Source organism: Bradyrhizobium sp. SZCCHNR1098 (genome assembly GCF_032489375.1).
GTDB lineage: Bacteria > Pseudomonadota > Alphaproteobacteria > Rhizobiales > Xanthobacteraceae > Bradyrhizobium.
This window is the reverse complement of record NZ_JAUEXY010000008.1, coordinates 280,345-326,104: the sequence shown is the minus strand read 5'-3', so window position 1 is coordinate 326,104 and position 45,760 is coordinate 280,345. Positions and strand designations below refer to the sequence as shown.

The window sequence follows — 45,760 nt, the reverse complement described above, 5'->3', positions numbered from 1 at the left end:
AACCATCGCGCGGGGAATGCCGGGATGTCTCGGCTGAACCTTGTATGGGGAGTAAGTTGTCAAGAGGGGCGTCGTTTGTTGGGGGCGGTCTTTGGCGCCAAGGAGAGGCGCGGTCAAGGCTGGCCGAAGGCCACCGCCGGAGGCGGCGCGTCAGCGGCCTTGAGCGCGCCGAGCTTGGCGCCATCATGGCGCGCCCGCAACGCGCGGTGTCGCGATGGCAGGCCGGACGTGATGCGAGGATTGGGCCGTGAACGACAATGCGGAACGACCGCATCACCTTGTATCCGGTCGGGCGCGAGGCCCGGTACCCTGATCTTTCATGCACGGGGGAAGGTAAGGCCCAGTCAAGACGGGACCCCTCTGTGAGAGCGGGAGGTTTATGCCCCCGGTTCAGCACGGTCACGCGTCGGTCCTGGCTCACGTCGGCTGTCATGGCGCGCGCAGCCGTTTACGAAGTTGGACGCAGCACGGCGCCTTCGGGAACAACGCCGGTCACCAGATAGCGCCACAGCGCCACCATCAGCTTGCGTGCCAGAGCGACAATGGCAATTCGCCGGATGCGTCCCTTGATGTCGCGCACCCGCTCGCGGAACCAGCGTGTCAGTGCGCTGTCCGGCTGATGAACGGTCCATAGCCACGCCAGCTCGACCGCGAGCTCACGGGCGCGCCGGTTGCCGGCTTTGCTGATGCCCTGCTCACGGCTGCGCTCGCCACTGTCATAGGGCGTGCCGGTGAGACCAAAGTAGCTGCCGACCTGACGACGGTTGTCGAAGTCGCGATAGAACACCTCGTTGACCAACTTCTGGCCGCCGACCGGGCCGATGCTCCTGAGATCCATGAGCTGCATGATCCTGGCTTCCGGCGAGCCGGGCCGAGCGGCGCACAGCTCGGCTTTGCTTTTGGCCTCGAGCTCCTTGAGCTGCCGTGCCACCAGGCACAGTCGCTCGTGTTCGCGCACGATCTCTTCCTTGAGCCGCACCGGCAGTGGACGACCGTCGCCAGTGCGCAGGCTGGCAAGGCTTTCCAGGAACGAGCGATCGAGCGGGTGGACGTCGCGAATGCCCTGGCCGTGCAGCAGTCCCTTGATGCGGTTGCTGTGAGCCGTGCACTCCTGGATCAGGCGATCACGTTCACGGGTACGGCGCTTGCGATCCTCATCCTCGACGCTTGGCACGTGGACGATGCTGCAGACCCGAGGCTCGCCCCGCAAATGGGCGAGGAACGCCCGCATCAGCTTCTCCAGATCGATCCGGTCGGTCTTGGCGCGCCGGGCACGACGGTTCACCTCGATGCTGGAAGGGTCGACCTCATGATTGACGATGCCTTGTCCGCTCAGCCATCGGTGCAGCCAGTGGCCATCCAAGCCTGCTTCGTAGCATGACAGGATGCGCACCGGCCGGCCGCCCGCGGCAGCCGCAGCCTTCTTGCGCATGTCCGCAAGCCGGGCCGCCAAGGCGGCCAAGTCACCGCCGCCGATCGTGTACCGGCTCAGTTTCTGCGAGCCAGGAAGCAGCACGCCGAGCTTCCATTTCGCTTTGCTCAGTTCAAACGCGAGGTAAACCGTGGCATGCTCCGCCGCGGCGGGTGTGTCAGTGCGATCGAGCTTGATCATCTTGATCCTCCGAGGGCCGGATGGTTCGGAAATCCAATCCTAACCCTTCTTGACCACCCGCCGCCCCATAGGATCTGTGGTGACTGCCGCCTGCTTTTTTTCTGCAGGCGGGCCATGGGGGCGGCCAGCTCCCGGCATTCCCTGCGCCCTCTGCCTGATCGGGGGGCAACACCGATGACATCACTCGGGCGCCTGGCGCCGCGAGAGCAGTGACGCACGTCTTCATGGCGATGCCCAGGGGGAGGGAGCGCGGGAACCAAATTCCGCAGCCAAGGTTAGCTGGCATGCAGGAGGACTCCCGATGCGCCGTCCGAAGATTCAGCCGTCCCGCAACAAGCTCGACATGACCGATCAGGCTCAGGTCCGCGTGGTGACCAAGCGGCTGAAGATGTCGCCTGGCGAATTGTCCGAGATGGTCGAACGCATCGGCAACTCCATCGCAGCCATCACCAAGGAAGTCGCGCAGCAACGAGCCGCGAAGGCAGCGCCGGAAGGAGCCGTGATCGCGTCGGTGACGGTGACCGAGACCAAGGCGGAAGTGATCGTGCCGGACGAGACGCCAGCGGCAACCTAGCAATCGACGCTGATCATCGAGACCCCCGGCAATCGATCTGGGGAATCGGACGAAGGGGGCAAAGGATGGACCAACGCACCGACCTCGGTGACGCTTTGACGCAGGCGGCGTTCAATCTGCGCAAGACCAGGATCAGCGAAGGCCGTCCGTTTCCTCTCGGCGCGACCTGGGACGGGCTCGGCGTCAACTTTGCGATCTTTTCCGCCCATGCGACCAAGATCGAGCTGTGCCTGTTCGACGACACCGGCGAGACCGAGCTCGAGCGCATCGAGCTTCCCGAATACACCGATGAGGTCTGGCACGGCTACCTGCCGGCCGCGCGGCCCGGCACGGTGTATGGCTATCGCGTGCATGGACCCTACGAGCCGGACGCCGGTCACAGGTTCAATCCGAACAAGCTCGTGATCGACCCCTATGCCAAGCAGCTCGTCGGCAACCTGCGCTGGGGGCCGGAGCTGTTCGGCTACCGGCTCGATCACGCCGACAAGGACCTGTCGTTCGACGACCGCGACAGTGCGCCCTTGATGCTGAAGTGCCGGGTCATCGATCCCGCCTTCACGTGGGGCACCTCACGCAAGCCGGAAATTCCGTGGGAGCGGACGATCTTCTACGAGATGCACGTCAAGGGCTTCACCAAGCTGCATCCGCTGGTGCCCGAGGCCGACCGCGGCACCTTCGCCGGTCTCGCGCATCAGGACATTCCGGCCTATCTGCGCTCCCTGGGCATCACCTCCGCCGAGCTGTTGCCGATCCACGCCTTCATCGACGACAGCTATCTGGTCGAGAAGGGGCTGCGCAACTACTGGGGCTACAATTCGATCGGCTTCTTCGCACCGGAGCCGCGCTATCTGAAGACGCCGTTCGCGACCGAATTCAAGACCATGGTCAACCAGTTCCACGCGAATGGCATCGAGGTGATCCTCGACGTGGTCTACAACCACACCGCCGAAGGCAATGAGCTCGGGCCGACCTTGTCGTTCAAGGGCATCGACAATGCCAGCTACTACCGGCTGATGCCGGACCAGAAGCGCTACTACATCAACGACACCGGCACGGGCAATACGGTGAACCTGTCGCACCAGCGCGTGCTGCAGCTCGTCGCGGACTCCTTGCGCTATTGGGCGACCGAGATGCGGGTCGACGGCTTCCGCTTTGACCTCGCCACCATCCTCGCGCGCGAGCCCTATGGCTTCGACGAGGGCGGCAGCTTCCTGGATGCCTGTCGTCAGGACCCTGTGCTGTCGAGTGTCAAGCTGATCGCCGAGCCCTGGGACATCGGTCCGGGCGGCTATCAGGTCGGCCAGTTTCCACCGGGCTGGGCGGAATGGAACGACAAGTTCCGCGACACCGCGCGTGCGTTCTGGAAGGGCGACGGCGGCACGCTCGCCGATTTCGCCAAGCGCATCTCCGGCTCGGGCGATCTGTTCAACAAGCGCGGCCGCCGCCCCTGGGCGAGCGTGAACTTCATCACCGCGCATGACGGCTTCAACCTCAACGACCTCGTCTCCTACAACGACAAGCACAACGAGGCCAATGGCGAGGACAATCGCGACGGCCACAGCAACAACCACTCCTGGAATTGCGGCGTCGAGGGACCGACCGACGATCCCGAGATCACGGCGTTGCGCGAGCGCCAGAAGCGCAATCTGCTGGCCACGATGCTGCTGTCGCATGGCACGCCGATGCTGCTGGCCGGCGACGAGTTCGGCCATACCCAGAACGGCACCAACAACGCCTATGCGCAGGACAATGAGACCACCTGGCTCGACTGGATGGGCATCACGCCGCAGGGGCGGGCGTTGCGCGAATTCACGCGCAAGCTGATCGCCATGCGCAAGGCGTTTCCGATCCTCTATCGCAGCCGCTTCCTGATCGGCTCGCACAATGAGGACCTCGGCGTCAACGACGTGACCTGGCTCGACCCGTCGGGCGAGGAGATGACGACGGAGCAGTGGACTGACGATCACGCGCGTTGTTTCGGCATGCTGCTCGACGGCCGCGCCCAGGAGACCGGCGTTAAGCGGCGTGGCTCGGATGCGACGCTCCTGCTGGTCTACAACGCGCATTTCGACGTCGTGAACTTCACGCTTCCGTCCGTGCCCGAAGGCCATAATTGGCTGGCGCTGCTCGACACCAACCAGCCGGATGCACAGCCGCAGTCGTTCCCGTTCGGCCACGTCTACGCGGTGACCGGGCGATCGCTGCTGGCCTTCGGGCTGTCCTCGGAGCAGCAGCCGATGCGCGGCCTGCGCCATGGCCTCGGTGCCCTGCTCGACATCGCGGAGGCGCCGCTGGGGTAGGATGTTCGGCGGATTTTGCGGTCAGGCACCGCGGGCGTATTTCGCAAGCCGCGCGTCGAGCACGCCGAGCATGGCCTCGCGCGCCGGATCGCGCGAGCCGCGCAGCCAGACGGCCGCGAGCGGAAGCCGTCCGGCGGTGCTGCCGCGTGTCATCCGCAGCGGCACGAAGCGGACGCCGGAGACCGCGAGCCGCGAGGTCCAGCGCGGCACGATGGCAATGCCGAGTCGCGCGGCGACGAGATGCACGATGGTCTGCTTCTCATCGGCAAACTGCGCCACGTCGGGCGATAGCCCGGCCTGCGCGAACAGCTTCATGGTGAGGTCGTGGCTGTGCGGCCGCGACCGGCGGTCCGGGACGATCAGCGGCTGGTCGGCGATGTCGGCGAGCGAGACCGCGGCACGCGACGCCAGACGGTGCCGCTGCGGCAGCGCAACGACGGCGCTCTCGCTGAGCAAAGCGCGGAATTCGAGCCTGACATCGGTGCGCGCTGGCGGCCTGACGAAGGCGAGGTCGAGCGCGCCGGAGAGAATCTTCGGCAGCAGCCGGATTGTCTTCTCCTCCGTGAGCTGCACCGCGATGCCGGGATGCTGCGCGCGAAAATCGTGCAGCAATTGCGGCAGCAGCCCGGCGGCCGCGCTGTCGATGGCGCCGACGCGCAGCCGCTGCGCCTTCGTGCTTCGGGTACGGCGGCGGAAGCCGGTTTCGACCGCCTCGACGCGGGCCAGGATCGCCCGGGCGTCGCGCAGCAAGGTCGTGCCGTGCTCGGTCAGCGACACCGCGCGCGTGGTGCGAGCGAACAGCGGCGTCGCGAGATCCTCCTCCAGCAGCTTGATCTGGCGTCCGAGCGCCGAGGGCAGCATCTGCAGCCGCTGCGCCGCCTTGCCGAAATGCAGTTCCTCGGCGGCGGCCACGAAGCAGCGGAGCTGGTGCAATTCCATGGCGGAGTCCTGATGAGGCGATGGGTCGAATTATATCATTTTTTTGTATAATGATGCGAGTATTGAAGCCGGCCTGGTTCGCCGCCTACGCTTGTCAGATCAACGACAAGACGGGACAGGGAGGTGACGATGGCCGGAGAGCTGGAAATGCGCGTGCTGCGCAGGATCACGTTGCGCATCGTGCCCTTCATCATGCTGCTCTACTTCGTAGCCTTCATCGACCGTGTCAACGTCGGCTTCGCAGCGCTGACCATGAACAAGGACATCGGGCTGTCAGCCTCGGCCTATGGGTTCGGCGCCGGCATCTTCTTCTGGGGCTATTTCCTGTTCGAAGTGCCGTCCAACCTCGCCCTCGACAGATTCGGCGCAAGGATCTGGATCGCCCGGGTCATGATCACCTGGGGCTTGGTGTCGGCCGCGATGGCGTTCGTGCAGGGGCCGACGAGCTTCTACGTGCTGCGCTTCCTGCTCGGCGCGGCGGAGGCCGGCTTCTTTCCCGGCATCATCCTCTATCTGTCTTACTGGTTCCCGGCACGGCAGCGCGCCGCAGTCACCGCGCTGTTCATGGCGGCAGCGCCCCTGTCGACCGTGCTCGGATCGCCGGTTTCCGGCGCGCTGCTGGAGATGGACGGCATTCTCGGCTTCAAGGGCTGGCAGTGGCTGTTCCTGATCGAGGCGCTGCCAGCGGTGCTACTCGGCTTCGTCGTGCTCGCCTACATGACCGATCGTCCGGAGCAGGCGCGCTGGCTCGCCGACGACGAGCGCGACTGGCTGGTGCGCACGATGAACGCCGAGCTGGCGAGCAAGGCCGCCACCGCCAGCCACAGCATCTGGCGCGGGTTGGCCGACATCCGCGTGCTCGCGCTCGCGCTGGTCTATTTCGGCACCTCGGCCGGCCTCTACACGCTCGGCGTCTGGGCGCCGCAGATCATCAAGCAGTTCGGCCTGTCGTCGTTCGCCGTCGGCTTCCTCAACGCGGTGCCACCGACCGTGGCCGTGGTCGTCATGATCCTGTGGGCGCGCCATTCCGACCGCACCGCCGAGCGCACCTGGCACGTCGTGCTGGCCTGCGTCGTCGCCGCCGTCGGGCTCTGGCTGGCCGGGCTGTCGACCAGTGTCGCCGCCGTGCTCGCCGCGCTCACGCTCGTCAATGTCGGCATCTCCTCCTCGAAGCCGCCGCTGTGGAGCATGCCCACCATGTTCCTGTCCGGCTCGGCCGCCGCGGCGGGCATCGCGACCATCAACTCGATCGGCAATCTCGGCGGCTTCGTCGGTCCAGCGATGATCGGCTGGATCAAGGACCAGACCGGCAGCTTCAACGGCGGGCTCTATTTCGTCGCCGGGCTGCTGGTGGTATCGGCGGTGCTGACCCTGTTGCTGTCACGTTCTCAACGTGCAAAGGCCGCTGCGGCCACGCAATCCTGACCCATCACACGGAGCCCTTTCATGCGCACCCATTCCATCGCCGCGATTCCCGCCGACGGCATCGGCCCCGAGGTCATCTCCGAAGGTGTCCGTGTGCTCGAGGCGCTCGCCAAGCGCTCGGGCGACATCAGCTTCAACGTCAAGACCTTCGACTGGGGCTCGGACTACTACAAGAAGCACGGCGTGATGATGCCGGCCGACGGCCTCGCCGAGCTGAAGAAGTTCGACGCGATCTATTTCGGCGCGGTCGGCGCTCCCGACGTGCCCGACCACATCACGCTGTGGGGGTTACGACTGCCGATCTGCCAGGGCTTCGATCAGTACGCCAATGTGCGGCCGACCAAGATCCTGCCCGGTGTGGCCTCGCCCTTGCGCAATGTCGGCGTCGGCGATCTCGACTGGGTGATCGTGCGCGAGAATTCCGAGGGCGAATATGCCGGCATGGGCGGCCGCGCGCACCGCGGCCTGCCGGAGGAGGTGGGCACCGAGGTCGCCGTCTTCACCCGCGTCGGCGTCACCCGCATCATGCGCTACGCGTTCAAGCTGGCGCAGTCGCGGCCGCGCAAGTTCCTCACCGTCGTCACCAAGTCGAATGCGCAGCGGCACGGCATGGTGATGTGGGACGAGATCGCCGCCGAAGTGGCGCGCGAATTCCCCGACGTAACCTGGGACAAGATGCTGGTCGATGCGATGACCGTGCGCATGACCTTGCAGCCGAAGAGCCTCGACACCATCGTGGCGACCAATCTGCATGCCGACATTCTGTCCGATCTCGCCGGCGCGCTGGCCGGCAGCCTCGGCGTGGCGCCGACCGGCAACATCGATCCGGAGCGGCGCTTCCCGTCGATGTTCGAGCCGATCCATGGTTCGGCGTTCGATATCACCGGAAAGGGCATCGCCAACCCGGTCGCGACGTTCTGGACCGGCGCGCAAATGCTCGAGCATCTCGGCGAGACGGACGCGGCCGCGCGGCTGATGGCTGCGGTCGAGAAAGTCTGTGCAGCCGGCATCCTGACCCCCGATGTTGGCGGCACGGCGACGACCAAGCAGGTGACCGACGCCGTCATCGACGCGATCCACGGCTCCAACGCCTGAGGCGTGCCGTTCTCTTGCACAATTCTGGCGTGTTCCGTGTCGCGCTTGCAATGGACGCTGCGGGGCGTATATCAGCGCTTCCGCTGCGTCCGCGCATGCCAATCACATGCGTGTCATAGAGACGCGAGACACGGCTTAAGGAGAAAGGACACATCATGCGTCGTCACCGTCGAGCCAAGATCGTTGCGACTGTCGGTCCCGCGAGCAATTCTCCGGAGATGCTGAAAGCGCTGTTCCTCGCCGGTGTGGACACCTTTCGTCTCAACTTCAGCCACGGCACCCAGGCCGATCACGCCAAGGTCCATGCCGCGATCCGCGCGCTCGAGAAGGAAGTGCAGCGGCCGATCGGCATCTTGATGGATCTGCAGGGTCCTAAGATTCGCGTCGGCACTCTGCGCGACAAGAAGATCCAGGTCGAAGTCGGCGAGACGATTCGATTTGTCCTCAACGGCACCGAGGGCGACAAGACATCGATTCCGTTGCCGCATCCGGAAATCTTTGCGGCGGTCTCGCCCGGTCACGATCTTCTGATCGATGACGGCCGCGTCCGCGTCCGCGTCACCGGCCTCGGCGACGACTGGATCGAGGCCAAGGTGATCGTCAGCGGCGCGATTTCCAATCACAAGGGCGTTAATCTGCCGGGCACCATTCTGGAGCTGTCGCCGCTGACGGCCAAGGACCGCTCCGATCTCGCCTTCGGGCTCGAGCTCGGCGTCGACTGGGTGGCGCTGTCGTTCGTGCAGAAGCCGTCGGACGTGCTTGAGGCGAGGGGCCTCATCAACGGCCGCGCCGGCATCATGTCCAAGATCGAGAAGCCGGCGGCGCTGGAGCGGATCGACGACATCATCCAGTTGTCGGACGCGATCATGGTCGCGCGCGGCGATCTCGGCGTCGAGATTCCCAACGAGGACGTGCCGGGCAAGCAGAAGGAGCTGGTGCGCGCCTGCCGGCTCGCCGTGAAGCCGGTGATCGTCGCGACGCAGATGCTGGATTCGATGGTGGCGACGCCGACGCCGACGCGCGCCGAGGTCTCGGACGTCGCCACTGCGATCTATGACGGCGCCGACGCGGTGATGCTGTCGGCGGAGTCTGCCAGCGGCCAATACCCGCGCGAGGCGGTGGCGATGATGGACAGCATCATCAAGGCCACCGAAGGCCACAAGATGTATCGCTCGATCGTCGAGGCGACGCAGCCGGGCGAGGAGCAGACGCCGCCGCATGCGGTGGCAACCGCGGCGGCCGATCTCGCCTCGGCGATCCACGCCAGGGCGATCGTGGCCTATACGTCGAGCGGAACCTCGGCCTCGCGCGTTGCGCGCAAGCGGCCGAGCCTGCCGATTCTGGCGATCACGCCGAACGAGGACACCTCGCGGCGCATGTGCCTGCTGTGGGGCGCGCACAGCGTGCTGTCGCAGGACGTGCAGAGCTACGAGGAGATGGTCGAGCGCGCGACCTTCTTCGCCGTGCAGGAGGAGTTCGCTGAAGCCGGCGACCTGCTCGTCGTCGTCGCCGGCATCCCGTTCGCGCGGGCCGGCACCACCAACAATCTGCGCGTCGTCACCGTGCCGAGATAGGAGGCTGATTTTCCCTGTTCGCGCCGCCCGCCTGTCGCCTGATTGTCGCACCCCGCTGGTATCGCGGGGCAGTGACGAAGGACGTCGCGAGTCGTCGAACGAGCGGTGTCCGGTCGCGGTCCGGCAGGATGGGTTCTGCCGGTGCGGCGTTTCGTCATCGCGGTGTCATCAGGGACTGTTAGGTGGGCGCGCATGGGACTTGAGACTGCTGGTGAAGAAAGCCCGGCTCGGCGCTTTCGGACGTTGTTCATCTCGGACGTTCATCTCGGAGCCCGCGGCTCGCAGGCCAATCTCCTCGTCGATTTCCTGCGCCACCATGATGCAGATACGATCTATCTGGTCGGCGACATCATCGACGGCTGGGCGCTCAAATCGAGCTGGCATTGGCCGCAGTCGCATAACGACCTGGTGCAGAAGATGCTGCGCAAGGCGCGCAAGGGCGCCAAGATCGTCTATGTCCCCGGCAATCACGACGAGTTCCTGCGCGGTTATTACGGCACGCATTTCGGCGGCATCGACGTGGTCGAGAACATCGTCCACACCGGCGCCGACGGCAAACGCTATCTGGTCATTCACGGCGACATCTTCGATCTCGTCGTGCAGAACGCGCGCTGGCTCGCCCATCTCGGCGACAAGGCCTATGATTTCGCGATCCAGATGAACCGGCTGGTCAACTTCTTCCGCCGCATGTTCGGCGTGCCCTATTGGTCGCTGTCGCAATGGGCCAAGCAGAAGGTCAAGAACGCGGTGAACTACATCGGCGCGTTCGAGACGGCGCTGGCCTCCGAGGCGCGAAGGCATGGCGCTGACGGCGTGATCTGCGGCCACATCCATTGCGCTGTCATCCGCGATCAGGACGACATTCGCTACATGAATTGCGGCGACTGGGTCGAGAGCTGCACGGCGCTGGTCGAGCACGAGGACGGCCGCTTCGAGATCCTCACCTGGACCGATCCGCTACGGCAACGCGCGCCGGTTCCCCAACTGGCCGCCCGCGCCGCCTGACACCGGCTCCCTTGCCTCTCGGCAATCGGGCGCGGTAAAATAGGGGTATGACAGCTCATTCCCCGATCCTGCCCGTGACCGCCGCCGACATCGATGCGGCAGCACGCGTCCTCGCGCCCGTGGCCGTGCGGACTCCGCTGCTGCCGGCTCCCGTGCTGAGCGAGCAGTTCAAGGCGAACGTCTTCGTGAAGCCGGAGGTGCTGCAGCGGACCGGCTCGTTCAAGTTCCGCGGCGCCTACAACAAACTGGCGTCGATCCCGCAGGCAGCGCGCGGCAACGGCGTCGTCGCCTTCTCCTCCGGCAATCATGCGCAGGGCGTCGCCCATGCCGCCACATTGCTGGGCATGGACGCCACGATCGTGATGCCCTCGGATGCGCCGGCGGCCAAGCGCGAGCGCACCAAGGCGTTCGGTGCCGAGGTCGTGCTCTATGATCGCGATCGCGAGGACCGCGAAGCGATCGCGCGCGGCATCGCTGCAAAGCGCGGCTCTACGGTAGTGCCGCCCTATGACGATCCCCACGTCATCGCAGGGCAGGGCACCGTCGGCCGCGAGATCGCCGAAGACCTCGCGGCGCTGGGCCTGTCGCCGGATCTGGTGATCGTCCCGGCTTCGGGCGGTGGTCTGCTTGCCGGCGTCTCGACCGCGGTGAAGGCGCATTTTCCGAGCACCCAGATGGTCGTGGCTGAGCCCAAGGGCTTTGATGACCATGCGCGCTCGCTGCGGGCCGGCCACCGCGAGGCCCATGATGCGAAGGGGCGCACCATCTGCGACGCGCTGATGGCGGCGATTCCGGGCGAGATCACCTTCGCGATCAACAGCCAACTTCTGTCGGCTGCGGTCGAGGCCTCGGATGAGGAGGTGGGCCGCGCGGTCGGCTTTGCCTTCCGGGAGCTGAAGCTCGTGGTCGAGCCCGGTGGTTCGGTCGGGCTGGCGGCACTGCTGGCCGGCCGGCTGGATGTGGCGGGCAAGACGGTGGTGATCGTTTTGTCCGGCGGCAATGTCGATGCTGAGCTCTACGCCAGGCTGATTGCGTGACGATCTAGCCTCAGTGAAAGCTGAGGCCGCCTTTTGCAGATCCCCCACCGCCGATCCGCAGTCCGGACTGCGCGACGTGCGGCGTGCCCCGCGTCGGGCCGCCCTGCATCCCTCCTTGGCCACGCGCCATCGACGGATGCGACGCGTTGATGTTCGGCTTGAACGGTCCGGAATTGCCGGGGAAGGGACGCCGGACCTCGCGGGTGTCGAATGGCCGCCCAGGACTGCGCTTCAGTGGGTCGCGCTGGATCTTCGCGGCGACAGGCGGATTTGCCGGCGGCATGATCCTGTCGCGCAACCTGGTCTGAGCGATAGGCTTGGGATCGACGACCTTGTTGGGACCCGCGTTGTTGATGGCATTGCCTTTCGTGACCACCGTTGGCGGCATCGGTCCGCGCGGCGGCACGGTGGTGACCGGCAGCTTCGGTTGCAGGCCTGGATGGCTCTGGATCTGGGCGCCGGGATTGAACGGCCGCGCGATCGGTGCCAGTTGCGGTGGCATGATGAGACGGCTCGGTTGCAGCACGGGGATGGGCCGAGGCTGTCCCTGCAGCCGCAGCGCGACCGGCGCATATGGGCTGTCGGCATAGGATTCACGGAAGCTCTGATAGGCGGCCGGCGAATTCGCCAGCACGGCCTGGTGCCACGCCGCGGCCTGCACGAGGCCGGCGAGCAGTGCGCGGATGCGGTCGGCGAGCGGATCGCGTGGGTACATCGCGATGAACTCGCGATAATATTGCGGACGGTTCTCCGACAGCACGTAGTCATAGGCCTGCCGCACGGAACGGCTCGGCAGGTCGGCGGCCATCTGCACCACGGGCGCGTTCACCGGCGCGCGCGCTGCGGCAACCAGGGATTCGCCGAAGAAGGTGAAATCACTGGTCAACGACGAGCTTTCCCACGGCGTCTGTCGACCATCGGTGCTCTGGTTCACCTGCAGGCGAATGCGCTTGAACAATTGCTCGATCGGCAGGTTCGGCTGCCGCGCCAGGTTCAGGAACGCCTGCGCGTACGGGCTGTGCTCGCCACGCCCGTCGAGCGCCTCCTCGCCAGGCGAGGTCGAATATCCGAGGATGGAGCCGTTCGGTGCGTCGACGATGGCAAGTCCGCGTCCGGCATCGTTGATGGCAGGGAAGGGATTGTTGCGGCAGGCGTCCAGCACGACGATCCGCATGCGGCTCGGGATGGCGTCGAGCGTTGCCATCAGGTCCACCAGACGGATCGTCCCCGTCGTCAGGTCGGAGGGCGCTGAGATACGGGCATCGATCGGGATCAGATAGTTCTCGCCCGCGAGCTGAACCCCGTGGCCGGCGTAGTAGACCATTGCCACGGTGTTCGGGCCGTTTGCTGCCACCCGGCTCGAAAAATCCTGGACGACCTTGAGCATCTCGTTCTGCGTCAGGTCGGTCGCCGTGATCACCTCGAAGCCGGCCGAGTTCAACAGCTTGGCAACAGCATGGGCGTCGTTGTCCGGGTTCTCCAGCGGTGGCGCGTTCTGATAGCTCGCATTGCCGATCACGAGTGCGACGCGTGGCTCGGCTTCTTGAGGGATCGCTGCGGGGGTGTTGCTCTCCTTTGCAGGTGAGGGAGCTGCCAGCGCGCGCGGTGGCGTGTGAAGGTCGTCGATCTCACTGCCGGCAGCGAACGCCGAGTTCGGGCCGATCCAGGCCATCAGGCCCAGCAGCGCGGACATGAGCAGGGATTTCCAGGCGGATGTTACAGCGCGAAATTTCGGAACGGACACGGCGTTCTCCTCGAGCATGCGCCAAGCGAATGGCTTGAGGATCAGGCTACGCAGATCACGCAGCAGCGTACGTGATCCGCGTCACCTATCGGTGCTCAGTGATCGAGGTTCGATAGGAGGTGGCCGAGACGCTCTCGCCCTACGAGAAGAATGCGATCTTCTCAGGCTGGGTCATGCGACGGATCGGCGCCAGCAAGTCATTGGCGGGCGCCTGTGGCCGCTGCAGAAGGCCGTTCGACAGGAGCGTCGATCCCAGCGACGGCTCGTAGGCAGGCCTGGGCATCGCGGATGCGCTGGTGCTGTGAGCCGCGGCGGCGGTCGGGCGGACCTGCTGGCTCGGCGCAACATCGGCCTGCGGGGCCGCCGCGGGAGATTGAGCTGCGACTGCAGCCGCCACGGCGGCCAGGGTCTCGATGGTGATCGCCTCCGGAAGCGGTGCCGATACAGGCACGCTGGGGACTGGCGCCGGGGCTGGAGGCGAGGCCATGCGCGGGGCCGCCGCGGGCGGGGCCGGCATCGGCGGGGCATACATTGGCGGGGCAGACATCGTGGGCGCAGCGGGAGCCGACGCCGCCGTGGCAACCGGGGCTTCTGCCGTGGTCAGCGCGAGATCCGGCTCCGACGGCGCCGGCTCGCTGAAGCTCGCGACGATGTCGTCGTCGACCGAGGTTGGCTCCTCAATGTCGAAGCCAAGCGTCCTGGCCCGGCTGAACTCCTCATCGTCGATCGGATCGGGGGCACCCATCTCCGCCGCGACCAATTCCAGGATGGCGTCGTCGTGGGCTTCTGCGGCGACGGCGTCATCCAGGGCTGCCGCGGCGTGCTGCTCGATTTCGAGAAGGGCTTCGTCCACCGATGGCTCGGTTGCGACCTTGGGGGGCTGCACCGCCGCCACAGCTTCGGCGTCGACCATCCTGGCTTCAACCGCTGCGGCCGCCATGATCACGGTGTCAGCGCCGGAGGATGTCTCGACCGATTCGATCGCGGCCACCGCTGCAACGAGCGGAATGGTCATCTCGGGCCCGGCTTGGGCCGCCTCCGTCTGTTCCGGCACGGGCAACGGCCCCGAAGCCACCTGCGGCTCAGCCGAGACCGTCGCCTCCGCAGCCGGACCCGATGCGACATCAGGTACTGGCGGGGTGGCGGACTCGGTCGCCGGCTTGATCTCGTCAGCCGCGGCCGGAACGCTTGCTTCCGCCGCGTCGAGCTCCTTCAGCCGCGTCTTGATGATCTCGAAGGCCGCAAGCAGTGCGACCTTGGGGTCGGCACTCGCAAGCTGGTCGCACGCGGCCTCGATCGATGTGACCTGTGAATCGATCAGGTCGCAGATCCGGGAATCGGCGCCGATCTCGCGCCAGCGCCAGGAAATTTCCTTGATGATTCGGATGCCCTTGCGCACCGGCGCCAGGTTCTGCTCAAGGGCCATGCTGTCGACCGCAGAGGCTGCGGCGAGTGCGGCGTCTTCGACCGTGGCGCGGATCGCGGCCAGCGCCTCGGGCAGCGCCTTGCTGTCGGCCTGCTCGAACTCCTGCTGCTGCTGACGCTGCGAGGCCAGCGCATGCTCGATGCGGGCCACGGCGTCGAGCACCATGCTGGTGTCGGCATTGCGGTTGCGTTTGGCGTATTCGCCGAGGAACCAGCGGCCTCGGGACGTCTCCATGAAGGCGTCGCGGATCGCCTCGTAATCGGCCTCGTTCGGCTGAGCCGCGCGGGCGGATATCGGCGAGAGGGCGAAGACTTCATCGACCATGGCAAACCTATCGCGCACATTGCTGCGCGTTGGCATAACGATCACCATGATATTGATCGAATCGCAATTGAATTGATGCCACTGTCCCGACAAATCTCCACCACATCGCCGGTATTGTCGCGCCGATTCGCGGACAGGTTGGGGCTGTTCTATGGCGCGGTGTTCATGCTGTCGGGGACGCATCTGCCGTTTTTCCCCGTGTGGCTACGGGCGATCGGGCTGGACGCCTCGTGGATCGGCGTGATCATCGCGGTTCCCGCCGTGACCCGCTTCACCGTTCTGCCGCTGATCACCGCGGTTGCCGAACGCCGGCAGGCCCTGCGCGCCGCGATGCGGCTGACCACCTTCGCAACGGCATCGGGCTTTGTGGTTCTCGCCTTCCAGCGCGAACCCTGGCTGGTATTCTTGGTCTATGTGGCAACCTGCTGTCTATGGACACCCGTTGTCCCGCTGACGGACGCTTATGCGCTCCGTGGCGTGATGAGCTATGGCCTGAACTACGGTCGCCTGCGGCTGTGGGGATCGGCCGCATTCATCGCCGGAACGCTGCTGTGCGGCGGGGTGGCCGACCTCGCGCCGTCGTCCGAGCTGATCTGGATCATCCTCTTGGTCGCGCTGTGCGGTGCGGCAAGCAGCCTGCTGCTGCAGGCGCTGCCGCCCCTGCCGCATGGCGCCGGCCTGGCCCGGGACGGGCGCAGTCTGCTGGGCCATCCGAGCTTCCTCTGCATCATCGCGGCTTCGGCGCTGATCCAGGCCAGCCATGCGGCCTACTACACGTTCTCCGCCATCGCGTGGAAGGCGCAGGGCTTCAGCGGGCTGACCATCGCTTGGCTCTGGACCATGGGCGTGCTGGCCGAGATCGTCGTGTTCGCCCTGTCACCACGCTTCACGTTGGCGCCCGCCAACCTGGTCATGATCGGTGCAGCGGCGGCCGTGCTGCGCTGGAGCCTCACGGCTCAGGAGCCGCATGCAGCCGGGCTCGCCGCGGTCCAGATCAGTCACGGCTTCACCTTCGGACTGACCCTGGTCGGAACCATGGGGCTGCTGGTCCGCCATGTGCCGGCGCAACTGACGGCGCGCGGGCAGGGCTATTATGCAGCTGCGAGCGGTGTGGTCGGCTCGGCGGCATCGGCCCTCTCGGGGCCGGTCTATGCGGCCTATGGACCCGGTGTCTACTACGTGATGGCCGCGATGGCCGGAGCGGGTGGCGTCCTGATGTGGATCGCGCACCGAAGCCTGTCGCTTCAGCCCCACAACGCCTGATCGGGCGGATAGACCAGGCTGTCCTCGTAGTGCAGGCCGTGCTCGCAATCCTCGGCGAGCAGCAGCGGTCCGTCCAGATCGACGAAACGGGCGAGCGGCGTCAGCAGCATGGCCGGTGCCATCGAGAGCGATGTCGCCACCATGCAGCCGACCATGATGTCGAAGCCGAGCGCGCGCGCGGCATCGGCCATGGCAAGCGCCTCGGTGAGCCCTCCGGTCTTGTCGAGCTTGATGTTGACGGCGTCGTAGCGTCCGCGCAGCGCTTCGAGCGAGTTGCGGTCGTGCACGCTCTCGTCGGCGCACACCGCGAGCGGGCGCGCGATGTTGGCGAGCGCTTCGTCGTTTCCTGCGGGAAGCGGCTGCTCGACCAGCGTGACGCCGGCGGCGGCGCAGGCCGCGAGATTGGACTCCAAATTCGCCTCGGTCCAGGCCTCGTTGGCATCGACGATCAGTTGTGATTGCGGAGCTGCCTCGCGCACGGCTGCAATCCGCGCCGGATCGCCGTCGCCGCCGAGCTTGATCTTGAGCAGCGGGCGGTGCGCGGCCTTGGCCGCAGCTTTGGTCATCACGTCGGGGGTCCCGAGCGAAATCGTGTAGGCGGTCACGCATGGTCCCGGCGCGCGGCGTCCGAGCAGGTCCCAGATGCGCCGGCCGCTCCGCTTGGCTTCAAGGTCGAGCAGCGCGCAGTCGAGCGCATTGCGCGCCGCCCCCGGTGGCATCGCCGTCTGCAGGGCGTTGCGGTCGAGACCAGAGGCGATCGCATCGCTCATCGCGAGCAGCGCGCTCAACGATGCCTCGGGGGTCTCGCCATAGCGCGCATAGGGCACGCATTCGCCGCGGCCGACGATCGTGCCGTGTCGCACTTCCGCGATCACCGTGACCGCTTCGGTCTTGGCGCCGCGGCTGATCGTGAAGCTGCCGGCGATCGGCCAGTGGCCGATCCGGGCGTCCAGTATTGGAAAACCGTTGGAAGTCATTTGAAAGTCTGGCGATTTGTGAACCGGAATGAGGCGCTTGGGGCTTGCGCGATCTGACCGACTATGGCTGTTGATAGTGGTCTCCGGCAAGGTGGTAGCGACGCGGTGGGATTTTTCTCGTCAAGGAGCGGACGTCCGACGCTCCGAGGATGGCCGTCGTGAAGGGCGGCCCTGATTTGCAGCGCAGTGGCGATGGCAACGCGCTGACGCTGCGCGCGACCGGCGCCTGGACTGCGCCCTTTGCGCCGTCGCTCGAACGGCTCGTCGCCGATGCCGAAAAGCTCGCCGGCAAGAAGGTCGATGTCTCGATCGACGTCTCCCAGGTGTCCAAGCTCGATACGTTCGGCGCCTGGCTGATCGAGCGGCTGCGCCGCAGCTTCACGACCGGAACCGTCGAGGTCCGGATCGATGGGCTCTCTGCGAACTACGCCAGCCTGGTCGATGAGGTTCGCCGCGTCAGCACCGCGCCCAATGGCGACGCGACGATGGTGACCATCACCGGCATGCTCGGCCAGATCGGCCTCAGTGTCGCCGGCATCTTCGGCACGGTCGCCGCGCTGATCGACATGCTCGGCGCCGTGATCGTCGCCAGCGGCCGGGTCCTCGTTCATCCCCGCAGCTTCCGGCTGACCTCGACCATCCATCATCTCGAGCAGGTGTGCTGGCGCGCGGTGCCGATCATCGTGCTGATCACCTTCCTGATCGGCTGCATCATCGCCCAGCAGGGCATCTTCCATTTCCGCAGGTTCGGCGCCGACATCTTCGTGGTCGACATGCTCGGCGTGCTGGTGCTGCGCGAGATCGGCGTGCTGCTTGTGGCGATCATGATCGCCGGACGCTCGGGCAGCGCCTACACGGCCGAGCTCGGCTCGATGAAGATGCGCGAGGAGATCGATGCGCTGCGCACCATGGGCTTCGATCCGATCGAGGTCCTGATCCTGCCGCGCATGCTCGCGCTGGTGATCGCGCTGCCGATCCTGGCCTTCCTCGGCGACATCGCCGCGCTCTATGGCGGCGGGCTGGTGGCGTGGTTCTATGGCGGCGTCGATCCCGAGGCCTTCCTGCTGCGCCTGCGCGATGCGATCTCGATCGATCATTTCACGGTCGGGCTGCTCAAGGCGCCGGTGATGGCGGCGGTGATCGGGATCGTCGCCTGCGTCGAAGGACTGGCCGTGCAGGGCAGCGCCGAGTCGCTCGGGCGCCACACCACCTCATCGGTGGTGAAGGGTATCTTCTTCGTCATCGTGATGGACGGCGTGTTCGCGATCTTCTTCGCCGCGGTCGGGATGTGACATGACGCAGGAGATGTCCGATCCGATCATCCGCGTGCGTGACGTCACCGTGCAGTTCGGCAAGACGCGCGTGCTCGACGGGCTCGACCTCGACGTCAAGCGCGGCGAGATCCTGGGCTTCGTCGGTCCCTCCGGTGCGGGCAAGTCGGTGCTGACGCGCACCATCATCGGCCTGGTGCCCAAGCTGTCGGGCAACATCGAGGTGTTCGGCGTCGATCTCGACGCCGCCGATCGTGCCGGCCGCCGCGCCGTCGAGCGGCGCTGGGGCGTGCTGTTCCAGCAGGGCGCCTTGTTCTCCTCGCTCACGGTGCGGCAGAACATCCAGTTCCCGGTCCGGGAATATCTCAAGGTCTCGCAGCGTCTGCTCGACGAGATCATGGTCGCCAAGCTGGTGATGGTCGGATTGCGGCCCGATGTTGCTGATCGTTTCCCGAGCGAGCTGTCGGGCGGCATGATCAAGCGCGTCGCGCTGGCCCGCGCGCTCGCGCTCGATCCGGAGCTGGTGTTCCTCGATGAGCCGACCTCGGGGCTCGACCCGATCGGCGCCGGCGATTTCGACGAGCTTGTCCGTACCCTGCAGCGCACTTTGGGACTGACCGTTTTCATGGTAACCCATGATCTCGACAGCCTGTATACGGCGTGCGACCGCATCGCCGTGCTGGGCAACGGCAAGATTATCGCTGCGGGATCGATGGCCGACATGCAGGCCTCGGAACATCCGTGGCTCCGGCAGTATTTCCACGGCAAGCGTGCACGGGCCGTGATGGGTTAGTGCGTAGCGCCCCTCGGGGCGATTATTTTTGTGAGCGGGAGTGGGGACTCCTGCGACATAGCTGATGGGGTGGGTGCCGCGGTCCGGCGCCAACCGAGAGCGCATGGGAGCGGCGGCTGGGATCTCCGCTGCGACGTGCCGGTACCGGAGTTGGTAATGGAAACGCGGGCGAATTACGTCCTGATCGGATCGTTCACGCTGGCAGTGATTGCCGCGGCGGTCGGGTTTGTCCTCTGGTTTCAGAGCCTGCACACGACCAAGCAGCGCAGCCCGCTGCGGGTCGTGTTCGAGGGGCCGGCCGCGGGTCTGCGCAACGGCGGCAGCGTCAACTTCAATGGTATCCGGGTCGGTGAGGTCATCTCGGTCAAGCTCGACAATCCGCGCCGCGTCGTGGCGCTGGCGATGGTCGAGAACAACGCGCCGATCCGCAAGGACACCTTGGTCGGGCTCGAGTTCCAGGGACTGACCGGCGTCGCCGCGATCTCGCTGAAGGGCGGCGAGGAGGCTGCGCCGCCGCCGCCGCTCGACGAGGATGGCGTGCCGGTGCTGCGTGCCGATCCGACCCGGCTGCAGGACGTGACCGAAGCGATCCGCGCCACCCTGCAGAACATCAACAAGGTGGTCGCCGACAACCAGGACGCCGTGAAGAACTCGATCAAGAACCTCGAGGTCTTCACCCAGTCGCTGGCCCGCAATTCCGAGCGCATCGATGGCGTCATGAGCCGTGTCGACGGCATCATGGGCAAGGCCGATACCCTGATGCTCGGTCTCAACACGCTGGCCGGCGGCAAGGATGGCGGCGAGCTGTTCCTGACGGTGAAATCGATCCGCGAGCTCGCCGAGGATCTGGACAAGCGCTCCGGCGCGCTGATGGCCGATGGACGGCGCACGCTGTCCGACATCAGCCGCGCCGTGAACAATTTCGATCGCAATCCGACCCGGGTCCTGTTCGGGGCCAGCAACGCTAGCCCGAGCAACGCCCAGGCCTCGCAGCCCGCGCCCGCACCGCCGGCGGCGACGGGGCGGCGGTGACGCGAGCGAGTTGCGAATAGGGAGTAGCGAATAGGGGCGCGCGGCAGCGGACTGCGCTCCATCGCTGTCGCTATCCACCGCTGCTGGCTGGCTACGGAGCACGTCGCACACCGTTGTGCCGGCGATGCGGGGCCCGCGGCCAAGGCCGAAAGCGCCTTCATTGCATCTCCAAACGCGAAGCGGAGGCCTCGTGGCCTCCGCTTGTTCTTCTTGTCGCAGCGCTGGTTCTACTGAACCCTTCGCTACTCGCTACTCGCTACTCGCTACTCGCTACTCGCTACTCGCTACTCGCCCATTCGCTCCCATCACGCCAGCCGGCCGGCGGCGTGGGCGAGCAGGGTGTAGACCAGCCCGGTCTCCGAGGTGAGCTGGGCGCGCAGCGCCTGCGGGTTGCGGTCGTCGCGGGCGACCTCGTCGAGCAGCCGTTCGAACTCGGTGATGTAGCGGTCCACCGTCTGCTTGAAGGTGCGGTCGGCGCGGTACTTGCGGGCGACCTCGTCGAACGCCTTCTGGCCGGCCGGGGTGTAGAGACGCTTGGAGAACGCCTTGGTCTCGCCGCGCTGGTAACGGTCCCACATCTCGGCCGCGAGATTGCGGTCCATCAGCCGTGCAATGTCGAGCGACAGCGACTCCAGCGGATTGCCCGGCTGCTGCTGGGCCGGTCCGCGGCCGCGCGGCGCAGTCTGGCCGGCGGTGCTGTTGTCGGCCCGGTTGAGCAGGTCGGACAGCCAGTTGTCGCTGCGCTGATCGGCGACCGGACCCATCGGCGGCGCCTCGACCCGGCGTGGCTGCGGCGGCGGGGCCGGCGGCTGCATGCCGAGATCCGGCGGCGGCAGGTTGGCGACGCTGGTCGCAGCCGGCTCGCGCAGGCGCATGTCCGGCCGGCCGCCGACGGCTGCGGCGACGATCGGCTCTTCCTGACGGATCACGGCTGCGGGCGCGGCGACCGCGGCGGGACGCGACGCGCTGACCACGTCGAGACCGCGGCCGTGATGCGCGACGATCCGGTTGAGCTCGGCCAGCGCCTCGATCTGGTCGACGATGACCTTGCGCATCTGCGCCGTGCTCTCGGCGGCCTCCTGCGGCATCTCCAGCACGCCGCGGCGCAGCTCGTTGCGCGTCGCTTCGAGCTCGCGATGCATCTCGGCGGTCATCTGCTTCATGCTCGACACCAGCGTGGCGAACTTCTCCGCCGACTGCTTGAACATCGCATCGGCTTCCTGCGTGCTCTGCTGGTAGATCTCCTGCATCTGCGACGTGGTGAGGCGGCGTTCCTCCTCGGCGTTGGCGCGGATGGCTTCGAACTGCCGGCTGAGCGCGGTCGAGCCGGCCCCCGCCGTTTCCGCCACGACCCGGGCGATGTCGCGGGCGCGCTCCTCGGCGGCCGCCAAGGACTCGTCGAGCAGGGTGGTGAAGCGCGTCAGACGCTGGTCGAGATCGGCGGTGCGCAGATCGATGGTGGTGACCAGCGATTCCAGCGTCGTCTTGCGATCCGAGATCGAGACGGTCGCATCGCGGTTGCTCTGCTCGACAATGGCCGCCGCCTCGATCAGCGCCTTGCCATGCGCGTCGAATTGGCCGGACAGCGAGTTGAGATCCTCCAGCGCCCGCGACGTCTTGGAGTTGAACACGTTGAGCTGGTCCTCGAGCGTCTGCGTCGCGGTGCCGTTGCGTGCGGTGACGTCGTTCATCGCTGTGACGAAGTCGGCCACCCGGGTGACCAGCGCCCGCTCCAGCGAATTGAGGTTGTCGTGGGCGCCGGTCAGGACCTCCTGCAGCAGGATGTTGCCCTCGCGCAGACGTTCGAACAGGGCGACCGTGTCGGTGCGCAGGATCTTGCTCGTCTCCTGCATCTCGGTGACCGCAGCCACCGAGACCTGGCGCGACTGCTCGATCGCCGCGCGCGAGGCCTGCTCCAGCTCCTTGAGCGACTTGGTGATCGCAGTGGTCGCGAGCTCGCCCGCGGAGGTGATGGTGCGGGCGACCTCGGAGCCGTTGCCATTGACGCTCTGGGCGAAGTTCTGGCCGCGGACCTCGATCGCCTTCAGCGCATCGGTGGTGACGCGATCGATCTCGATCGTGAGCTGGTTGGTCTTCGAGTTCAGCGTCTCGACCAGCGTGCCGCGCTTGCCGTCGAGCATCTGCGACAGTCGCTCGCTCTGCTGCTGCACATAGGTGACGATCTCGTCGGTCTTGCCGGTCATGGCCGAGCCGAACGAGTTGCCGGCGGCAAGCACCGAGCGCTCGATCTCGGTCGAGGTCGATTTGACCCGCGTGGAGACCTCGTTGGAGGCGGCGACGAGTGCGCTCTGCGCATTGAGCGCGCTGCTCTGGATCGCATCGGTGGTGTTCGCCGCGACCGAATTGATGACGCGCTCGATCTCCGACGACATCGCCTTGAGCTGGCCCGCGGTGTCGGTGGAGGTGGCCGTCAGCAGGTTCTGTGCCTCGCGCGCGCCGCCGACGATCACCGCGACCGTCTCGGTCGTGGTCGTCGTCAGCACCACCTGGGCTTCGCGTGCGCTGCCGACCAGGGTGGCCGCGGTGTCGGCCGACGTGGCGGTCAGCGACATCTGCGCCTGGCGCGCGCTGTTGAGGATCGAGGCCGCGGTATCGGCGCCGACCGACGACAGCGTCCGCTCGACGTCGACGGCCAGCGACTTGACGTGCTCGGTTGCTTCCGTCGAGGCGGTGACGAGCTTCGTCTGGACGTCGCGGGCGCTGTCGACGATTGCCGCAGCCGTGCTGGTTCCGACCGCGGCGAGCGTACGCTCGACGTCGGCTGCCAGCGACTTGACGTGATTGGCCGCTTCGGACGACGCGCTGATCAGCGTGGTCTGCGCTTCCCGGGCGCCGCCGGTGATCGCTTCCGCGGTCGTGGTTCCTGCGATCGACAGCGAGCGCTGGACGTCGACGGTCAGCGCCTTGACCTGTTCGGCCGCTTCGCTCGATGCCGCGAGCAGGGCATGCTGGGCGTCGCGAGCGCCCGCCGTGATGGCTTCGGCGGTTTCCGTCCCGGCACTGGTCAGCGAGCGCTGCACGTCGGCTGCGAGCGACTTCACGTGCTCGGCCGCGTTGGAGGAGGCGGACACCAGCGTGTTCTGGACCTCGCGTGCACCGGCGAGGATCGAGGCTGCCGTGGCCGAGCCGGCGGCCGTCAGCGCCTGCTCGACGTCGACGGCGAGCGACTTGACGTGGGTGGCGGCATCGGAGGAGGCGGACACCAGCGTGTTCTGGGCCTCGCGCGCACCGGCGAGGATCGAGGCTGCGGTGGTCGAGCCTGCCGCCGTGAGCGTGCGCTCGACGTCGGCCGACAGCGACTTGATCTGGTCGGCGGTCTCGCCGGAGGCCGCGACCAGCGTGGCCTGGGCCTCGCGCGCACTGGTCAGGACGGCCTCGGCCGCGCCGCTGCCCGCGTTCGACAGGGCGCGCTCGACCTCGGCGGACGTGTTCTTCAACTGCGAGCCGACGTCGGTCGAGACGTTGAGCAGCGCCTGCTGTGCCGAGCGGGCCCCGGTCTGGATGGTCTCGCTGGTGTTGACCACGAGATTGGTCAGCGCCCGCTCCGCGTCTTCCACGTGCGACTTGATGCTGGCGGACAGCAGCTCGGCGCGGGTCATCAGCTCGTCGCTCGCCTGACGGCCGCTGCTCTCGATGCGGCCGGCCACGGCCTCGACGCGCGAGCCGAGCAGGTCTTCGAACTGCGAGACGCGCTGGTCGATGTCCTTGGCGATCGAGCCGACGCGGGTCTCGATGCCCTGATGGATGTCCTGGAAGCGCGCGGTGACGGCTTCGGTCAGCTCGTAGCTGCGGCCGTCGATGATGTTCGACAGGCTGTGGATGCGCTGATCGATCGCTTCGAGCGCCTTGTCGGTGCCGTCGGTCAGCGAGGAGGTCAGAATGTTGAGGCGGGAATCGATCGACTGGATCGCCTGGGCCGAGCCATCGGTCAGCGAGGAGGTCAGCACGGTCAGCCGCGAGTCGATCGCGTGCAGCACCTGGGCAGCGCCGTCGGTCAGCGAGTTGGACAGAGTGCCGAGGCGGCCTTCGATCGTCGAAGTGACCGAGGTCGCGCGGTTGTCGAAGTTCTCCTCGAGCGACTTGAGGCGGCCCTCGACGCTGTCGTCGAAGGTCTTGATCTTCGCATCGAGCGAGGTGTCGAGGGTGGTGATGCGGGCCTGCAGATTGGTCTCGAACTGGTTCAGCCGCTGATCCAGCGTCGCCGTGATCTCACCGCTGTTGGACGACAGCCGCGTATCGAACGTATCGACATAGGACTTGAGATTGTCGGAGATTTCCTGGGTCCGCTGGCCCATGCGCTCGACGATCTCGCCGCCATAGGTCTTCACCGTGCGGTCGAACTCGGTGATGTGCCGGGTGATCAGCGCGCCCAGCGTCGAGCTGTCGCGTGCGAAGCGCTCGGCGAGCTCGGTGCCCTGGTTCTTCACCAGCTCGTCGAAGGCACTGATCTGGATCGACAGCGTGTCGTGGGTGCTCTCGGTCTGGCTGACGACCTTGGCGACCAGCGAATTGACGGTCGCATCGAGCGACTCGCTCGCCTTCTCGCCTGACGTGACGATGTGGCCGGACATGCGCTGGCTCGCCTCGTCGATCTTGGTCACGAGATCGCCGCTGCGCAGCTCGAGCTCCAGCAGGAGGGACTCGCCGGACGCCTTGAGCTGGTCGTGAACCTGCTCGGTTCGCACCGAGATGCCGTCGACGATGGCCGCCGTGCGCTGCTCGAACTCGCTGGTGATGCGGTCGATGCGCTCGTTCAGCATCTCGTGGACGCGGTCCGACAGGTCGGCGAACTCGTCGTGGACGTGGCCGGTCTTGAAATTGAGGCTGGTGGTGAGCCGCTCCGAGGCGTCGAGCACGGCGCGGGTGGTCTCGGCGCTGGCCTCTTCGAGCCGGTCGAGCAGATCGCCGCCGCGCTCGCCGAGCGCGAGGATCATGTTGTCGCCGGCGTTGCCGAGCGCGGCCGTGATGTGGGCGCCGCGCTCTTCCAGCGCGCCGGTGATGCTCTTGGCGACCTCGTCGACCCGCGAGGCGATCGCGTCCGAGATCAGCGCGATGTCGTGGCGAAGGTCGATCTGTACGCCCGAGATGGCGCTGCGGACCTGCTCGGCCTGGCCGACGAGGTTATCGCGCTGATGGGCGATGTCCTGCAGCAGGGCGCGGATGCGGACCTCGTTGTCGCTGTAGGCGCGCTCAAGGGCTGCAACCTCGTTGGCGACCAGCATCTCGAGCTCGCCTGCGCGCGCGATCGCGCGCTCGACTCCGTCGCCCATCGCCGCGACCTCGCGGCGGATGGCCTGGCCGACGGTCACGATGGAATCGCTGACGGCGCCTTCCGGCTCGGAGAAGCGGATCGCGACCTGCGCCATCGACTGCGCGATCATGCGCAGCTCCTGGCCGCGCCAGGCGAGACTGGCCAGGAAGTAGAACAGCAGAACCGGTGCGAAGAACACCGCGGCGAGACCGGCGAGCACCAGCACGCCGCCGCTCTGGCCGATCAGGGCCTGCAAAGCGGGCAGGAAACCGATGGTCAGCAGGACGCAGCCGACGATCCAGATGCCTGCAAAGGCGGTTGCCAGCGTGTAGACGCCGCGTGACGGGCGGCCCTTCTGGATCGCCTGCAGCAACTGGCCGATGGTCTCGCGGTCGTCATTGGCCGGGCGGCGCGCGGCGAGCGGCGGCGGCTCGATCTCGTCAAGGCTGCTGCGGTCGATGCCCGGACGCGAGTCGAACGAATCCAGACTGGACACGCCGTTCGGCATGACGGGCGGGGCCCCCTCGGCGTGGACCGAGCTCTGCGAGTCCGTGGGCGCGGACGAATCGCTGATGTTCAAAGCCTCCTGAATGGCGGACAGCGCAACTTCAGTCGGGTCTTTGACCTTTTTCGGAGTGTTCGCCATGTTGAGTCCGAGCCCTCGTCTTAATTTCGATCCGGCGAGCCGCGTACGAGTGCCCTCTCGCAACGCTCGAACCGGACGTCATCCCTCGCAGGCACCAGGGGTGGCAAATTCCGCCAGGTGACCCACTCCATCCGGGCATCATCCTATTGGCAGTGCCTGTTGAAAGAAATGGCCGTGGTTAAGAGATTCTTAATCATCGTTAACAGCACCCGCCGTTAACACTTTAGAAGTTCTGCGAATTCCCGTTTCTGCCGCGATTGGGGCAGAGCCGGGCCCAAATCGCGGCAAACCCGCGGCAATTGGGCCGGTAACAATGCATTAACCATTGTCGTGCTTGACTTACCACAGGCGCGCGCGGCGCGCCCGCCGGACCGGATTGCCGCCATGATTCCCGACCTTTCACGGATCGAATGGATGCCCTCGCCTCCGCTGGTTCCCGACGACGGGCCGATCAGCCTGGACCTGCTGCGGCGGATGACCCTCGGCGACAGCGCGCTCGAGCGCGAGGTGCTCGCCATGTTTGCGGACCAGGCTGTCCGCCTGCTGGAGCGGTTGCAGGTGATGCCCGAGGATGCGGCCACCGTCGCCCACACGCTGAAGGGCTCGGCCCGCGCCGTCGGCGCGCTCGATGTCGCCGACGCGGCGGAAGGGCTCGAAGCGGCGCTGCGGGCGGGCGACCCGGCCGATGCGCTGGCCTGGCTGGGCACGGCGATCGCGCAGGCCCGCGCGGCGATTTCGGAGATGCTCGGCGCGGCCTGAGCGGCCGGCGGCAGCACTAGCGCGGAGCGGAGCGGTCCGTTATAGGACAGCCCGACCTCATTCCCTGCGCAGCACGAGCACACATGGCCAAGATCACCTTTGTCGACCATACCGGCGAATCCAGAACCGTTGAGATCGAGAACGGCGCGACCGTGATGGAAGCGGCGATCCGCAACGCCATTCCCGGCATCGAGGCCGAATGTGGCGGCGCCTGCGCCTGCGCGACCTGCCATGTCTATGTCGACGAAGCCTGGCGCGAGAAGGTCGGCCCGCCGACCCCGATGGAAGAGGACATGCTCGATTTCGGCTACGATGTCCGGCCGAATTCCCGTCTCTCCTGCCAGATCAAGGTCTCCGACGAGCTCGACGGCCTCGTCGTCTCCACCCCCGAGCGTCAGGCCTGACCGTTCGCCTCGCGTCCTCATCGCCGCGCCCCCGGTGATCGCCGCCAGGCCTATGCCGGCAGCGCGATCGTCACGCCGCGGCGGACCCACGGCTGGAGCGCAGCAATGAGCTTCGGCGTCAGCGGCGCCGGCTTGCGCGTCGCCTCGTCGATCAGAACCATGACCGCGGTGGCAGATGCCACGCAGCGCCCGTCCGAGAACACGACCTGCTCGCAGGTCACCGACGTGCGCCCCAGCCTCACGACCCCCAGTCCGAGCTCGATCATGCCCGGCCAGCGCAGCTCGGCCCGGAAATGCATGTCGAGCCGCACCATGATCCAGGCCAGCCCCTCCTGTCCGAGGCCATGGCGCGGGTCCTTCATCAAGGTCACCCGGCCGGTCTCGAAATAGGTCGCATAGACCGCGTTGTTGACGTGCTGGTTGGGATCGAGGTCGCCGAAGCGGACATTGTCCGTCAGCCGATAGGGAAAGTCCTCCAGGCGTGGCGCGTGGTCGCGGCGGGCCGTCTCTGTCACCGATTGATCTCCATCATTCATGTCCCCTTCAAACCCGGCTAAGCCCGCCGCTGCAAGCCGCGCGCGAGCGAGGGGCGGCTTTTGTGCCTTCCCTGCGACCACCCCGTTGGCTACAAATTCGGAACCGCCATCTGCCGCCATCCGTCGAGCGGCGCCTCCAACGAGAAGAGCGACATGAGCGAAGCGATCAAGACCGATGTGCTGATCATTGGCGCGGGCCCTTGCGGACTGTTTGCCGTTTTTGAACTGGGGCTGCTCGACATCAAGGCGCATCTGATCGACATCCTCGATAAGGTCGGCGGCCAATGCGCCGAGCTGTATCCGGAGAAGCCGATCTACGACATTCCCGGCGTGCCGATGGTGACGGGGCAGGGCCTCACTGAGCAGCTGATGGAGCAGATCAAGCCGTTCAGCCCGACCTTCCATCTCGGCGAGATGGTCGAGAAGGTCGAGAAGATCGGCGATCCCGGTTTTCGCGTCACCACCGACGCCGGCAAGGTGTTCGAGTGCAAGGTCGTGGTGATCGCGGCCGGCGGCGGCTCGTTCCAGCCGAAGCGTCCGCCGGTGCCGGGCATCGAGGCATACGAAGGCACCTCGGTGTTTTATGCCGTGCGCAAGATGGAGCAGTTCCGCGACAAGAATGTCGTCATCGTCGGCGGCGGCGATTCCGCGCTCGACTGGACTCTCAATCTGCATCCCCTCGCCAAGCGCATCACGCTGGTGCATCGGCGCGACGATTTCCGCGCGGCGCCGCACAGCGTCGAGCAGATGCGCGCGCTCGTGGCGAGCGGCAAGATGGATCTGCGCATCGGTCAGGTGACGGCGCTCGAAGGTGCGAACGGTCAGCTTTCCGCGGCCACCATCAAGGGCAACGACAATGCGGTCGAGACCGTGCCGTGCGAGATGATGCTGCCGTTCTTCGGCCTGACGATGAAGCTCGGCCCCGTTGCCGAGTGGGGCATCGCGCTCGAGCACAATCTCATTCCGGTCGAGACCTCGGCGTTCGAGACCTCGGTGCCCGGCATCTTCGCGATCGGCGACGTCAATACCTATCCCGGCAAGATCAAGCTGATCCTGTGCGGCTTCCACGAGGGCGCGCTGATGGCGCAGAAGGCGCACCGCTACGTGTATCCGGAGAAGCGGCTGGTGTTCCAGTACACGACGTCGTCGTCGAGCCTGCAGAAGAAGCTCGGCGTCAACTAATTGCTCGGAAGCGTGGAACCCGGCGCCGCCGGACCAACTCAAATGTGAAGAAATGTTTCCTGCGCGTGCCGGTTTCACCGGCGCGCCAGACCTGTTATGGGCTGGAACGATGCACGAAACGGCCGTACTGTGCGGCCATTCATTTTGTGACTTGGTCAAGGTGAGATGATGATGCGCAATGCGTTTCCCCGACTTCGGCTGGCGCCTGGTGTGACGAAGCTCGCGATCGGCGCGCTCGTCGTTGCCGGTGCTCTGCTGACGCGGCCTGCGCTCGCGGCTGAGCCGACCGCGGCCGGTCTGTGGCAGAAGGTCGAGGATGGCAGGCCCGTCGGCTGGTTCCTCTTCATCGACCACGACGGCGTGTTCGAGGGCGTGATCGCCAAGACGTTTCCGCGCCCCGGCGACAATCCGAACGAGGTCTGTTCGAAGTGCAGCGATGACCGCAAGAATGCGCCGGTGCTCGGTATCTCCTTCGTGCGCGACATGAAGCGCGAGGGCCTGAAATACGAAGGCGGCAACGTGCTCAATCCGCGCGACGGCAACATCTGGAAGGCCAATATGCGGGTCAGTCCGGACGGGCAGACGCTGATCCTGCACGGCTATCTCGGCATCTCGCTGTTTGGCAAGGACGAGACCTGGACCCGTCTTCCAGATACCAACATGGCCCAGATCGACCCCGCGATCCTCGCCAAATATCTGCCGGCCCAGGCGACCACGGCAACCGGCCCCGCGACCAAGCAGGCGCCGCCGCCGATGATGAAGAAGCCGGCGCCGACTAAGTAGTTCGCCGCCGAACTGCAGCTTGGTGGTCGTTGTTAAGCGACACACCATCGTGATCTCGCGGCGCATGGCGTCCGAGTTTTCAAGCTGAACGCGACCCTCTCGAGCGAGAGGGCGCAGGGAATGCCGGGTGAGGGCCTCACCCATGGCCCGCCTGCTAAAAAAATGCAGGCGGCAGGAACCACAGGTAAAGCCGATCAACCGGCATTCCCTGCGCGATGTTTGACGGCTTATACGTCCTCTCCCCGGGGACCGGCTGTCTTGCCCCCGTCACGAGCGGATCATCACCAACGCTCGCTTGGCATCAGCATCGGGATGCCAGGACCCTACGACTTCACCGTGCGCCGCCGCTCGTTCGTCGGCATGATCGGATCACGCTGCGACCGGTGGCGCCCACCGCGTCCCGCACTCCACGTTCGTGACGACCGCGAACCGCCCCTCTCATGAGCACGGGATGCGTCTAGAGAACACGATTTCTGTAAAAAAGAAACAGAAGATTTTGTCCCGAGGGGCCGGACGGAATGATCGACCTGCAATGGCAGGCGAATTTCGTTTTTGCGCGCAGGCCTTTTCGGTGCGATCAGCGTCCGCCGCTCGCTATTGGGACCCGACGTCGTGCCCGTCGGGCGAATCATCTTCTATCACAGTCGGTGGCGTGCTCGACGCGAGCACGCACCTCCGCTGCCGGATATGAGTGCTCGCGACCGTGCTCTATCGTCTGGTCGTCTTCTTTATCCTCCGTACCCGAAATCACGGCCGAGACTCCTGGGTCCGATTGCTCGCGGTCTTACAAAATCATCTTAGCCCATTAGACCGATAGTCCCGAAAGTAACCCGGGAAGCTCTGATGTAGACCTGAATAATCGCAACAAGATCGTACTGGCTGGCAGTGGGGCGTAGTAGTCGGTCGGTTTCGACAGAAAGTCTCGTAACTAGAGCGTCGTCCTGAAGTAAACAGAATACCAAATCGGACGGGCCCATGACCGAGAAGCGTCCAGATTGAGCCGGAGGAGGTACGGACAGAGCATCGAGCAGAGTCTTCAAACGATTGTCGATGTCTCCTCCGTCTCCAATCAATTGACCTGGTGATTGACGGCGAAGAAAGAGAACTTCCAGTTCACACTGTAGATCGTTACGTTTGGATACGATCGGAGCGAAGATCGTGTTGCCTCTCTGTTCGAAGATTGCATAGCTTTTTTCATTTTCGTCTGGATGCTTCAACCACTCGCGGGATTCCTCAGCAAGAGGGAGGAACGTCCAAAGAGCTCGCAATTGCGGAGCCAAAGAAAGTCTAATGCCATGTACTATGTCAGCTGAGGTTTGCTGTCGCGGCGGGATCTCGCCTTCGAAAACCAATCGAAACTTCATGTCCTTTTGTTCCGGATAATTGAACTCTAAGATCGGCTGGGCTTGCTGTAGCTCCCACCGTGGGCATTCGTCAGCTCCATTTGAGCGAAGCTGCTAAATTGCCGGATCAACAAATAGTCTGAATAGCACAGTTTAGAGTTGTAAACGAAATGATCGTCGGTGGTTTGTTCGCAAGTCTGAAGCGCGCAGCGTACCATTGCGGCACCCGCGGGGAGGCCGCAGCCGAGACGTTCCCGGCGACCTGATGCCGGGGCCGCTATTGCCTGACGACTCCCGCCGGCGGCAGCGGCTGGCTCGTGACGTTGGGCTCGGCCGCATCGAGGTTGAGCACCTCTGCTGCGGCCGGAAACGCGGCATCGGCCATGGCGGCGTGGCCCTCGGCGGTCGGATGCACGGCGCCGCCGTAGACGGCCGAGAGCACGCCCCAGCTCGCATCGTGGATGTCGGAAGGCTGCATCGCCGCGGGCAGCCCTTGCGGATAGGTCATCGCCGAGAAGTAGCTGTCATTGGCGTCGCGGATCCAGCGCGCGCGCGGCAAATAGGGGCGATATTCGCTGGCGCCGCGGCCGCACAGCAGCGGCTCGTTGGCGGCGCTGACGATGTTCGGATCGAAGCTGGCGCCGTCGGCCGAAAAGCATTCGCGGTCGAACGGCGGATCCTGCGTCGAGCGGGCGCAGAAGCCGTGATCGGCAAACGCGGCCTGATGAGCATCGACGAAGGTCATGCGGTCGGCCTGCGGATCGCGGCACAGAACTCCCGCGGTGCATTGCGCCAGCCCGCGCAGCGACGGCAGGAACTCGTTCTCGACGAAGCCCGCGACCTTGGCGAGCCGCTGCGGATTGGCGTTGAACGACGGGTGGACCTCGAAGCCGGCCGGGCCGCCGGGGCAGGGCGTGCCGGCACGGCTCAGCGCCGGATTGCCGTAGGAGGTGTAGATGACGTGCGAGAGGTCGCCGACCAGCGGCTTCAGCGCCTCGCGCAGCTTGGCAAAGCCCTGCGGCAGGTCGCTCGCCAGCTCGCTGCGCGATTCCTCCACCGAGCCGATCACGCCGGAGCGCTTGAACAGGGTGCGCTCGGTCGGCGTGTCGACGATGACGTCGGCGACGAGGCCGGAGAAGTTGATGTCGTTGGCGCCGATCGACAGCAGAATCAGGTCGAGCTTGCGGTCCGGCTGGCGGCGCTTGGCCGCGGTCAGCGCCTCGCGGAGTTCGCCGAGCTGGCCGTTGACGCCGCCGGCGCAGGTCGCGACCGAGCGGCCGGGCGTGCATTCGCGCGCGCGCTGGCTGCCGAACAGGCCGTCGGCGATGGTGGCGCCGGTGCAGGCGAGCGGCAGGTAGGTGACCGCGACGTGCGGATAGCGCACCGCGAGCGCCAGCGCCGTGCGGGTCTGGTAGCTGTAGAGCGAGCGGTGGCAGGCAGCGTTGAGCCAGACCGCGCTGTATTTCTGCCAGTTCTGTAGCGTGTCCGGCGCCTCGCAGGCGCGGCCGCCTTTGAAGCCGGCGCGGCTCGGCCGATAATATTGCGCGGTCGGGCCGCCGAGATAGGAGCGGAAGCAGAAGCCGTCGTCGGCGAGCGCGATCGGGCGGTCCGGATTGCCCTCGCCGGAGGCGATGCTGTCGCCGAGGCCGGCGATCAGGACGTCGCGGACCTGGATTCCGGTCGAGACCTGCCGCGTGCCTTCGGGACTGGCGATATCGACGGATGCCACGGTCTGGCGGCCGTAGCGGACGCGCAAATTGACCGGCTCGGCGCAGTCGAAGGTCGAGGTCTGCGGCCCGTCGCCGTCGTCGAACGACCAGGCACAGGTGGCGCCGACCGGCACCGGGCCGGTCAGGCGCACGGTGACCGGATGGTCGAGGGGTGTGAGATAGCTTTCCTTGACGTTGTCGCGCGTGCACGGCTCGTTGACGCGGCCGGCGAGGTCGATGCAGAGCCGGTTGACGACGTTGCGGGCCCAGCCGCGGCCGTCGCTCTGCACTCCCAGCGCCTGCTCGGCGGCGAGGATGGAGCGGTCGCGCGTGCTCTCGGTATGCAGCAGGAAGTCGCGCTCCTCGCGGAAGAGACGGAAGCGGTTGCGCACCTCCCAGCTGATCTGCAGCGGCGCTGCGCCGAACTGCGCGGCCGCCTCGGTGGCGGCGAGAGGGGCGAGCAGGCTGGCCAGGACGCAGGCGGCGAGCAGCGGACGAGGGGGCATTCGGGTCATGCGCAAGGATTCACGTCAGCGATGGGGCGGAAATAAGAGGACCGCACGCGAGTTCAACCGGTCGAGGGTCGAACCGTCGCGCCGTCCGCGAGAGAATTGCTGCTCAGCGCTGGGAGTGGCGCTTGATGCGCTGGGGAACCGCGGCAGGGGCCGTGGCGGCGGCGCGCTTGGCGGCGACCTCGTCCTCGCAGGCGGCGTTCAGCCGGCGCCGCTCCTGCCACGGCTTGACGACGTTCATCCAGAGCTCCCTGATGCCCATGATCGAGATCGCGATGGCGAAGGGGATCACGAAATAGAGCACGCGGAAGACGAGCAGGGTGGCCAAGAGCTGCTCGCGGCCGAACTGCGGCAGCGCCACCAGCATGGCGGCATCGAACACGCCGATGCTGCCAGGCGCATGGCTGGCAAAGCCGAGCAGGGTGGCGAGGATGAACACCACCGACAGCGACAGGAAGTCGATCGGAGGATCGGCGGGGACGAGCAGGTACATCGCCAGCGCGCAGAAGCCGAGGTCGACGACGCCGATCAGGATCTGCACCAGCGTGAGCTGCGCGGAAGGCAGCACCACCTTCCAGCCGTTCTGGCCGAGCTGCCGGCGGTTCTTGCCGGCGGTCAGCCAGCCGAGATAGGCGAAGATCGCGCCGAGGATGCCGATCGCGATCAACTGGTTCATCGCCGGGGGCAACTGGTCCATCGCGGTGGCGGCCGCCGGATGCAGGGTCATGCCGATGCCGAGCACGAACAGGTTGCCGAGCCAGAAGGTCAGGCCCGACAGGAAGCAGATCTTGGCGACGTCGATCGCGGACAGGCCGTAGTCCGAATAGATCCGGAACCGGATCGCGCCCCCGGTGAAGACGGTGGCGCCGATGTTGTGGCCGATCGAATAGCTGGTGAAGGCGCTCATCGCTGCGATGCGATAGGGGACGTGTTTCTTGCCAATCGTTCGCAGTGCAAAATAGTCATAGAAGGTCAGCGTGCAGAACGCGCCGATCACACACAAGGCCGCGAGCGCGATGTGACCGAGCGGGATTTCGGTGAGCGCCGTCAGGATGACGCCGGCATCGACGCCCTTGAGCGTGCGCACGAGCGTCGTGATCGCGAAGGCGATGATCGCAAGGCTCGCTGCAATCCCCAGCCGCTTCCAGCCGATCCATTTCTTGAAGCCACGCGAGAGCGTGGTCAGCAGGCGCTGCATTCATCCTCCCGGCGGGGCGGTACTAGTTTTTGGAAAAGAGGCGAAACCATTGGTCGATGGAGGCGGGCAATTCGTGACAGCCTGTTCCTTATGCTAAAATGCGCGCCTTGTGCAGTCCTTGACACAGCTCAGCTCCGACCCATGCGGCGCGGGTCTGTCACACTTCAGTCACATGGCTGGCGGCCGCCTCAGTTCGGTCCAATTGGTTACGCGCGCGGTTCACGAGCAAACCTGGCCCTCTGCGACCGGTTCCGGCCGGCAGGGCCGGTTGCGCCGGAACAACCGCCGTGGCCGCCGGTTAGCGCCCCGCGGGCACAGCGAACATGGCGACGATCGGTCGGGGAGGGACCTGCCATGTTCCCGAACCAAGAGGACATGAGGCAAATGGGACTGTTCACCAAGGACATCAAGACGATGAACGATCTGTTCGTTCATCAGCTGCAGGACATCTATTACGCCGAGAACCAGCTCGTCAAAGCGCTGCCAAAGATGGCGGACAAGGCGACGGATCGGAAGCTCAAGCAGGGTTTTCTGACCCATCTCGATGAGACGAAGACGCATGTGACGCGTCTCGAGCAGGTGTTCAAGATGCACGGCATCGCGGCCAAGGCGGTCGACTGTCCGGCGATCGACGGCATCATCGAGGAGGCCGAGGAGGTCGCGGGCGAGGTCGCCGACAAGGCCGTGCTGGACGCAGCGCTGATCAACGCCGCCCAGGCGGCCGAGCACTACGAGATCACGCGCTACGGCAGCCTGATCGCCTGGGCCAAGCAGCTCGGCCGCAGCGACTGCGCCGCCGTGCTGCAGAAGACGCTCGACGAGGAGAAGGCGACCGACATGAAGCTGACCAAGCTCGCCGAGAGCGGCGTCAACCTGCGCGCCGCAAGCTGATCGCGTCATCAGTCGATGAGACAAAACGCCGCGCGGACATCCCGCGCGGCGTCGTCGCATCCGGATGCCGCGCGTCAGCTCTTGCGCAACGCGAAATTGGCGCCGCAGAACGCCATCAGGGCGCCGAGGCAGAGCGCGGCGAGGCCGGCCAGCACCCCTGAGGCCGACGGCACCGGGCTCGGGCCGGAGATCGCCTGGCCGATGCCGGCCAGCATCAGTACGCCGACCACGACCAGAAAGTTGCGCATCCGCTGCGGGATCTCGCCCGACACCGCGCTGTGCATGATGTTGGCGATGAAATAGCCCGAGGAGAAGCCGACAGTGGCGATCAGCCACCAGGCGATCGCCGACCCGGCCGGCATGAAGGCGCCGCTCTCGGTCTGCCACAGGCCGCCGAGATCGAGCCCGTAGCGGGCGCCGAGCATGTGCACGGCCAGCGCCAGCAGCACGCCGGCGGCCATCGCTCCGGCCAGGATCAGGTGGCGCGGAAAATAGATCGTTTCGCTCATGCTCCGTTTGTAGGATAAGGCGCGCGCCACGCGCAACAGGACCGATCCATTTCCCAGGACATCACCACAGAAGGCCATGACGCGATCCGCTACGCCTACAAGGCGTCGTTGATCGGCGCCGCGCAGCAGTTCGAGCTCACGGGGCAGGGCCTGTCGTGGCGGTTCGCCGGCCGCACCGGCCTGTGGCCGTACGCCGACATCGCCGCGATCCGGCTGTCCTACCGGCCGGTGTCGATGCAGGCGAGGCGTTTTCGTGCCGACATCACCCATCGCGATGGCCGCAGGCTGAGCATCATCTCGACTTCCTGGCAGACGGCGGCGCTGATGGCGCCGCAGAGCGAGGCCTATCGTGCTTTCATCCTCGGCCTGCATGCGCGGCTCGCCTCGAGCGGCAGCAACGCGCGGCTCACGGCCGGCCTCGGCCGCTTCACATATGGCGCGGCGCTCGCCGCGATTGCGCTGTTCGCGGTGGCGATGACCGGGCTTCTGGTGCGTGCGCTCGTCATCGCCGAATGGTCGGGAGCGTTGTTCCTGATCGGCTTCGCCGCGCTGTTCGCCTGGTATGTCGGCGGCTTCATCACCCGCAACAGGCCGCGCAGCTACACGTTCACGGATATTCCCGGCTCGCTGCTGCCGTGATCACGCGGCGTCATCGCCGGTCATCGAATGTGAGCGCGCGACAGCGCCGCGTCATGCCAGGATGAGCCGACGTTGGGAGAAGAACGATGCAGGATCGCGCGCTGCGCAGACCGGATGACGCCGAGATCGCCGCGGTCAACGCGCGGCATTTCGCCGATACGCCGCTGCGGCCGGCCGATCTCCTGTTCGTGTTCGGGACCCGCGTCGACGAGGAGCTGCGTGCCGAGACGGCGGTGAAGCTGTGGCAGCAGGGCTACTTTCGCCACGCCATCGTCAGCGGCGGGATCACGCCGGGCGCTGATCTTTCGGAGTGTACGCTGATCAAGGCCGCCATGGTGAGGCGCGGCATTCCGGCCGAGCGCATCCTCGAAGAGCACCACGCCACGAATACCGGCGAGAACGTCGCGCTCGCGCTGCCGGTGATCGACGCCGCGCTCGGCCTCGCCAATGTCGGCAGCGTGATCTGTCTCGGCAACAGCTGGACCGCGCGGCGCTACGCGATGACCCTGCAGCGGCACTGGCCCGAAGTCGAGAAGATGCTGCTGACGGTCGATAGCTTCGGCGTACCGCGGCAGTTGTGGCACACCCATCCGGAGTTCCGCCGCCGCGTGCTGAGCGAATGGGACAAGATCGAACCTTATAAGGCGAAGGGCTTCATCGCGGAGTGGCCGTGATCGACTCGGCGCGTGCTCGCCCTTCGATGACAACAGCGTCCATCGGGTCTCATGGCAGACTTTGGTGGTCATTCCAGATGGGGCATCTGGCCCCTGCGACGGAGTTTCCATGAACCAAGGTGCAGGCCGTATTGTCGCCCACTACGAGCACCATGCGCTGTCGTGGGACGCCGACCGCCGCGCGGCTGCCTGGACTGACAAGCCTCCCATCGAACGCTTCCTTGCGCTTCTTCGACCGGGCGCGGCCGTGCTCGATCTGGGCTGCGGGGGCGGTGCGCCCGTCGCAGCGCACATTTCCGGACAGGGGTTTTCCGTCACCGGCGTGGACAGCTCGCCGACGATGATCGCACTTTGCCGAACGAGGATGCCGGATCAGGAATGGATCGTCGCCGACATGCGGTCGTTGACCTTAGGTCGGCGGTTTGACGGCGTGCTGGCCTGGGACAGCTTCTTCCATCTTGGGCACGATGACCAGCGACGAATGTTTCCAATCTTCGCGGCCTGCACGGCTTCGGGCGGCATTCTGATGTTCAACGCAGGCCCCGCACATGGTGAAGCCATCGGGTGCTATCGCGGCGATCCGCTTTATCATGCGTCTCTCGATCCATCCGAGTACGCGGCGCTGCTTCGCGACAATGGTTTCGAATGGATCGCACATTCGGTTGGCGAGCCAGCGAACGGCGAGCGTAGCTTCTGGCTTGCTCGCGCGGCTGAGGCTGGTCCGACCGTCTGACTCACGGCTCGGTCAAAGCGGTCCGACATGCGAAGATGCGGTGATCTGCCGCCTCACGGCCTCACCACCAGCACCGAGCACTTGGCATAGCGCACCACGTGCCCCGCGTTGCTGCCGAGGAAGTAGGTGCGCATCGCCGGGCGGTGCGAGGTCATCACGATCAGGTCGGCGTTGACCTTGGCCGCCTCCTCGAGGATCTCGTGATAGATGCCGCCCTGGCGTACCGTGTAGCTGATGCGCTCGGCCGGGATGCCGGATTCGCGCGCCACGATCGACAGCGCTTCCTCGGCGGTCTCGCGCTGCTGCGCATCGAAATCGGCCGGGACGTATTCGGCGAGCATCACCGGCGTCATCGGCATCACGTTGAGCAGATGCACCGTGCCGCTCCAGGTCTGCGCCAGCGTGGCCGCGGTGGCGATGGCCGGCTTGGCGAGGTCGGTGTCGGCCAGATCGATCGGCACCAGAATCGAGTTGAACATCGAAGGTCCTCCTCTCTCTCCGCCGGCATTACGCGCCGGCCCCGACCTGCCTGTCAATCGACCGAGCCGTGCTTGAGCAGTTTCGGCGTGATGAACATCAGCAGGTTGCCGCGGGCGAAGCTCACATCGCCCCAATCGTCGGTGTCGAAATCGAGCACCGCGAGTCCCGCGGTCGGCATGTTGCGCATCAGCTCGTGGCGGGCCTCGGAATCGCCCTCGCCGGTCAGAGCCAGCGCCAGCTCGTGCATGCCGGGATTGTGCCCGACGAGCAGGAGCTGCTTCGGATCGTGCGCTGCCGCAAGGCGGATATGATACAGGATCTGCATCGGCTCGGCGCCGTAGAGCTCGGGAACGGACTCGACCTGCGGGGCCGGGACACGGTCCTTCATCGCCGCAAGCGCGAGGTCCCAGGTCTGCTGCGCCCGAACCGCGGTCGAGACCAGCACCAGCTCCGGCACCGGCGGGTGGCTGGCGATGAAATCGCCGATCATGGCGGCATCCTGGTGCCCGCGCTCGTCGAGACGGCGGTCCTGGTCGCGGCCGGTCGGCGCGTCAGTCTCGGTCTTGGCGTGGCGCAGCAGCATCAATCGGCGCATGGAATTCCGTCTCGAATCGTTCAGGCTGGGTCAGCCTCTACCACGTCTCTTTATCGCCATTAAAAGCGTCATGACGTCCGGCGCAGGGTTCGCTAAGAAAACGCCATGAGCGAGACTTCCACAAGCATGAACGATGACGCCGATGCCGCAGGTGCACACGGCCGCACCAGGTTGAATTTCGACCTCGATGTCGACGTCTGCGTCGTCGGGGCGGGATTGGCCGGCTTGACGGTGGCGTTGTGCGCGGCCCGGCAGGGGGCGAGCGTCGCGGTGCTGGAAGGTCGCCAAGTCGGATGGAACGCATCCGGTCACATGATCGGCACGGTCATGCCCGGGTTCGACCTGCCGCTGCCGGATCTGATCGAGCGCGTCGGGCTCGCGCATGCGCGGGCGCTGTGGGCGTTGTCCTGGTCCGGCGCCGAATTCATCCGCGCCCAGGCCACCGAGGCTGCGATGCCGGGCATCGGGCTCAGCGAAGGCGCGCTCGAAGTCTCCAATGTCGACGCCGGCGACGCCTTGATCCGCCGCCTGCAGATGCTGCACGAGGATTTCGACACCGAGGTTGAGGGCTGGCAGGTCGAGCGCGTCAGGACCAAGCTCAAGACCGACCGCTACTTCCATGGCGTCCATTACCCCCGGGCGTTCCAGCTCGATGGCCGGAAGTATGTTCATGCCCTGGCGCGGCTTGCGCACAGGGCCGGGGCGCGGATCTTCGAGGATACGCCGGTGGTCAGCATCGATGCGTCAGGCGTGCGCAAGCGCATCGTGACGCCGTCGGCGCGGATGCGGGCCTCGCATATCGTGCTGGCCGGCAACATCCATCTCGGCGCGCCGCTGCAGAAGCTGTCCGATACGCTGTTGCCGGTGTGGCGCTATGGTGGCGTCACCGCGCCGCTCGGCGAGCGGCTCGCCGAGGCGGTCGCCTTCCAGGGATCGGTCAGCGATACCGACGGCATCGATCATTTTCGCATCGTCGACGGTGACCGGCTGATGTGGGCGAGCCCGGAGACGACCTGGGACGCCCGGCCCAGCGGATTTGCCGCGGCGTTGCAGCGCCGGATCCGGACGGTGTTCCCGCAGCTCGGCCGCGTCGAGATCGCCGAGACCTTCGGCGGCGTGACCGGCCAGACCGTGCATGGCATGCCGCAGATCGGCCAGCTTCGCAAAGGGCTGTGGGTCGCGAGCGGCTTCGGCCGGCAGGGGCTCAACACCTCGGCGATGGCCGGGCAGCTGATCGCGCAGGCGATCCTCGCCGGCGACGACCGCTGGAAGCTGTTCTCGCCGTTCGAGCTGGTCTGGGCCGGCGGCGTCAGCGGCCGGGTCGCCGGCCACGTGGTCAATCTCTGGATCCGCGGCCGCGCCGCCGCGGCCGGGACGCTGGCGCGGCACCGCGAGCGCGTACGCGCGCAGGAGCGTGTGCGCGAGATCAGGGCGGCCGAAGCGCGGCGCCGGGCAGCCGAGCGTCCCGGCGCGCGGCTGCCGTTGCGGCCGCAGCCATCCGATCTGAACCGCCATCCCGATGCCGGGGAGGGCTGACCCCTCGCAAGAAAGTGAGCCGTCGCGCCGGCGCCTGACGTAACTTCGCGGGATCCCATCCGTAGATCCGGTAACCCATCGCCGCACGGAGACGTCCATGATCGACCGCCGTCTGATGTTTACCACCGCCGCCGGCCTGTTCGGCTTCGCTGCCCTGCGCTGGCTCGGCGGTTCCGCGCCGGCCCGCGCCGCCGAGAAGTTCGAGATCGAGAAGACCGAGGCCGAGTGGCGCGCGCAATTGACGCCGCAGCAATACGAGATCCTGCGCGAGGAGGGCACCGAGCGGCCCTGGACCAGCCCGCTGCTGAAGGAGCATCGAAAGGGCACCTTCGCCTGCGCCGGCTGCGACCTGCCGCTGTTCTCCTCCGACACCAAGTTCGACAGCGGCACCGGCTGGCCGAGCTTCTTCAAGCCGCTCGACAATGCCGTGGCGACCCGCCAGGACAAGACCTACGGCATGGTCCGCACCGAGGTGCATTGCCGCCGCTGCGGCGGCCATCTCGGCCACGTGTTCGACGACGGCCCCAAGCCGACCGGCCTGCGCTACTGCATGGACGGGCTGTCGCTCACGTTCCATCCGGCAAATCCGTCATCGACCTGACAGGAATTTGCGCCCGGATTGTCCGGCCCGTCCGTTCAAGGCTCAGATGGGGGTCTTCAGGACGCGCCGGCAGCCGCGACGAGCGGTCGAGCCGGAGCGCGATTTGGCGCGTCCGGCCCGGCAAGAACTGCCGGCTCGGCAATTGTTCACCAGTTTTGACGCCGCTCTTTTTACGTTGCTACTTTCCAACCTGCTGATTTCACAGCATTTTCACGTCTGGCACAGCGATTGCGACAGCTCTTCACGAAACGCGGTGCGGGCCGACCCGCCACCGGCATCACAGTGGAGAGATTGGTATGGGTATCTTCGACGCGATGAACACTTCGGTGAGCGGTCTGTCCGCTCAATCATTCGCGCTGCAGAACATTTCCGGTAACATCGCGAACGCGTCGACCGTCGGCTACAAGGGCATCGGCACCAGCTTCGAAGACCTCATCCCGAACGCCACCAACCCTACGCGCCAGAATGCCGGCGGCGTCACCGCCTTCGCCAAGGCCACCATCACCACCCAGGGCACCGTCTCGACGTCCTCCGTCGCCACCAACATGGCGATCAACGGCGATGGCTTCTTCAACGTGCAGAAGGCCTCCTCGGTCGTCGACAACGTGCCGGTCTTCACCGGCGTCACCAACTACACCCGCCGCGGCGACTTCCAGCTCAACGCCAACGGCAACCTGATCAACGGCGCCGGCTATTACCTGATGGGCGTCGCGGTCGATCCGAAGACCGGCAACGCCACCGGCAACGTGCCGACCGTGCTGCAGTTCGCCAACAACTTCGTGCCGGCGCAGGCGACCACCGCGATCCAGTACGCCGCCAACCTGCCGACGCAGCCGAAGACCGCAGCGAGCGGCAATGCTGCGACCGGCACGCTGGTCGCGGCCGGCGGCCTCAACTCGGCCGATCTCTCCAACGTGCCGCTGCCGGTCGGCACCAACTTCTATGCCGACTCCACCGTGACCGGCGCCACCGCCATGAACAAGGTCCCGGCGCAGATCACGACCTCGACATTGTTGAGCGGAGCCAGCGGCGACTCGATCTCGAGCAACTTCACCGCCGGCGACACCATCACCCTGACCGGCAGCGCCGGCGACGTCGTCACCTTCACCTTCGTCGCCTCCGGCGCCTCGGGTACCCAGATCAATGTCGGCGACTCCGTCGGCACGCTGTTGGCGAAGATCGCGACCGTCACCGGCGTGCAGCCGACCATCACCGCCGGCAAGATCACGCTGCATTCCGGCAGCGGCGAGGACTGGAACTTGAGCAGTGCCTCCCCAGGTTTCACCGCGCTCGGCCTCACGTCACCCGTGGCGCTGACGCGCACGTCGAGTCCCGGCACCGGCATCGTGATCGGCAACGATCTCACCAACTTCAACAACGAGACGATCTCGGGCGGCGCGGTCACGGCCTACAACTCGTCGGGCACGCCGGTGAACGTGCAGCTGCGCTGGGGCAAGGTCGACAGCTCAACGCTCGGCACGGGCCACAAGGACACCTGGAACCTGTTCTACCAGACCGACTCGAACGCGACCGGCTCGACGGTGGCGTGGCAGAACGTCGGCACCAACTTCCAGTTCGCCTCCGACGGCTCGCTGGTGTCGCCGACGACCTCCAACATCTCCATTCCCAACGTCGTGGTCGACGGCACCACGCTCGGCACCGTCAGCCTCAACATCTCCTCGGGCGCGCTGACGCAATATGCGAGCACGATCGGCTCGGCGACCATCAACCAGATCAATCAGAACGGCTTCGCCGCCGGCCAGCTGCAGTCGGTCGCCGTCAACAACAGCGGCGTCGTCACCGGCACCTTCTCCAACGGCCAGACCATCAACCTGGCGCAGGTCACGCTGTCGCACTTCAACGGCACCAACTACCTGAAGGCGCTCGACGGCGGCGCCTATGAGGCGACCGACCAGTCCGGCCAGGCCATCATCGGCGCGACCGGCAAGATCTCGGGCGGCTCGCTGGAAGGCTCCAACACCGACATCGCCGACGAGTTCACCAAGCTGATCGTGACCCAGCAGGCCTATTCGGCCAACACCAAGGTGATCACGACGGCCAATTCGATGGTGCAGGATCTTCTGAACGTGCTGCGCTGATCGCGCTGAGACGTGGCAGTTGAATTGACACAAGGCTACCGAACATGGGTTTGAGTTCTGCCCTCGCCACCGCGATGTCCGGCCTGCGTTCGACGCAGGCCGCGCTCTCGATCATCTCCTCGAACGTCGCCAACGCGAACACGCCCGGCTATGTCGCGCAGAACCCGAACCAGATCGAGGTCGCCAGCGGCGGCTTCGGCTCGACGGTGACGACGACGGGCGTCAACCGTCAGCTCGATTTGTTCGTCCAGAACCAGCTCCGCACCGAGACCTCGGGCGGGACCTATGCCAATCAGATGGCCAACATCCTGGGTCAGCTGCAAACCGTGTACGGTACGCCCGGCGGCAGCGGCACGCTCGAGACGGCGCTGAACAATTTCACGACGGCGCTGCAGTCGCTGTCGAACAATCCGAGCAACCAGTCGGCGCAGTCGGTGGCGCTGTCGGCGGCGCAGGGCGTGGCGCTGCAGCTCAACGCGACCACCAAGGGCATCCAGACCCTGCGCACCAATGTCGAGCAGGACATCGGCAATTCGGTCACGCAGGCGAATGCCGCGATCAAGCAGATCGCGACGCTGAACATGCAGCTGCAGGGGCTCAGCCCATCCGACCCGCTGTCGGCGACGTTGCAGGACCAGCGTGACAACGCCATCGACACGCTGTCCAAATACGTCGACATCCGTGTCGTCTCGGATGCGACCAACGGCACGAGCGTGTTCACCAATTCCGGCATCCAGCTGGTCGGCGCAGGCCTCAGCTCGGAGTTCACCTTCTCGTCGCCGGGGACGCTCGACGCCACCTCGCTCTACAGCAGCGATCCGACCAAGACCGGCGTCGGGCAGCTCAACATCAAGCTGTCGAACGGCGTATCGCTCGACGTCGTGTCGAACAATCTCCTGAACTCGGGGCAGATCGCGGCCGATCTCAAGCTGCGCGACCAGACCCTGGTGCAGGCGCAGACCCAGGTCGACCAACTCGCGGCGACGATGGCCTCGGCGCTGTCCGACAAGACCACGGCGGGCACCGCGGTGACCGGTCCGCCGGCCGGCTTCGACGTCTCGACCACCGGGCTGCTGGCGGGCAATACCATCAATCTGACCTACACGGATTCGAGCAACGTCCAGCGCCAGGTCAAGATCGTCAACGTCAACGATCCAGCGGCGCTGCCGCTGCGGAATGCCACCGGTGCCAACCCGTCCTATGTCGGCGTCGACTTCTCGCTCGGCATGGCCTCGGTGGTGTCGCAGCTCAACAGCGCGCTCGGTGGCGCGCATCTGCAGTTTGCCAATCCATCCGGCACGACGCTGCGCATCACCGATGACGGCACCAGCCAGGCGACGGTCAAGGCGGCCTCGGCCACCACCACGGTGCAGACGCTCGCCAGCGGCAACGCGCAACTGCCGGTCTTCACCGACGGCGGCGCGCTCTACACCGGTGCGATCACCTCGACCGGCTCGCAGATGACGGGTCTCGCCGGGCGGCTCAACGTCAATCCGGCGCTGCTGAACGATCCGACCAAGCTGTCGACCTATTCGACCTCGCCGCAGACCGCGGCCGGCGACCCGACGCGGCCGGACTTCCTGTTCGCGCAGCTGACCTCGGCGACCTTCAGCTACTCGCCAACCACCGGCCTTGGCTCGGCGGCGCAGCCGTTCCAGGGCACGGTGTCCGGCTATCTGCAGCAGTTCGTCAGCCAGCAGGGCAGTGCCTCGACGCTGGCGACCCAGCTCAGCCAGGGCCAGAGCGTCGTGGTCAGCACGCTGAAGGAGAAGTTCCAGAGCACGGCGGGGGTCAACATGGACAGCGAGATGTCCAACCTGATCCAGGTCCAGAACACCTATGCGGCCAACGCCCATATCATGTCGGTCGTGCAAAGCATGATGCAGAGCCTGCTCCAGGCATTTTAGTGAGGCGCGTGTAAGATGTCGATCAGCAGTGTCAATTACGGAAATTCCCTGCTCGGCCTGTCCGTGCGGAACATCTCGAACCAGCTCGCGGACCTTTCCACGCAGCTCTCGAGCGGCGTCAAGGCGAACAACTACGCCGGCATGGGGCCCGACGAGGGGTTCGCGATCGCGGCGCGAGCGCAGCTCTCGAACATCTCGGCCTTCACGCTGACGATGACCCACGTCAATACCGTGATCGGCGCGGTCAATACCTCGCTGCAGTCGCTGTCCAAGATTCATGACCAGGTCCAGAGCGGCGCCTCGGCGACGCCGCAGAACCTGACCAGCACGGGCCAGACCACGGGACAGTTGACGGCGCTGT

The 45,760-nt window shown here is 66.1% G+C and carries 37 protein-coding genes (1 of these 37 cut by a window edge); 24 read left to right on the top strand and 13 right to left on the bottom strand.

What is annotated here, in order from left to right:
* Positions 1-448 precede the first annotated feature (448 nt).
* Positions 449-1,612 carry an IS110 family transposase gene (locus tag QX135_RS19325; RefSeq protein ID WP_315778738.1) on the bottom strand — a complete coding sequence of 388 codons (1,164 nt, stop codon included), beginning with the start codon at positions 1,610-1,612 and terminating at the stop codon, positions 449-451.
* Positions 1,613-1,913: 301 nt separating this feature from the next.
* On the opposite strand from QX135_RS19325, the gene QX135_RS19320 reads away from it, so the two are divergent.
* Both QX135_RS19320 and glgX read left to right on the top strand, forming a co-directional pair.
* Positions 1,914-2,186 (top strand): DUF3606 domain-containing protein, encoded by a 273-nt coding sequence (locus tag QX135_RS19320; protein WP_315738834.1) that lies wholly within the window; start codon positions 1,914-1,916, stop codon positions 2,184-2,186.
* A 65-nt stretch (positions 2,187-2,251) separates the two neighbouring features.
* Positions 2,252-4,486 (top strand): glycogen debranching protein GlgX, encoded by a 2,235-nt coding sequence (gene glgX / locus QX135_RS19315; RefSeq protein ID WP_316179078.1) that lies wholly within the window; start codon positions 2,252-2,254, stop codon positions 4,484-4,486.
* Positions 4,487-4,507: 21 nt separating this feature from the next.
* Here glgX and QX135_RS19310 read toward each other — a convergent pair whose 3' ends face one another.
* Positions 4,508-5,425 (bottom strand): LysR family transcriptional regulator, encoded by a 918-nt coding sequence (locus QX135_RS19310; protein ID WP_316179080.1) that lies wholly within the window; start codon positions 5,423-5,425, stop codon positions 4,508-4,510.
* A gap of 129 nt (positions 5,426-5,554) precedes the next feature.
* On the opposite strand from QX135_RS19310, the gene QX135_RS19305 reads away from it, so the two are divergent.
* From QX135_RS19305 to QX135_RS19285, 5 genes are all read left to right on the top strand, one after another.
* Positions 5,555-6,850 carry a D-galactonate transporter gene (locus QX135_RS19305; RefSeq protein WP_316179082.1) on the top strand — a complete coding sequence of 432 codons (1,296 nt, stop codon included), beginning with the start codon at positions 5,555-5,557 and terminating at the stop codon, positions 6,848-6,850.
* Positions 6,851-6,871: 21 nt separating this feature from the next.
* Positions 6,872-7,945 carry a tartrate dehydrogenase gene (locus tag QX135_RS19300; RefSeq protein ID WP_315777168.1) on the top strand — a complete coding sequence of 358 codons (1,074 nt, stop codon included), beginning with the start codon at positions 6,872-6,874 and terminating at the stop codon, positions 7,943-7,945.
* Between the two features lie 155 nt (positions 7,946-8,100).
* Positions 8,101-9,519, top strand: coding sequence for a pyruvate kinase (pyk, locus tag QX135_RS19295; protein WP_315738829.1), 1,419 nt, complete (start codon positions 8,101-8,103; stop codon positions 9,517-9,519).
* A 192-nt stretch (positions 9,520-9,711) separates the two neighbouring features.
* A complete protein-coding gene (locus tag QX135_RS19290) occupies positions 9,712-10,524 on the top strand; it encodes a UDP-2,3-diacylglucosamine diphosphatase (RefSeq protein WP_315738828.1) in 813 nt (270 codons plus the stop codon).
* Positions 10,525-10,571: 47 nt separating this feature from the next.
* On the top strand, positions 10,572-11,561 hold the full coding sequence (locus QX135_RS19285; protein ID WP_316179084.1) for a threonine/serine dehydratase: 990 nt from the start codon (positions 10,572-10,574) through the stop codon (positions 11,559-11,561).
* Between the two features lie 10 nt (positions 11,562-11,571).
* On the opposite strand, the gene QX135_RS19280 is transcribed toward QX135_RS19285, so the two are convergent.
* Together QX135_RS19280 and QX135_RS19275 are read right to left on the bottom strand one after the other, a co-directional pair.
* The gene (locus QX135_RS19280; protein WP_410052035.1) at positions 11,572-13,305 is read right to left on the bottom strand and encodes a caspase family protein; all 1,734 of its coding nucleotides are present in this window, start codon (positions 13,303-13,305) and stop codon (positions 11,572-11,574) included.
* A gap of 139 nt (positions 13,306-13,444) precedes the next feature.
* On the bottom strand, positions 13,445-15,055 hold the full coding sequence (locus QX135_RS19275) for a hypothetical protein (protein WP_316179088.1): 1,611 nt from the start codon (positions 15,053-15,055) through the stop codon (positions 13,445-13,447).
* A 75-nt stretch (positions 15,056-15,130) separates the two neighbouring features.
* On the opposite strand from QX135_RS19275, the gene QX135_RS19270 reads away from it, so the two are divergent.
* The gene (locus QX135_RS19270) at positions 15,131-16,318 is read left to right on the top strand and encodes an MFS transporter (RefSeq protein ID WP_315777173.1); all 1,188 of its coding nucleotides are present in this window, start codon (positions 15,131-15,133) and stop codon (positions 16,316-16,318) included.
* Here QX135_RS19270 and dgcA read toward each other — a convergent pair.
* Positions 16,300-17,295, bottom strand: coding sequence for an N-acetyl-D-Glu racemase DgcA (gene dgcA, locus QX135_RS19265; protein WP_316179090.1), 996 nt, complete (start codon positions 17,293-17,295; stop codon positions 16,300-16,302). The two genes, QX135_RS19270 and dgcA, sit on opposite strands and share 19 nt — an antisense overlap.
* A 158-nt stretch (positions 17,296-17,453) precedes the next feature.
* Here dgcA and QX135_RS19260 point away from each other — a divergent pair, with 158 nt between their 5' ends.
* From QX135_RS19260 to QX135_RS19250, 3 genes are all read left to right on the top strand, one after another.
* Complete coding sequence (locus tag QX135_RS19260) at positions 17,454-18,587, top strand: ABC transporter permease (RefSeq protein ID WP_315798883.1); 1,134 nt, start codon at positions 17,454-17,456, stop codon at positions 18,585-18,587.
* Position 18,588: 1 nt separating this feature from the next.
* Positions 18,589-19,359 carry an ABC transporter ATP-binding protein gene (locus tag QX135_RS19255; RefSeq protein ID WP_315738822.1) on the top strand — a complete coding sequence of 257 codons (771 nt, stop codon included), beginning with the start codon at positions 18,589-18,591 and terminating at the stop codon, positions 19,357-19,359.
* A 156-nt stretch (positions 19,360-19,515) separates the two neighbouring features.
* A complete protein-coding gene (locus QX135_RS19250; protein ID WP_315738821.1) occupies positions 19,516-20,391 on the top strand; it encodes an MlaD family protein in 876 nt (291 codons plus the stop codon).
* Between the two features lie 305 nt (positions 20,392-20,696).
* Here the strand turns inward: QX135_RS19250 and QX135_RS19245 are convergent, their stop codons facing one another.
* Positions 20,697-26,309 carry a methyl-accepting chemotaxis protein gene (locus tag QX135_RS19245; protein ID WP_316234216.1) on the bottom strand — a complete coding sequence of 1,871 codons (5,613 nt, stop codon included), beginning with the start codon at positions 26,307-26,309 and terminating at the stop codon, positions 20,697-20,699.
* Positions 26,310-26,693: 384 nt separating this feature from the next.
* On the opposite strand from QX135_RS19245, the gene QX135_RS19240 reads away from it, so the two are divergent.
* Both QX135_RS19240 and QX135_RS19235 read left to right on the top strand, forming a co-directional pair.
* The gene (locus QX135_RS19240) at positions 26,694-27,068 is read left to right on the top strand and encodes an Hpt domain-containing protein (protein WP_315774086.1); all 375 of its coding nucleotides are present in this window, start codon (positions 26,694-26,696) and stop codon (positions 27,066-27,068) included.
* A gap of 83 nt (positions 27,069-27,151) precedes the next feature.
* Positions 27,152-27,472 (top strand): 2Fe-2S iron-sulfur cluster-binding protein, encoded by a 321-nt coding sequence (locus QX135_RS19235; protein WP_315707114.1) that lies wholly within the window; start codon positions 27,152-27,154, stop codon positions 27,470-27,472.
* Between the two features lie 50 nt (positions 27,473-27,522).
* Here QX135_RS19235 and QX135_RS19230 read toward each other — a convergent pair whose 3' ends face one another.
* Entirely contained in the window at positions 27,523-27,987 is a 465-nt protein-coding gene (locus tag QX135_RS19230) for a thioesterase family protein (protein ID WP_315738818.1), read from the bottom strand.
* Between the two features lie 174 nt (positions 27,988-28,161).
* Between QX135_RS19230 and QX135_RS19225 the strand changes: the two genes are divergently transcribed.
* Positions 28,162-29,190: an NAD(P)/FAD-dependent oxidoreductase gene (locus QX135_RS19225; protein WP_316234215.1), complete on the top strand. Its 1,029-nt coding sequence runs from the start codon at positions 28,162-28,164 to the stop codon at positions 29,188-29,190.
* A gap of 171 nt (positions 29,191-29,361) precedes the next feature.
* Complete coding sequence (locus QX135_RS19220; protein ID WP_315738816.1) at positions 29,362-29,973, top strand: DUF2147 domain-containing protein; 612 nt, start codon at positions 29,362-29,364, stop codon at positions 29,971-29,973.
* Between the two features lie 797 nt (positions 29,974-30,770).
* On the opposite strand, the gene QX135_RS19215 is transcribed toward QX135_RS19220, so the two are convergent.
* The 3 genes from QX135_RS19215 to QX135_RS19205 all read right to left on the bottom strand — a co-directional run bounded on the left by QX135_RS19215 (position 30,771) and on the right by QX135_RS19205 (position 34,735).
* Positions 30,771-31,337: a hypothetical protein gene (locus QX135_RS19215; protein ID WP_316234214.1), complete on the bottom strand. Its 567-nt coding sequence runs from the start codon at positions 31,335-31,337 to the stop codon at positions 30,771-30,773.
* 256 nt (positions 31,338-31,593) lie between these two features.
* Positions 31,594-33,540, bottom strand: coding sequence for a hypothetical protein (locus QX135_RS19210; RefSeq protein ID WP_316234213.1), 1,947 nt, complete (start codon positions 33,538-33,540; stop codon positions 31,594-31,596).
* 103 nt (positions 33,541-33,643) lie between these two features.
* Positions 33,644-34,735, bottom strand: coding sequence for a YbhN family protein (locus tag QX135_RS19205; protein WP_315758329.1), 1,092 nt, complete (start codon positions 34,733-34,735; stop codon positions 33,644-33,646).
* A 384-nt stretch (positions 34,736-35,119) separates the two neighbouring features.
* On the opposite strand from QX135_RS19205, the gene QX135_RS19200 reads away from it, so the two are divergent.
* Positions 35,120-35,626 carry a ferritin-like domain-containing protein gene (locus QX135_RS19200; RefSeq protein ID WP_315758328.1) on the top strand — a complete coding sequence of 169 codons (507 nt, stop codon included), beginning with the start codon at positions 35,120-35,122 and terminating at the stop codon, positions 35,624-35,626.
* A gap of 74 nt (positions 35,627-35,700) precedes the next feature.
* Here QX135_RS19200 and QX135_RS19195 read toward each other — a convergent pair whose 3' ends face one another.
* Positions 35,701-36,135, bottom strand: a complete 435-nt coding sequence (locus QX135_RS19195) for a hypothetical protein (RefSeq protein WP_315738812.1) — start codon at positions 36,133-36,135, stop codon at positions 35,701-35,703.
* Between the two features lie 108 nt (positions 36,136-36,243).
* Here QX135_RS19195 and QX135_RS19190 point away from each other — a divergent pair, with 108 nt between their 5' ends.
* The 3 genes from QX135_RS19190 to QX135_RS19180 all read left to right on the top strand — a co-directional run bounded on the left by QX135_RS19190 (position 36,244) and on the right by QX135_RS19180 (position 38,181).
* The gene (locus QX135_RS19190) at positions 36,244-36,774 is read left to right on the top strand and encodes a hypothetical protein (RefSeq protein WP_316179098.1); all 531 of its coding nucleotides are present in this window, start codon (positions 36,244-36,246) and stop codon (positions 36,772-36,774) included.
* A gap of 86 nt (positions 36,775-36,860) precedes the next feature.
* Positions 36,861-37,448, top strand: coding sequence for a YdcF family protein (locus tag QX135_RS19185; RefSeq protein ID WP_316179100.1), 588 nt, complete (start codon positions 36,861-36,863; stop codon positions 37,446-37,448).
* Positions 37,449-37,557: 109 nt separating this feature from the next.
* A complete protein-coding gene (locus tag QX135_RS19180) occupies positions 37,558-38,181 on the top strand; it encodes a class I SAM-dependent methyltransferase (RefSeq protein WP_316179101.1) in 624 nt (207 codons plus the stop codon).
* Positions 38,182-38,234: 53 nt separating this feature from the next.
* Here QX135_RS19180 and QX135_RS19175 read toward each other — a convergent pair whose 3' ends face one another.
* Positions 38,235-38,660 carry a universal stress protein gene (locus tag QX135_RS19175; protein WP_315712676.1) on the bottom strand — a complete coding sequence of 142 codons (426 nt, stop codon included), beginning with the start codon at positions 38,658-38,660 and terminating at the stop codon, positions 38,235-38,237.
* A gap of 53 nt (positions 38,661-38,713) precedes the next feature.
* Entirely contained in the window at positions 38,714-39,256 is a 543-nt protein-coding gene (locus QX135_RS19170; protein WP_316179103.1) for a histidine phosphatase family protein, read from the bottom strand.
* Between the two features lie 105 nt (positions 39,257-39,361).
* On the opposite strand from QX135_RS19170, the gene QX135_RS19165 reads away from it, so the two are divergent.
* The 5 genes from QX135_RS19165 to QX135_RS19145 all read left to right on the top strand — a co-directional run.
* The gene (locus QX135_RS19165) at positions 39,362-40,792 is read left to right on the top strand and encodes an FAD-binding oxidoreductase (protein WP_316179105.1); all 1,431 of its coding nucleotides are present in this window, start codon (positions 39,362-39,364) and stop codon (positions 40,790-40,792) included.
* A 97-nt stretch (positions 40,793-40,889) separates the two neighbouring features.
* Positions 40,890-41,393: a peptide-methionine (R)-S-oxide reductase MsrB gene (gene msrB, locus QX135_RS19160; RefSeq protein WP_315813886.1), complete on the top strand. Its 504-nt coding sequence runs from the start codon at positions 40,890-40,892 to the stop codon at positions 41,391-41,393.
* Between the two features lie 296 nt (positions 41,394-41,689).
* On the top strand, positions 41,690-43,492 hold the full coding sequence (locus QX135_RS19155; protein WP_315798879.1) for a flagellar hook-basal body complex protein: 1,803 nt from the start codon (positions 41,690-41,692) through the stop codon (positions 43,490-43,492).
* A gap of 44 nt (positions 43,493-43,536) precedes the next feature.
* Positions 43,537-45,399: a flagellar hook-associated protein FlgK gene (gene flgK, locus QX135_RS19150; RefSeq protein ID WP_315738802.1), complete on the top strand. Its 1,863-nt coding sequence runs from the start codon at positions 43,537-43,539 to the stop codon at positions 45,397-45,399.
* Positions 45,400-45,414: 15 nt separating this feature from the next.
* Positions 45,415-45,760: the start of a flagellar protein gene (locus tag QX135_RS19145; RefSeq protein WP_316161880.1), read on the top strand. The gene runs 1,526 nt beyond the window's last position; the window shows 346 of its 1,872 coding nt (coding positions 1-346); it begins with the start codon at positions 45,415-45,417; its stop codon lies beyond the right edge, outside the window.

Bases quoted from the DNA above. Each gene is read 5' to 3' on its own strand.
- QX135_RS19185 (WP_316179100.1), top strand. From the start codon at position 36,861: ATGCAGGATCGCGCGCTGCGCAGACCGGATGACGCCGAGATCGCCGCG.
- QX135_RS19270 (WP_315777173.1), top strand. From the start codon at position 15,131: ATGCCACTGTCCCGACAAATCTCCACCACATCGCCGGTATTGTCGCGC.
- QX135_RS19195 (WP_315738812.1), bottom strand. From the start codon at position 36,135: ATGAGCGAAACGATCTATTTTCCGCGCCACCTGATCCTGGCCGGAGCG.
- QX135_RS19320 (WP_315738834.1), top strand. From the start codon at position 1,914: ATGCGCCGTCCGAAGATTCAGCCGTCCCGCAACAAGCTCGACATGACC.
- QX135_RS19310 (WP_316179080.1), bottom strand. From the start codon at position 5,425: ATGGAATTGCACCAGCTCCGCTGCTTCGTGGCCGCCGCCGAGGAACTG.
- QX135_RS19155 (WP_315798879.1), top strand. From the start codon at position 41,690: ATGGGTATCTTCGACGCGATGAACACTTCGGTGAGCGGTCTGTCCGCT.
- QX135_RS19215 (WP_316234214.1), bottom strand. From the start codon at position 31,337: ATGAAGTTTCGATTGGTTTTCGAAGGCGAGATCCCGCCGCGACAGCAA.
- QX135_RS19325 (WP_315778738.1), bottom strand. From the start codon at position 1,612: ATGATCAAGCTCGATCGCACTGACACACCCGCCGCGGCGGAGCATGCC.
- glgX (WP_316179078.1), top strand. From the start codon at position 2,252: ATGGACCAACGCACCGACCTCGGTGACGCTTTGACGCAGGCGGCGTTC.
- msrB (WP_315813886.1), top strand. From the start codon at position 40,890: ATGATCGACCGCCGTCTGATGTTTACCACCGCCGCCGGCCTGTTCGGC.
- QX135_RS19220 (WP_315738816.1), top strand. From the start codon at position 29,362: ATGCGCAATGCGTTTCCCCGACTTCGGCTGGCGCCTGGTGTGACGAAG.
- QX135_RS19165 (WP_316179105.1), top strand. From the start codon at position 39,362: ATGAGCGAGACTTCCACAAGCATGAACGATGACGCCGATGCCGCAGGT.
- QX135_RS19180 (WP_316179101.1), top strand. From the start codon at position 37,558: ATGAACCAAGGTGCAGGCCGTATTGTCGCCCACTACGAGCACCATGCG.
- QX135_RS19245 (WP_316234216.1), bottom strand. From the start codon at position 26,309: ATGGCGAACACTCCGAAAAAGGTCAAAGACCCGACTGAAGTTGCGCTG.
- QX135_RS19210 (WP_316234213.1), bottom strand. From the start codon at position 33,540: ATGACCCGAATGCCCCCTCGTCCGCTGCTCGCCGCCTGCGTCCTGGCC.
- QX135_RS19200 (WP_315758328.1), top strand. From the start codon at position 35,120: ATGGGACTGTTCACCAAGGACATCAAGACGATGAACGATCTGTTCGTT.
- flgK (WP_315738802.1), top strand. From the start codon at position 43,537: ATGGGTTTGAGTTCTGCCCTCGCCACCGCGATGTCCGGCCTGCGTTCG.
- QX135_RS19250 (WP_315738821.1), top strand. From the start codon at position 19,516: ATGGAAACGCGGGCGAATTACGTCCTGATCGGATCGTTCACGCTGGCA.
- dgcA (WP_316179090.1), bottom strand. From the start codon at position 17,295: ATGACTTCCAACGGTTTTCCAATACTGGACGCCCGGATCGGCCACTGG.
- QX135_RS19170 (WP_316179103.1), bottom strand. From the start codon at position 39,256: ATGCGCCGATTGATGCTGCTGCGCCACGCCAAGACCGAGACTGACGCG.
- QX135_RS19225 (WP_316234215.1), top strand. From the start codon at position 28,162: ATGAGCGAAGCGATCAAGACCGATGTGCTGATCATTGGCGCGGGCCCT.
- QX135_RS19240 (WP_315774086.1), top strand. From the start codon at position 26,694: ATGATTCCCGACCTTTCACGGATCGAATGGATGCCCTCGCCTCCGCTG.
- QX135_RS19175 (WP_315712676.1), bottom strand. From the start codon at position 38,660: ATGTTCAACTCGATTCTGGTGCCGATCGATCTGGCCGACACCGACCTC.
- pyk (WP_315738829.1), top strand. From the start codon at position 8,101: ATGCGTCGTCACCGTCGAGCCAAGATCGTTGCGACTGTCGGTCCCGCG.
- QX135_RS19275 (WP_316179088.1), bottom strand. From the start codon at position 15,055: ATGGTCGATGAAGTCTTCGCCCTCTCGCCGATATCCGCCCGCGCGGCT.
- QX135_RS19205 (WP_315758329.1), bottom strand. From the start codon at position 34,735: ATGCAGCGCCTGCTGACCACGCTCTCGCGTGGCTTCAAGAAATGGATC.
- QX135_RS19235 (WP_315707114.1), top strand. From the start codon at position 27,152: ATGGCCAAGATCACCTTTGTCGACCATACCGGCGAATCCAGAACCGTT.
- QX135_RS19290 (WP_315738828.1), top strand. From the start codon at position 9,712: ATGGGACTTGAGACTGCTGGTGAAGAAAGCCCGGCTCGGCGCTTTCGG.
- QX135_RS19300 (WP_315777168.1), top strand. From the start codon at position 6,872: ATGCGCACCCATTCCATCGCCGCGATTCCCGCCGACGGCATCGGCCCC.
- QX135_RS19255 (WP_315738822.1), top strand. From the start codon at position 18,589: ATGACGCAGGAGATGTCCGATCCGATCATCCGCGTGCGTGACGTCACC.
- QX135_RS19285 (WP_316179084.1), top strand. From the start codon at position 10,572: ATGACAGCTCATTCCCCGATCCTGCCCGTGACCGCCGCCGACATCGAT.
- QX135_RS19305 (WP_316179082.1), top strand. From the start codon at position 5,555: ATGGCCGGAGAGCTGGAAATGCGCGTGCTGCGCAGGATCACGTTGCGC.